This is a genomic window from Inquilinus sp. 2KB_23 (genome assembly GCF_052115705.1).
In the GTDB taxonomy this organism is placed as follows: domain Bacteria; phylum Pseudomonadota; class Alphaproteobacteria; order DSM-16000; family Inquilinaceae; genus Inquilinus; species Inquilinus ginsengisoli_A.
In genome coordinates, this window is sequence record NZ_JBFRHF010000010.1 from 1 (window position 1) to 55,996 (window position 55,996).

The following is a 55,996-nucleotide window of genomic DNA, read 5'->3' on the forward strand; positions in this document are numbered from 1 at the left end:
CGGCCGCCCCGGCCGGGGTGGCGGCGGAGGGCGGCGGCGATGCCGGCGCGCTCGGCGTCGCCGACATGGCCGAGGCGGTGAAGATGGCGCTGCGGGCCCTGCGCGCCAACCTGTTCCGCACCGTGCTGACCCTGCTCGGCATCGTCATCGGGGTCGGCGCCGTCATCGCCATGCTGGCGATCGGCGGCGGGGCGAAGCAGTCGGTGGTCGACCGCATCTCGGCGATGGGCACCGACCTGCTGCTGATACGGCCGGCACAGACCAACAGCCGCACCGCCGACGGCGTGATCGCGACCCTGGTGCCGGAGGATGCGGACGCGCTCGCCGAACTGCCGAACGTCGCCGCGGCGGTGCCGGAGCTGCTGGGCAACGTCACGATGCGCTACGGCAACACCGACTACCAGACCCAGGCCGACGCCACGACCCCATCCTTCACCGTCGCGCGCAACTGGCCGGTGGACCGCGGCGGCTTCATCGCGCCGCGCGACGAGGCCGGCTACGCCCCGGTGATCGTGCTGGGCCAGACCGTGGCGCGGGTGCTGTTCCCGGAGGGCGTCGACCCGATGGGCCGCTACGTCCTGGTCAACAACATCCCGTTCCAGGTGATCGGGCTGATGCAGGCCAAGGGCGCCACCCCCTATGGCGCCGATCAGGACGACGTCGTGTTCATGCCGCTGTCGACCGGCAGCATGCGGGTCTTCGGCAAGCGCTTCGTCCGGTCGATCACGGTGCAGGTCCAGGACACGGCGCGGATCGACGAGACCCAGGCCGCGGTGCAGGCGCTGCTGGAGCAGCGGCACCGCCGCCAGGATGTGCAGATCCGCAACATGTCGTCGCTGCTGGAAACCGTCTCGGCGACCCAGAACACCCTGACCATCCTGCTCGGCTCGGTCGCCGCGATCTCGCTGCTGGTCGGCGGCATCGGGGTGATGAACATCATGCTGGTCAGCGTCACCGAGCGGACACGCGAGATCGGGGTGCGGATGGCGACCGGCGCCCGGATGCGGGACATCCTGCAGCAGTTCATCACCGAATCCGTGGTGGTCTCGGCGATCGGCGGGGCGATCGGTGCCGTCGGCGGCCTCGGGGTCGCGGCGGTGCTGCGCGCCTTCGGCACGCCGATCCTGTTCTCGCCCGGGCCGGTGCTGCTGGCCTTCGGCTGCGCCTTCCTGACCGGCCTGGTGTTCGGCTATATGCCGGCGCGCAAGGCTGCCACGCTCGACCCCGTCGTCGCCCTCTCAGCCGAGTGACCATGCCCTATCGCCTTCATCGCTCCCTCGCGGCGGTCCTGGTCGCGGCGGCGCTCGCCGGCTGCGGCGCGGGCCCGGAAGACCAGCGGCCGGCCCTCGACGTGCCCGGCGGCTGGAAGGCGGAAGGACCGGCCGGCACCTCCTGGCCCGAGACGACGTGGTGGCACAGCTTCGGGTCGCCCCAGCTCGACGCTCTGATCCGCACCGCGCAGCAGAACAACCAGGACATCGGCGCGGCCGCCGCCCGGGTGCTGCAGGCCGACGCCCAGGCGCGGATCGCCGGCGCCCCGCTCTTGCCCACAGTCGAGGGCTCGGGCGGCGCCTCGCACTCGGTGTCGCCGGAGACCCGCAGCAGCACCTTCTCGGGCGGCAGCGTCAGCCGCCGCTCGATCAGCGACCAGTATTCGGCCCAGCTCGCGGTCAGCTACGAACTCGATCTCTGGGGCAAGAACCGGGCGGCACTGCAATCGGCCGAGGCCTCGGCCCTGGCCAGCCGCTATGATCGCGACACCGTTGCCCTGACCGTCACCTCCGGCGCCGCCACCACCTACATCCAGATCCTGGAGCTGCAGGACCGGCTGGCCATCGCCCGGGACAACCTGGCCAACGCCCAGCAGGTGCTGGCCGTGGTCCAGGCGCGGGTGACCGCCGGCGCCGCCTCGGCCCTGGACCTCGCCCAGCAGCGCACCGTGGTGGCGCAGCAGAAATCCGCGATCCCGCCGCTGGAGCAGCAGCGCCAGCAGTCGGAGACCGCGCTGGCCCTGCTGCTGGGCGAGCCGCCGGAGCGGCTGTCGCTGGCGCGCCAGTCGCTCGACGATCTCAAGATCCCGGTGGTGGCGGCCGGCCTGCCGTCCTCGCTGCTGGACCGGCGGCCGGACATCCAGAACGCCGATGCGCAGCTGGCCGCCTCCCGGGCCAATGTGAAGGAGGCGCGGGCGGCGCTGTTCCCCTCGATCCAGCTGACCGGCCAGGGCGGGTTCCAGAGCGCCGCGCTCGGCACCCTGTTCAACTCGGCCAGTACTCTCTACAGCCTCGCCGCTTCGCTGACCCAGCCGATCTTCGAGGGCGGCAGCCTGCGCGGCGCGATCCAGCTGACCCAGGCCCAGTACCAGGAGCTGGCGCAGACCTATGTGAAGACCGTGCTGGCCGCCTTCGGCGACGTCGAGAACGCCCTGATCGCCCTGCGCCAGTCCGGCCTGCTGTACCAGGCGCAGCAGGAGGTGCTGGCACAGTCGCGCGAGGCCTTCCGCCTCTCCGACGCCCAGTACCGGGCCGGGGCGGTCGACCTCCTCACCGTCCTGACGGCGCAGCAGAGCTACTTCTCCGCCCGCGACCAGCTGGTGCAGGCCAAGTCGGACCGGCTGCAGGCGGTGGTGGCGCTGTACAAGGCGCTGGGCGGCGGCTGGTCGGTCGGCTCGGTCAAGGCCGGAAGCTGACGGGACGTGGGCCCCGCTCACCCGAACGGGGTATGCGGGGCTGCCCGAAATCGGTCACTCTCCCGCCGGATGCTGCGGCTCCAAGGTGCGGGGCTTGCGAAGGGGACCGGTTTGACTGGGAGTGATCGCGCCGGCGTTCTGATCGACCGCGTCTATGCGGCGCTGGTCGGAGAGATCGGCTGGGAGCAGTTCCTGCAGGAGGTCGCGACCTGCCTGCCAAACGGCAAGGCGTCGCTGTTCTTCCACGATGCCGACAGCGGTTTCGGTGCGTTGTCGCTGAGCGCCGGCTTCTCGGCCGACGCCGTCACCGCCTATGGCCGCCACTTTAGCCGGGTGAACCCCTGGATGCAGGCCGCGGCGCGACGCCCGGTGGGGCTGGCCGTGCGGTCGGAGCAGATGCTGCCGCGCGACGCGCTGCTGCGGACCGAGTTCCATGCCGACTTCCTGCGCCCGAACGGGCTGGGCACCGCCGTCGGGGTCACCATCCACAGGGAAGACGACTGCAACTTCATGCTGAGCGTCCTGGGCGCGGAGGCCGATGACGCCACCGTCGATGCCGCGCGGGCCGTGCTGGGGCAGCTGGTGCCGCATCTGCGCCGGGTCTTCACCTACTACCGTAAGTCGCCGCAGGCGGGCGCCGCCGTGCATGGCGGCATCTCGGTGCTCGACCTGCTCGGCATCGGCGTGATCCTGGTCTCGGCGGACCGCCGGATCCGCCATTGCAACCCGCCGGCCGAGGCGATGATCGCCAAGGGCGATGCGGTGGGCGAGGATGGCGAGGGCCGGCTGCGCTTCCACGCGCCCGACGCCACCGCGGCGCTGGAGCGGGCGCTGGGCGCGATCCAGCTGGGCATCCCGCGCGGCGTCCTCGACACCCAGCTGCTGCCGCGCGACGGCGGCCGCCAGCCGATGCGGGCCCGGGTCGTGCAGCTCGACCCGTCATCGCCGCAGGTGTTCTTCTCCGGCGCCGCGGCGCTGATCCTGATCGAGGATCCGTCGGTCTCCACGGCGGGGGCGCGGATCGACAGCGCCCGCGCCGTCTACGGCCTGACCGCGGCCGAGCTGCGGGTGGCGCGCCGGCTGATCGAGGGGCTGACCCTCACCGAGATCGCGGCGGTCGACGGCGTCTCGCCCCTGACCGTGCGCAGCCAGCTGAAGAGCATCTTCGCCAAGACCGACACCCGCCGCCAGGCCGAGGTGGTGCGCAAGCTGTCGGCCGGCGTTCTGTAGGGCAGGGGCGTCAGGTCTCGCCAGCGGTCCGCTTGCGGGCCAGGATCAAGCCGTCGCCGACCGGAAGCAGCGACAGGTCGACGCGCGGGTCGTCGCGCAGCATCGTGTTGGTCCGGCGGATCGCCTCGGTGCCGGCCGACCGGTCGGTGGGATCGGCGACCTGGCCGTGCCACAGCACATTGTCGACCAGCAGCAGCCCGCCCGGCCGCAGCAGCCCGATCGCGGCCTCGCAATAGGCGGGATAATTCGGCTTGTCGGCATCGACGAAGATCATGTCGACCGTGCCGGACCAGCCGTCCCGCACCAAACCCGCCAGCGTGTCCAGGGCCGGCGCCAGGCGCAGCTCGATCCGCTCCGCCAGCCCGGCCTCGGCCCAATAACGGCGGGCGATCGACGTCCACTCCGCATTGACGTCGCAGCACAGCAGGCGCGCCTCGGCCGGCAAGGCCAGCATCACCGCCAGCGCGCTGTAGCCGGTGAAGGTGCCGACCTCGATCAGCCGCCGGGCGCCGACCAGGCGGGCCAGCAGGGCCATCAGCTGGCCCTGTTCCGGCGCGATCTGCATGCCGGCATGGGCGCCGACGGCGCGCTGCGTCTCCTGGCGCAGCCGGGCCAGGATGGGCGCCTCACGCAGCGAGGCATCGAGCAGATAGCCGTGCAGCGCGTCGCTCAGGCCGATGGTGCGCGGGCTCATGCGCCGGGGTTCCTTTCGCCGTGATCGATCATGGCGTCACATGCACGCTGGGGTCGCGCTTGACCGGGGTGGGGCGGGTCAGCTCGTTGCGGATCTTCATCGCCTCGAACACCGGGGCGGTGCCCTGGCGTGGCACGAAGCGGCCCTCGCCGCGCTGCACCTTCAGCTCGTTGCCTTCCCACACCACCTTGCCCTGGCTGATGGTGATGGCGGGCAGGCCGCGCAGCGCCATGCCCTCGAACACGTTGACCTCGATGTTGGAATGCTGGGTCGCGGCGCTGACCGTCTTGGTCGCGGCCGGGTCCCAGATCACGATATCGGCATCGGCGCCGGGCGCGATCACGCCCTTCTGCGGGTAGATGTTGAAGGCCTTGGCGGCGTTGGCCGAGGTGACGGCGACGAACTCGTTCGGCGTCAGCCGGCCGGTGTTGACGCCGTTGGTCCACAGCACCGCCATGCGGTCCTCGATGCCGCCGGTGCCATTCGGGATCAGGGTGAAGTCATCGATCCCCATCCGCTTCTGCGCGGTGTTGAAGGCGCAATGGTCGGTGGCGACCACCTGCAGGCTGCCGGCGGTCAGCCCGTCCCACAGCGACTTCTGGTGGTCCTTCGACCGGAAGGGCGGGCTCATCACCCGCGCGGCGGCATAGGCCCAGTCCTTGTTGCGGTATTCGCCCTCGTCCAGGGTCAGGTGCTGGATCAGCGATTCGCCATAGACCCGCTGGCCGTTGGCTCGGGCCCGGGCGATCGCCTCATGCGCCTCGCGGCACGAGGTGTGGACGATGTAGAGCGGCACCCCGGCGGCGCCGGCGATCATGATGGCGCGGTTGGCGGCCTCGCCCTCGACCTCGGGCGGGCGTGACAGGGCGTGGCCCTCCGGCCCGGTGATGCCGGCCTCCAGCAGTGCCTTCTGCAGCAGCCAGACGATGTCGCCGTTCTCGGCATGGACCATCGGCAGGGCGCCAAGCTCGCGGCAGCGGCTGAAGCTGTGCATCAGCACGTCGTCATCGACCATCAGGGCGTTCTTGTACGCCATGAAGTGCTTGAAGCTGTTGACGCCGTGGTCGGCGACCAGCGTGCCCATCTCCTCCCGCACCTGGTCGGACCACCAGGTGATGGCGACGTGCAGCGACCAGTCGGCGCAGGCCTTCTCGCCCCATTCGCGCCATTGGCGATAGCCGTCCAGCAGGCTCTGCTGCGGCCCGGGGATGCAGAAGTCGATGATCATGGTGGTGCCGCCGGCCAGCGCCGCGGCGGTGCCGGTGTAGTAGTCGTCCGACGCCACCGTGCCCATGAACGGGAACTGCATGTGGGTGTGGGGGTCGATGCCGCCCGGCAGCAGGAAGCTGCCCGAGGCGTCGATCACCCGGGCGCCGGTCGGGGCCGCCAGGTCGGGGCCCACCGCGACGATCCTGCCGTCGTCGCAGATCACGTCGGCGCGGAAGCTGCGGTCGGCATTCACCACCGTACCGCCCTTGAGTGCGATCGTCATGGCCGGCGTTCTCCTTCTTGTCGCGTGCCTGTCCCTGTCGCCGAAGATTGGGACGGATCGGGCAATGAGGCAAGGCCGATCCTGACCGTTTGGTCAGGGTGGCCGGCGAGGTCGCGAGAGGAGATGACGTTACATTACGTAACTATTCTATCGTATACGATGCGAATCGTATCACAGACGGGCAGTCTCAGTCCCGCATGACCCATTTCACCGGCACGGCCCATTCCACCACGACGTCGGAGATCAGCGGCGCGTTGTAGCTGAACAGGGTGAAGAAGCCGGGGCCGTTGCCGCGCATCAGGATCTTGACGAAGGTCCGGCCGTCGGCCAGCCGGATGACGCATTCCCGGCCGATCAGCTGGTCCGGTTCGGCGCGGACGTTGCGGTAGTAGATGACGTCGCGGTCGCGGAAGGCCGGCACCATCGAATCGCCGCGGACGATCACCGCGACGGTGTGCTCGTCGGCCGCCGGCGGCGCGTCCGCCTCGTCGATCTGCTCGGAGGAAAGGTCGCCGTCGAACAGGTGGACCTCCGCCCCGGCGCCGACATAGCCGACCACCGGCACGGTCGAGCGGATGCCGGCCGGGGCGCCCTGGCCGGTCAGCAGCCAGGCCTCGGACACGCCGAAGGCGGCGGCGTAGCGGGCGGCGGCGTCGCGGCGCAGGCCGCGCAGGCCGGATTCATGCGCGCGATAGGTGATCGGGCTCCAGCCGAAGGCGCGCGCCGCATCCGCCGCGGTCTCGTGTCCGGCCTTCGTCCGCGCCAGCACCAGGCGTTCATGAGGTTCGAGCATGCCGGGGATTTAGCACGTTTTGTATCGCATGGACAATTCGTTTCGTATTGCATTAAGAGATTACGAAACGTATCGTCAGCCCATGGACACGCCCATCACCGATTTCGACGCTCTCTTCGACTGCTGGGAACGGCCCGCCCGCCTGGCCGCCGATCTCGGCATCTCGCCCCAGCACCTCCGGATGATCCGGGTCCGCCGGTCCATCCCGGTGCGGTTCTGGCCCGGGCTGATCGCCGGCGCCAAACGGCGCGGGATCGCGGGGCTCAGCTACGACCTGCTGGTCCGGCTGCACGTCCCCGACGAATTCGCCGACCCGCCATCCACCAACCTTTCATCCCGAGGAGACTCCATGACCCATCATCCCACCATCGACCAGATCGAGAGCATGCCGACCGCGGAGATCGCGGCGCTGCCGGCGGAGGCGTTGGCGGCGCTGGTCGAGGACCTGATCGTCCTCGCCGAACGCTGCCGAGCGATCCGGGGGGCTGTCTTTGCCGCCCTGGCCCTGCGCCATGGCGACCCGGCCGAAATGCCGCTCGCCGCCGACGCCGCGCCCGGTCTCGCCGTGGTGCGGCCGCACCCCAGAGCCGCCTGATTGGAGGGGATGATGAGGGACCTTCGCAGCAGCCTGGCGCGCCACATGCCGCGCTCGCCGGCCGAGGCCGAACAACTGCACCGGATGCGGGCCGCGGTCTGGCACGGCCAGGGCATCGCCGTGCTCCGTCCGGACGATGTGGGCGACGACTGGATCCGCCAGGCGATCGTGAACGAGGCGGACCGGCTCTACGGCAAGCGGAAGGAAGAGGCATGAGGGCGGCGAAGCGGCATGCCGCTCGCCGGGCGCCCGAGGATCACGGGTCGCCGGAGCGGACACGCCAGGCCCAGGGTCTGGTGCTGGAACCACTGGCGGGCCCGCGACAGGGCCCGGCCCCGGCCTGCCGCGCCCGGGCGCGGATCGAATGCCGGCTCGACCAGCTTCGCGGCCAGGGGCTGGTGACGACGCAGCAGGCGGAGGCGGGGCTGCGCTTCCGCCGGCATCATCTGGCGGCGGGCCGCCAGCCGAAGGTGACGATGAGCTATGGCCCGCGGGGCGACCGCATCTGGCAGGACCAGGCAGAGCCGGGTCCGGACGAGATCGCGGTCGATGAGGCGCTGGGGCTGCTGGCGCCCGATGGGCGCCGGGCGGTGCTGCAGGTCTGCTGCCTTGACGGCGAGCCTCCGGCCGAGATCGTGGTGCTCCACCGCGCGCTCGACCGGCTCGCCAAGCATTGGGGCGTGCCGGCCGATGCGTGAGGGTCGAGTCCGGGAAGGCACTGCCGATCGCCAGCAGCGCCTTCCACGCGTCCGATCAGGCGCCGCAGCGGGTCTTGTGCGGCTGGTCGACGGCGGTGACCTCCGACTTGAACTGGCGCACATTCGACGAGGTCATGCCCAGCATGCCCTGGCAGACCTCGTAGATGCCGCCCAGCGACTTCATCTGCTCGATCAGCTGGGTTTCGGTGCGGCAGATGTCGGCGGCCCGCGCCCCAGTGGCCTGCTGGTTGGAAAGCTGCTGCTGCAGCACCGCGATGTCGGCTTTCTTCGCGTCGACATCCTGCGGACAATCGGCCAGGGCCGGGCCAGCCATCAGGGCGACGACGGCCACGATCAGGAAACGGGTCATGAGATCCTCCAAACGCTTGCACTCCCGCAGGGAACGAGGCGGTGCGGCGGCTGGTTCCACCCGGGCGCCATCGGGCCACGGCCGGTCAGGCGTCCGGCGGCTCCCCATCACCGGGCTCGTTCTCGAGCAGGTCGCCCGGCTGGCAGTCGAGGATGTCGCAGATCTTGGCCAGCGTCTCGAAGCGGATGCCGCGGACCTTGCCGGTGCGCAGCAGCGACAGGTTCGATTCGGTGATCCCGACCCGGGCGGCGAGGTCCTTCGACCGCATCTTGCGGCGGGCCAGCATGACGTCGAGGGTCACCCGGATCGGCATGCCGGGTCCTCAGATGATGGCGGCGTTGTCTTCGGCGATGGCCTCCGCCTCCCGCATCACCTGGGCGATGCCGAGGATCACGAAGCCGAGGACGACCAGCCAGAGCTGGTCGGTGCCCAGCGACACCGCGACGTCGTCGGTCGCACCGGCGGCGTACAGCACGGCCGACAGCAGGGTCGAGCCGATCGGCTGGACACAGGCCGAGGCCAGGATGCCGAAGGCGATGCGCCGCAGGGCGACCGTCGCCGCCGGGGTGAACAGCGACCCCCGCGCGTAGTCGCGGAACAGCCGCCGCGCCGCCCAGATCGCGAACAGCCGGGGCCCCGACCCCAGCAGCAGGATCGCGAAGGCGGCCAGCGTCCAGCCGAAGGGCAGGGGGCTGCGCGTGGCCTCCAGATCCGCCACCCAGGGATGGCCCATCACGGCCGTGGGAAAGGCGAAGGTATAGACCGCGATCGCCGTCGGCAGCAGGATGAGGATTCCGGTCAGCAGCCAGGCGATGCGGGCGCTGTAGCGGCGCAGCCTGGCGGTGCGGGCAGCCTCGGTGGGTGCGAAGGTCATCATGGCTCCCGGCGCATCGCTCAGCGATACCAGTTTCTGTAAGACAGAAACTAATTGCCGTAAAGGAGAGACTCGCTGCCCCAAGGCGATCAGGCCGACGCTGTCGACTCCAAGAGCGTTTCGGCCACCGTCGCCCAAACCGCCGGGCTGCGGGCCACCAGCAGGCCGGGGAGATCCCCGCGGGGACGATAGGGCGCGCCGTCGAGTCGGGCGGTGCGGCCGCCGGCCTCCTCCAGGAACAGGGCGCCGGGCGCGTGGTCCCAGGGCAGGCCGCGCCAGAACAGGACGAAATCCTGCTCGCCGGTCGCGATGTCAGGATAGTCGCGGCCGGAACAGCGCCAGCCCGGCAGGATCGCGGCAAGCCGCCCGGACCGCGCCTCGATCTGCGCCTTGAGCGGCGGCGGCAGGAAGCGGGTCAGCACTGCGCCGCGCAGGGTGCCGGCCTCGGCCGGATCCTGCGGCGTCCGGATGCGTGCGCCGTCCAGGAAGGCGCCGCCGCCACGGACCGCCACCGCCAGCCGGTCGGCGACGGGATCGAGCATCCAGGCGGCGACTGTCTCCCGGCCTTCGACCAACGCGACCATCACCGCGAAGGGCTCGTTGCCGGCGGCGAAATTGGCAGTGCCATCCAGCGGGTCGACCAGCCAGGTCGGGGCGTCGCCGGCATGGAAGGCGGGCAGCAGGCCCGGGTCGGCGGCGGCCGCCTCCTCGCCCAGCACCAGCACACCCGGCCGCAGTGCGCTGAGGCCGTGGGTCAGGATCGCCTCGGCCTCGCGGTCGGCGATGGTGACGATCTCGCCGGGCGACTTCTCCTCCGCCTCGCCTTCGGCCAGGGCGCGGAAGCGCGGCAGGATCGCCTCCCGGGCGGCGTGGCGCAGCAATTCCGCCACCCGGTCGATCAGGGCGGCGTCGATCGGAAGGACGGGCATGGGCGGGCCTTTCGCAACGGGTCCAGGCCCTGTGCCGGACCCGCCCGGCCTGGGCAAGCCCGAACTCGGGCTATGCCGGGCCGGCCAGTGCTGCCGCGCGCCGCCGCATCTCGTCCGGCGGCACGTCCTCGACATGGGTGGCGATGGTCCAGACATGGCCGAAGGGGTCGATGACGGTGCCGGACCGGTCGCCGTAGAACTGGTCGGCGACCGGGCGCGACAGCGTGGCGCCGGCGGCGACGGCGCGCTCGACCACGGCATCGACATCCCCGACATAAAGCATCAGCGACACCGGCGTGCCGCCGACGGCCTCGGGGCCGGAATAGCCCATCTCCGGCATCTCGTCGGCCAGCATCAGCAGGCTGCCGCCGATCAGCAGCTCGGCATGGCCGATCGCGCCGCCCGGCGCGTCCATCCGCATGCGCTCGGCGGCGCCGAAGGCGACCTGGTAGAACTCGATCGCCGCGGCGGCATTGCGGATGATGAGATAGGGGGTGAGGGTCGGATACCCCTCGGGAACCGGCTTCACCTTGGCGGCCATCGGTCTCCTCCCTGGTTCTGTATCGGCGCTGGTCGGTCGCACCGCTCAAGGCATCATACAGGAGGAGGGGCCTCGGTGTTATGCCTCGCCGCCGATCGGCCCGGGCATCAGCTCGGCCAACGCCCGGATGATGCGGTCCGGCCGGATGACGGATCCCGGCGGCAGCCCTTCGCCGGCCACGTCGTGCCAGATCGCATGGATGCCCAGGCGCTGCGGCGCGGCCACCTCCCACTCCAGATTGTCGCCGACCATCCAGGTCTCGTCTGGGGTCGTCCCCAGCACCTGCAGGGCGTGGCGATAGGCCCGCTCGTCGGGCTTGCCGAAGCCGTGCTCGCCCTCGATCTGGATATGGTCGAACCGGTGGCCCAGGTCGAAGCGCGCGATCTTGGCGCGCTGGCCCTCGGCCGAGCCGTTGGTGACCAGGGCCAGGCGCACGCCGCGCGCCTTCAGCGCGTCCACCAGCGCATGGGCGTCCGGGAACAGGTGCATCTGTTCGTCGCGATAGGCGGTGAAGCGGTCGGCGAGCCGGTGGACGACATCGGCCGGCGGCACCGGGCGGCCCAAGGCGGCGAGGCCGTCGAAGGCGCCGGCCACGATCACGCGCCGGGCCTCGCCGATCCGCTGGCGCCAGATCCGGTGGCGCTCGGCATCGGCCCAGAAGTCGCGGGCATAGGCGCCGACCGCGGCGGCGATCTCGGCGGCGGCCAGCGGGGCCAGCACCTCCGCGAATTCGGCGGTGACGGTCAGCCATGCCACCTCCGGCCGGCCATAGGCGGAGATCAGCGTGTCGTCGAGGTCGAACAGGATGGCGCGTGGCAACATCATGACGGGTCCGCCGGTCCAGGGATTGCAGGGTTCGGCTTGAGCCGGTTCAGCCGGATGGCCGCGGCCGCCGCCAGCAGGCCGATGAAGGAGGACAGCAGCATCAGCCCGAGCAGGAGCATAGGCGATGGCGTGCCGGACAGCGCAAGCCCCGTCAGCGTCGTCGTCAGCGCGCCGCCCAGGACGGTCAGCGCACCGGTGATGCCGGCCGCGCTTCCGGCCAGCCGCGGGCGCACCGACATCGCCCCGGCGTTGCTGTTCGGCGTCGTCATGCCGTTGCCCAGCCCGACGAAGATGGTGCATCCGAAATACAGGGCCGGCGTCAGATAGCCCATGGCGATGATCGCGAGGCCGACGAGCAGGCCCAAGCAGGCCAGCATCCGCCCCATCAGCATGACCGTTGCCGGCGGATGCCGGCCGACCAGACGGCTTCCCAGCCAGGCGCCGGCCATGAAGCCGGCGGTGATGCTGCCGACGATCGCCCCCAGCTTTGCCGTGCCGATCCCGAAGACGCGGGTGGCGACCAGGGGCGCCCCGGCCAGGAAGATGTAGAAGGCGCCGGTCGAGAAGGCCGTGCACAGCGCGTAACACCAGAACACCGGCTCCCGCAGCAGCGCGGTCAGGCGGGTGCCGTCCTGTCCTGCGTCAGCCGGCGGCCGCATGGTTTCGCCCACATCCGACCAGGCCAGGCACAACAGCCCCGCTCCGGCTGTGGCATAGAGCAGGAAGACCATGCGCCATCCGAAGGCCGCGTCCAGGACGCTGCCCAACATCGGCCCCAGCATCGGGGCCAGCGCCATCGCCATGCCGATGCGGCCCAGCAGCCGCGCGGCCTCAGCCTCCTCGGCGGTGTCGCGGACGATCGCGAGCGACAGGACGGAGCCTGAAACCACGGCCGCCTGCAGCATCCGGAACCCCAGCAGCATCCACACGGTCTGGGCCATCGCGCAGCCAAGCGATGCCAGGGTGAAGATCCCCAGCGCCGCCAGCAGCACCGGACGCCGGCCGATGCGGTCGGCAAGCGGGCCGACGCTGAGCTGGACCACGGCCGAAACGGTGAGGTACCCGCCGAGGGCAAGGCTGACCAGGGCGTAATCGGCCTCCAGATCCCGCGCGATATTGGCCAGCGACGGTACGATCATGTTCAGCGTCACCGTCGAGGTGGCGGTCATCAGGATCAGTGTCGCCAGGGCCGGCGGGGCGCTTGCCTTGCGCATCGGTTTCTAAGCCCCCAGAAAACAAAAAAGCCCCCGAACGGCGGTTCGGGGGCGCATGGCGAACGGAGATGGCTTCCGTTACCGGACCATGCACCTTTCGCCTACGACTGCGTAATTTGATCGAAGCATCCGCTGTCTCCTGCGCAACAAACCTATTATCCGACGGCCTTGTTGCGCAAGAGGTGTTCGGGCGTCCGCATGGCCGCCATCGGTCACGGTCCCGACCTTGGCGACCGGGAACCGGCAGCCGTCACCGACGGCCATGCCCCTGAGGTAAACGATTTGTTCATTGCGGCAACGGCCAGAGGGGGCTTTACTTGGTGCCGGCGCGTCATGCCCGAATGAAACTCCACAACTTCACTCGGAAACTCGGTTTCGCAGGGCGGCGCGGAATGATCCAAGACACGCACTACACCGATCCGCGGCTGGCGGCGCTGTACGACGCGCTGAATCCCCCGGGCGCGGACACCGATTTCTATCTCGGTCTGGCCGATGGCGCGCCGAAGCGGGTGCTCGATCTCGGCTGTGGCACCGGGCAGCTCGCCGCCGCCTTGGCCGGGCAGGGGCATGCGGTCACCGGCGTGGACCCGGCGGCGGCCATGCTGGAGATCGGGCGCCGCCAGCCCGACGGCGGGCGGGTGGACTGGGTCGAGGGCGATGCCCGCTGCGTCGCGCTCGACCAAAGGTTCGACCTCGTCATCATGACCGGCCATGCCTTCCAGGTCTTCCTGGCCGACACGGATGTCCGGGCGGTCCTGGCCAATGCCCGGCGCCATCTGGCGCCCGATGGCCGCTTCGCCTTCGAGACGCGGAACCCGGCGGCCCGGGCCTGGGAGGGCTGGACGCCCGAGGCCACACGCCGCCATGTCACCCTCGCCGGCATCGGCGCGGTCGAGATCCACATCAGGGTGACATCCGTGGCCGGCGACGTTGTCGGCTTCGAGACGCATCACCGCTTCATGGCGGACGGCGCGCTGCGGATCAGCCGCAGCCGGCTGCGCTTCCTGGACCAGGCGGCGCTGGCCGGTCGCCTGGCGGAAGCCGGGTTCGGCCAGGTGCGCTGGGCAGGCGACTGGGACGGGTCGCCCATCACGCCGCACAGCCGCGAGATCATCGCGGTGGCGGGATAGGATGCCATCTTCGCTGGAGTATGGTAGAAAATCGAACGGCATTCTACCATCTGGATCGTCATGCATCTGAACATCAAGAATGACGAGGCCCATCGGCTGGCGTCCGAACTGGCGCGGCTGACAGGCGAGAACCTGACCTCGGCGGTCACGACGGCGTTGCGGGAGACGCTGGAACGGGAACGCCGGCGACGCGGCGGCGTGGCCGACCGGCTGATGGAGATCGGCCGGCGCTACGCGGCGCTGCCGGATCGCGACACTCGAAGCGCGGATGAGATCATCGGCTATGACGAGAACGGACTGCCGAGGTGATCGTCATCGATACTTCGGCGATCGTCGCGATCTTCCGCCAGGAGGATGACGCGGCATGGCATGCGCAGCGGATCGGGGAGGACGATCAGCCGGTGATGTCGGCGGCCAATCTGCTCGAGGTCTCGATCGTGCTGCGGGGATTGAAGCAGCTCTCCGCCGATGAGGCCGAACGCTGGCTGGACAGCTTCATCCAGACGGCCGCGATCCGGATCGAACCCGTGACGCTGGAACAGGTCGACATCGCCCGATCGGCGCATGGCCACTTCGGCAAGGGCACCGGGCATCCCGCCGGGCTCAACTACGGCGATTGCTTTGCCTATGCGCTGGCAAAGCGGCTGGCCGCGCCCCTGCTGTTCAAGGGAGATGATTTCCGGCGGACCGACATCGTCCCGGTTTGACCCGGAAGGACATCGGTCTTTTCGGAGCCGGGGCGTCAGCCCGGCCGCGGCTCAGCCGACGGCGGGTTTCGCCCGGGGAGGGCCGGCGCGCTTCGGGGCGGGGCGGCCGCCGGCGCGCTCTTCCTCGATGCGGATGTGCCGGTCCTGCGTGTCCGGCCGCCGGATCGAGGAGGAGAAGCGGCCGGCGGCGTGGCGGGCGATCTCGACCCGGCACTGCCGTTCGGCGATCTCGATGCGGCCGATCTCGGCCTTGGTGATGTGGCCGCGGCGGCACAGGAAGGGCACCAGCCAGCGCGGATCGGCATTGTTGGCGCGGCCGACATTCATGCGGAACCACACCGAACCGTCGCCGCCACCGCCGGCCTCCGACGGGCCGTCATTCGCCGGGCGGGGTTGCCGGCGCTCGGTCGACCGGGCCGGCGCCTGGGAGCGTTCGGGCTGCGGGGTCAGTTCTTCGGGCGAGGGCAGGAGGCTGCGATGCAGGCGCACCAGGGCGACGGCGACATCCTCGGCGCTGCGGTCCGCCAGCAGCGCGCGGGCGCCGACCAGATCATCCTCGGTCGCCGGCTCGGTCAGCAGGGTCTCGGACGCCAGCCGGGCCTGGTCGCGGTTGCGGATCTCCTCGGCCGAGGGCGGCGGCGTCCAGGTCGCCTCGATCCGCGCGGTGTTCAGCAGCCGTTCGGCCTGGTAGCGGCGGTTGTAGGGCACCAGCACGACGCTGACGCCCTTGCGCCCGGCCCGGCCGGTGCGGCCGCTGCGGTGCTGCAGCACCTGCGCGTCATGCGGCAGCTCGGCATGCACCACGAGGCCGAGATCGGGCAGGTCGAGGCCGCGGGCGGCGACGTCGGTGGCGACGCAGACCCGGGCCCGCCCGTCGCGCAGCGACTGCAGCGCCCGGTTGCGCTCGAGCTGGCTCAGCTCACCGGACAGCGCCACCACGGCGAAGCCACGCTCGAGCAGGTTGCCCTGCAGGCGGCGGACGGCCTCGCGGGTGGCGCAGAACACGATGGCGCCGTTCGCCTCGAAGAAGCGGAGGATGTTGACGATGGCGCGCTCCGCCTCATGCGGTGCGACCGGCATGGCGCGGTATTCGATGTCGCGGTGCGGCTCGTCGCGCGACGACATGGCGATGCGCAGCGCGTCCTTCTGGTAGCGCCGGGCGAGGCCGGTGATCTCCTTCGGCAGCGTGGCCGAGAACAGCAGGGTCCGGCGCTCGGTCGGCGCGGCGTCGAGGATGGCCTCGAGGTCCTCGCGGAAGCCGAGGTCGAGCATCTCGTCGGCCTCGTCCAGCACCACGGCGCGGATGGCGGAAAGGTCGAGCTGGCCACGCTCGATGTGGTCGCGCAGGCGGCCGGGGGTGCCGACGACGATGTGGCAGCCGGCGGACAGCAGGCGCTGCTCACGCCGCGCGTCCATGCCGCCGACGCAGGCCAGCACGCGGGCGCCGGCGGCCTGGTACAGCCATTCCAGCTCACGCTGGACCTGCAGCGCCAGCTCGCGGGTCGGCGCGATCACCAGCGCGAGGGGCGCCCGTCCGGGGCCCATGCGCTCGGCATCACCCAGCAGGGTGGAGCCGAGGGCCAGGCCGTAGGCCACGGTCTTGCCGGAGCCGGTCTGGGCGGAGACCAGCAGGTCGCGCTCGGCGCTGTCGGGCAGCAGCACGGCGGCCTGGACCGGCGTCGGTTCGGCGTAGCCGCGCTCGGACAGGGCGCGGAGAAGACTGGCGGGGGCGGGGGAAAATGGCATGTCGCGCGTGACCCTTAAAGTTCGAGCCGTGCTGACACTGCTCCTGATTGAGGGAAATCCAGACTCTCTTTCCATCGCGGTCGGGCGGCCATCGCTTCGGCGCGGGCCAGCCTGACGCCCGAGATCACTGGATCGTCGCGCGCATCGATACGCGACAAGGCCTTTCGGCACAAGCGCCCGGCGTCGTTCCGGGTGCGACCTTCTCGACATTTTCGACCGATCAACCCACCGGCATGGAGGATGACATGGCGGATTCGATCCGTTGGTTCAACGGCAGCGGCCGGTTCGGCCCGTCCCGGGTGCGGCCATGACCCGGCTCTTCGACGCCGTCATCTACGGCGCCACCATGGCCGGCATCGTCGCGGCCAAACGGCTCGCCAAGGCCGGCCACACCAGCGTGATCCTGGAATGGACCAGCCATGTCGGCGGCATGGTCGCCGGCGGGCCCGGCCTGACCGACAGGACCCTCGCGGCGGTGTGGAAATGGGGGCTGACCCACGACTTCTTCAAGCTGATCGGCGCCCAGTACGGCCTGGCCGGCCCGCAATGGAATTTCGCCGCGTCGGAGGCCGGGATTGCCCTGACCGGGTTCCTGCACGCCGATCCGCACATCACCATCCTGACCGGGCAGCGGCTGCTGCGCGTGGCCAAGGACCCCGCCACGCTGGAGATCACCGAGGTCACGACGGCGGCCGGCAGCTTCGCCGGCAAGGTCTTCCTCGACTGCTCCTACGAGGGCGACCTGGCCGCCATGTCCGGTGTGACCATGATCTCTGGCGGCGAGGGCGACGCCGGGGCCCAGGCCTGCAGTTTCCGGCCGATGCTGTCGAAGGCGATCCATCGGCGGCCTTGGCCGAGACCGCCGGGCTATCGCCGCGAGGATTTCCTGCCCTATCTGCCGGCCCTGCGGCGCCGCCCGATCGCCCCGGCGGAGTACCGCACCCACCTGGTCGGGGCCGACCGGGACCGCTACGCCACCACCGGCGGCGATGTTGTCGGGCAGTCCCGGGACTATCCCTGGCAGGACTATGGCGGCCGCGATCGCATCAAGGCCCGGATCTTCTACTGGGCGGCCGGGCGGCTGTACTTCCAAGCGAACGACCCCGCCGTGCCGCCGGACGACCAGATCTTCGCCCGCTCGCTCGGCCTCTGCGCCGACGAGTTCCAGGACGACTGGTACGGCGTGCCGGGCTGGCCGCCGGCGCTGCATGTCCGTGACGCCCGCCGCATCGTCGGCCGCCATGTCACCAGCGACATCGAGCTGGCCACGAACGCCCAGGCCGAGCCGGATCCGATCGCGCTGGGCGGTTGCCATGGTGACGACGAGGGCGGCATCGGCAGGTTCTTCCAGGTCCCGCTGCGCGCGGTGCTGCCTCGGGCGGGCGAGGTGACCAACCTGATCGTGCCGGTGGCGGCCTCGGTCTCGCGTGCCGGCTCCATGTCGTGCCGGATGGAGCCGACCTGGATGGTGGTGGCGCAAAGCTGCGGCGCCCTGGCCGCGATCGCGATCGCCAGCGGCCGGCCCGCGGGGCTGGTGCCCTATGCCGAGCTGCGCCCGCGGCTCGACGCCGACGGCGCCATCCTCAGTTGGTGACAGGGGGAATGGTGTTCTCCGCGCCCGCAGTGGTCTTGCGGACGACCAGCTCCCCCGGCAGCAGATGGATGCTGGTCTCGGCCGGTTCCGCCTTGCCGGTCACCAGCTGGACCGTCCGCTCGACCATCGCGTCGAGCGGCTGGCGGAAGGTGGTCAGCGAATAGCGCGGCCAGCTGGCCATGGCGATGTCGTCGAAGCCGGCGACCGCGACATCGTCGGGCACGGACAGGCCGGCCTCGTCGCGCAACGCATCGACGCCGCCGATCGCCAGGATGTCGTTGGCGAAGAAGATCGCCTCGGGGCGGCCGGTGCGGGCCACCTCGAGCGCCGAGCGGTAGCCGGCCTCGTAGCTGTACTCGCCGCCGGCGACGGAGGCGGAGAGGGTCATGCCCAGTTCCGCCAGCCGGGCGATAAAGGCGTGCTGGCGCTCCAGATTGGCGCTGGCATGCGGCACGCCGGCGACGAAGGCGACCCGGTGGCGGCCGAGCGCGTGGAAATGGTCTGCGATGGCACGGGCGCCATCGGCGTTGTTGCAGCAGACGCTGCTCAGGCCCGAATCCGGTACCGTGCGGTTGATCATGATCGTGGTGCGGCCCTCGGTCGCCCAGCTCAGCGCCGCGCCGGAGAGGGGGGCGGCCGAGACGATGACGACGGCGTCGACATTGTACTGCCGCAGGGCCGCCAGCTGCTGCTTGATGTCGGCGCCTGGGGTCAGGTTGAACAGCAGGCTCTGCTGCCCGACCTGCTGCAGGCCGCGCGACAGCTTCTCGATCAGCACCGGGTAGAACGGGTTCTGCATCGCCGAGACGACGATGCCGACGATATTGCTGCGTCGCTTCGACAGGGTGCTGGCGATGGCGTTGGGGCTGTAGCCCATGCTGTCCGCCATCGTCAGGATGCGCCGGCGCATCTCGCTCGAGATCGAGGCGCCGGGCGTGTAGGCGCGCGAGACCGCGGACTGGCTGACGCCGATCAGCCGGGCCAGCTGGCGCGCGGTGATCGGTTTGCGCAGGTCATTGGAGCTCACGGTCGCTTCCCCTAGCAGTCGCCCGCTTCAGCCATAGCATGGGTGCCGGCGGAATCCCGCTCGGCCGTCATCACCTCCAGCAGTATGCGGAGGTGTTGCATACGGATGCAAGGCTCGGTATCGTCCCGGTCAAAGAGAGAACCGGGGAGGCGGCGTCGCCATGTCTGCGCTGACCGGGTTGACCATCGTCGACCTGTCCGAAACCGTCGGCGGCCAATACTGCGCCAGGCTGCTGGCCGATTTCGGCGCCGAGGTCGTGCTGGTCGAGCCGCCGGAGGGCTCGGCCCTTCGCCGCATGCCGCCCTTCAGCGAGGCGGGCGACCGCGAATCCCTGCTGTTCTTCCACCTCAACACCGGCAAACGTTCGGTCAGTCTCGATCCGGGCAGCGCCGCGGGGCGCGCGGCGCTGGACAGGCTGCTGCGCGGTGCCGATGTCGCGATCCTGCCGCCGGGATCCGAGCCGCAGGACGTGCTGGGCCTCAATCCGCGCTGCATCGTCGCGGTGATCAGCCCCTTCGGCGCCGATGGGCCGCTCGCCACCTGGAAGGGGCCGGAGATCGTGCTGCAGGCCCTGTCGGGCATGATGCACAACAACGGTGCCCATGGGCGCGAGCCGCTCTATGGCTGCGGCCGCCGCGCCTCCTTCGCCGCCGGCATCGCCGCCTATGTCGGCATTGCCGCGGCCCTGTTCGCGCGCGAACGCACCGGGCTGGGGCAGGCCGTCACGGTGGACGAGGCCGAGACCGCCGCGGCGATGTGCTTCCCCTATGTGCTGCAGCATATCTACAACGGCACGGTGAAGGGCCGGGGCGACCCGAACATCCCGGCCGGCCAGGTGCGCTGCCGCGACGGCTGGGTCTGCATCTGGATCTACAACCACCGTTGGAGCGCGGTCTGCCGGGCGCTCGGCCTCGAGCACATCGAGCGGGACGAGCGCTTCTGCGCCCCGGTTCTGCGCCGCGCCCATTGGGCGGCGCTGTTCGGGATCATCCAGGACAAGGTCGCGGACCTTCGCGCCGAGGATCTGGTCGCCACGCTGCAGCGGGAAGAGGTGATTGCCGCCAAGGCCTATCGCCCGACCGAGCTGCACGACAATGCCCATCTCGCCGCGCGGGGCTATTGGGAGACGGCGGAGGGGCGGCTGATCCTCGGGCCGCCATTCCGGCTGGGCGGCACGCCGCGCCGGGTACGCTCCGGCGCGCCGCGTCTCGGCGCCGATAACGGCAGGATGCCGGTGATGACGACCCCGCGGCCGGGGACAGGCTCCATCGCCGCCGGACCCGGCCCCCTGGCGGGCTTGCGCGTGCTCGAGCTGACCACAGCCTGGGCCGGGCCGATGGCGGGCCGGGTGCTGGGCTTCCTCGGGGCCGAGCCGATCCATGTCGAATCCCCGACCCGGGTCAATTCCTGGCGCCTCAACAAGGAGGTGCCGAATCCGGTCAACTTCCCGGACGGCGTCCCCGGCGACCGGCCCTATGACCGCGCCTTCCACTTCAACTCGCAGAACGTCAACAAGCTGTCCTGCATCCTCGACCTGAAGACGGGGGAGGGGCGCGACATCGTCCGGCGCCTGGCTGCGGTCAGCGACGTGGTGATCTGCAACTTCCGGCCCGGCACGCTGGCCAAGCTGGGGCTCGACCATGACAGCCTGCGCCGGATCAAGCGGGACATCATCGTGGCCGAACTGCCGGCCTTCGGCGCCGAAGGGCCGATGTCGCGCTACGCCGCGCTAGGCCCGACCATGGAGATGTCGACCGGCATGTCCAGCATGATCGGCTATCCCGGCGGCCAGCCCGAAACCACCGGCCCGTCCTATCTCGATCCGATCGGCGGGTTCAACGCCGCCGCCGCGATCCTGACGGCGCTGCTGCACCGGCAGCGCACCGGCGAGGGCCAGTATATCGAGATCCCGCAGGTCGAAGCCGCGATGCAGCTGATCGGGCCGGAACTGCTGGCGGCGATCGAATCCGGCCGGGATCCCGCGCCGAACGGCAACCGGTCGCCCCATGCCGCCCCGCATGACGCCTTCCCGGCGCGCGGCGACGACCAGTGGGTGGTGATCGCGGCCGAGACCGAGGCGGAATGGCAGGCCCTGTGCGGCGTGATGGGGCAGGCCGGCCTTGCCGCCGATCCGCGCTTCGCCACGCTCGCGGCGCGGCAGCGGAACATCGAGGCGCTGACCGCGATCATCGCCGACTGGACCCGCGGCCAGGACAAGCACGCGGTCGCGGCCCGGCTGCAGGCGGCCGGCATTCCCGCCGCGCCGGTGCAGACCCCGCACGACCTGGCACGCAGCGAGTACCTGGCGCATCGCGGCTTCTTCACGATGCTGGATCACCCCGATGCCGGCCGCCATCCGCATCCCGGGCTGCCGATCCATCTCGACGCCACGCCGGGCGGCCAGCGCCGGGCGGCGCCGCGCTTCGGCGCCGACAACCGCCGCGTGCTGCGCGACATCCTCGGTTTGACGCCGGAGGAGATCGCGGCGGTCGAGGCCAGCGGCGCGATGTCGACCGAACCCCGGCCGGGAGCCTGACCATGGCCAGCTTCCAGGGCTTTCCTCGCACGTTGCGCATCCCGATCCATCTCGACGACGACCCCGGCTATCGCGGATCGGTGCATGACGACGCGGTGGCGCGCCGCATGGGGTTCCGCGCGGCACTGATCCCCGGGGCCTTCGTCTACGGCCATGTCAGCCGCGTCGCGGTCGACGCCTGGGGTGTCGACTGGGTCCGGCGTGGCCGCATGGGCGCGCGGTTCCGCCGGCCGGTGCATGACGGCGACACGCTGGCCGCCGAGGTCTCGGGCCTGGTGGACGCCGGCTCCGGGCAGCGCGCAGACGTGACCCTGCGCAACCAGGAGGGCGAGGAGGTGGCGACCGGCTGGGTGGCGATGCCGCGGCAGGATCCCGTGCCGCCGCGGATCGAGGACTGTCCGGTCCTGCCATTGCCGGAGCCGCCGCATGCTGTGCAGCCGGGCGGCATAATGGTCGGGACGCGCCTCGGCTCGCGCAACGCGGTGCTGACCGAGGAGGAGTTCCGCCGGTCGCTCGCCGCCTTCGACGAGCACCATCCGCTCTATCGCGACGGCGGGCTGGTCCATTCCGGCTGCCTGATCCGGCGGACGATGTTCGACGCCAACCGCAGCTTCCGCTTCCCGGCGCCTGTGGTGTTCGTGTCCGGCGAGGCCCAGCATTTCGCGCCGGTGTCCCCCGGCCAGCGCCTCGCCACCTCCGGCACCGTGACCGCGGTCTACGAGCGCAACGGCCGGCACTACTTCGAGACCGAGGAGATCCTGGTGGTCGACGGCGCCCGGGTGGCAGCACGATTCCGCCGGACCTCGATCTATGCGTAGCGGGCCGGTGCAGCCGTATTGCATACGGATGCAAAAAGAGTAAGGTAGGGCAAATGCTCGGCAGGATGCAGCGGCCCCGAATGCCGCCACCAGCCGGTTCCAGGGAGGCTCGCGTGACGATCGAACCCTTCGCGACACGCCATGTCCGTCCGCCATCGCCCGACCGGCGATGCCGAGGGGACGACATCCGCATTCCCTAGGCCTGCCCATCCTCACAGCCGTGCCCGCCCATGCGGGCCGGAGAACCAACACGACGCGGGAGCGAAACCGTGGCCCCAAGCGCCAGCATCAGATCGGTCGAAGCCTTCCAGGTCAGCTGGCAGCCCGGTGACCCGCCCGGCCGGCGCAGCGCCCTGGTGCGGATCACCACGGAGGATGGCGTCGTCGGCTGGGGCGAGGCCTCGCCGATGCAGGGTGGGCTGCACTCGATCGGCATCATCGAGCGCGACCTGGCGCCGGGGCTGGTCGGCGCCGATGCCTTCGACACCGCGGTGCTGTACGACCGGCAGCTCCACCGCAACATCAAGCTGGGGCCGGAAGGGGCGCTGACCGGCGCGCTGGCGGCGGTCGACATCGCGCTGTGGGACATCAAGGGCAAGACGCTGGGCCTGCCGGTGCACAAGCTGCTGGGCGGCGCCTGGCGCAGCGAGGTGCCGTTCTACGCCTCGATCGGCGGCAACGCCGCGCGCACGGTGGACGAGACGGTGCGGGTGGTCGAGGCGCGCTGGCGGCGCGAGACGCCGGCGGCGATCAAGATCCGCCGCGACGGCGACCGCTCGCTGCTCGACCTCGATATCCCCGGCGACATCGCCAAGGCCAGGGCCGTGCGCCAGCTGGTCGGCGACGGCTTCCCCTTGGCCTTCGATGCCAACAACGGCTACTCGGTCGGCGGCGCCATGCGAGTCGGCCGCGCGCTCGAGGAGCTCGGCTATATTTGGTTCGAGGAGCCGGTGCAGCACTACGACGTGCGCGGCATGGGCGAGGTGGCGCAGCGGCTCGACATCACCGTCTCGGCGGCGGAGCAGACCTACACGCTGCAGGCGTTGGTCGACATGATCCATGCCGGGGTGCGCATGGTGCAGCCCGACATCGTCAAGATGGGCGGCATCACCGGGCTGATGCAATGCGCCGCGATCTGCCACGCCCATGGGGTCGAGCTGGTGCCCCACCAAACCCAGCCGACCATCGGCCATGTCGCCAACCTGCATGTGCTGGCGGCGCTGATGCAACTGACCAAGCCGGCGGAATACGCCGACGCGGCCGGCCGGATGGATGTCGGCTTCAAGAATCCGCCCCGGCCGGCGGACGGCCGCTTCGCGGTGCCGCAGGGGCCGGGGCTCGGGCTCGAGGTCGACGAGGCGGAAATCAACAAGCGGCGCTGAAAGCGGTACGCGCGGGCGCCGACAAGCGACAGGGGAGACGGCCATGGGATTCAGCAGGCGAAACGTGCTTCAGCTCGGCGTCGCGACCGCGGCGCTGGCAACCTTCGGCGGCGCCCGGGCACAAGACGCATCTCAGAATGCGGATGTGATCCGCATGGGCATCGCCGCGAAGGGGCCGCGCTACAGCGACCCGAACCTGACGACCCAGGGTTCGGACAACTGGGCGACCGAGCAGATCTACGAACAGCTGGTCCGCCCCGAGGACGGCACCTTCGCGATCAAGCCGGAGGAGTACCTGCCGACGCTCGCGACCAGCTGGACGTCATCGCCGGACACCAGAACCTGGACCTTCCAGCTGCGCCAGGGCGTGCAGTTCCACAAGGGCTTCGGCGAGATGACCTCGGAGGACGTGGTCTACTCGTTCAAGCGGGCGATGACCTCGGGCACCAACACGACGGTGCTGGGCAACATCGCCGACGTCGTCGCCAACGGGCCCAACCAGGTGACCATCACCCTGAAGAGCCCGGACGCGCTGTTCCTCGGCACCTCGGTGTTCAACAACAATACCTCGATCGTCAGCAAAAAGGCGGCCGAGCAGATGGGCGAGGCCTTCGGCACCGACGCGGTCGGCACCGGCCCCTACGAGCTGACCAAGTTCGACAGCCAGGTCGGCACGGTGATGAAGCGCCATGACGGCTACTGGGGGCCGAAGGCCAAGATCAGCACCGTCGAATGCGTCTACATCGCCGACACCTCGGCGCGGACGCTGGCCCTGCTGTCCGGCAACATCGACATCATGGAGGCGGTGCGCGCCCCCGGCTGGGTCGCGTCGATGCAGCAGCGCGACCCGTCGCTGAAGATCGACATGACGGTGCCGGGGTCGTTCAACACCCTGCACATCAACCTGACCCGCAAGCCCTTCGACGACCTGAAGGTGCGGCAGGCGCTGATGCACGCGATCGACCGTCCGGCGGTGGCCCAGGCGCTGGCGCCGATGGGCGGCACCATGGCCGGGCTGCAGCCCGACTTCTTCCCGGCCGGCTTCAAGACCGAGGACCTGCCGGAGGAGCTGCGCTACCCCTACGACCCGGACAAGGCGAAGGCGCTGCTGGCTGAGGCCGGACATCCCGACGGGATCAGCTTCCCGTCCCTGTGCAGCCAGCGCGAGGACTATTCCTCGACCATGCTGATCGTGCAGGAGCAGATCCGCCTGGCCGGCTTCAACATGGACCTGCGGATCGGGGACCACACCGCCTATCACGCCGACAACCGCTCGGACAAGAACACCCTGGCGATGCACTCGGCGAGCTATCCGCCGATCCCGACGCAGCTGTATTTCCAGCAGCTGTCGGCGCAATCCGAGGTCAAGTCGGACGGAAAGGGCGGCGGCAACTACAGCCATTACGGCGTGGTGATGCCGGGCATCGACGACCTGCTGGCCCAGGCCCTGCAGGCGACCGATTTCGCGACCTATGACGGCCTCTGCCGCAAGATCGAGCTGCAGGTGCTGCGCGACCTGCCGCTGATCGGCCTGTCCACCCTGTCCTTCACCACCGCGCGGCGCGGCAATGTCGATCTCGGCTACCCGGTGAAGAGCGGCTATGCGCGCTGGCGCTTCCACCGGGCGACCAAGACCGTCGTCTGACCCCGCAGGGGAGGGCCCGCCATGGTGCGGTATCTGATGTGGCGATTGCTGGATGCGGTTCCGACCATCCTGCTGGTGCTGACGCTGGTGTTCGTCTGCATGCGCATCCTGCCCGGCGACCCGGCGCTGGCCGCGCTAGGGGACAACGCACTGCCGGACCAGCTCGCCGCCTTTCGCGAGAAAATGGGGCTGAACGTCCCGCTCTGGCAGCAATACCTGAACTTCCTCGGCGGCGTCCTGACCCTGGATTTCGGGCGGTCGCTGATGAACAACACCTCGGTCCTGCAGCTGCTGGCCTACAACCTGCCCTACACGATCGAGCTGACGGTCGCCGCGATGGTGATGGGCGTCGTCGCCGGCATCCCGCTGGGCGTGCTGGCGGCGACCCACCGCAATCGCCCGGCAGATGCCGGGGTCCGGGTGTTCTCGCTGATCGGCTACGCCATCCCGGACTTCTATCTCGGCGCACTGCTGCTGATCGCCTTCTCGCTCAATCTCGGCTGGTTCCCGATCAACGGCGGCGGCGACGGCTTCGTCGACCGCCTGCACCACATCGTGCTGCCGGCGCTGACCCTGGCCTTCGTCAAGGCCGCCTTCCTCGGCCGGCTGACCCGCACCTCGCTGCTCGAGGTGTTCGGCAAGGACTATGTGCGGACGGCGCGGGCCAAGGGCGCCAGCGAGCGCCGGGTCATTTACCGGCACGGGCTGCGCAATGCGCTGCTGCCGCTCTCCACCGGCCTGGGCCTCAGCCTGCTGGCGACGCTCTCCGGCTCGGTGGCGATCGAGCTGGTGTTCAACCGCCCGGGCATCGGCAGGCTGCTGATCGGCGCGATCACCGAGCGCGACTACGCCGTCATCCAGGGCGGCGTGATCGTCTTCGCCCTGTTCGTGGTGCTGGTGAACCTGCTGATGGACTTCGTCTACATCATCGTCGATCCGCGGATCCGGGTGACCTGATGGCCGCGATCCTCGATGCAGTCGAAATCATCGCCCCGGCGCCGAACCGGTTCGCGATCCTGCTGCGCATCATGCTGGGCCGCCCGGCCACCATCTTCGCCGCCCTGACCATCGCGGTCTTCGTCGCGGTGGCCGTGCTGGCGCCCTGGATCGCACCGTACAACCCGTTGGCGCAGAGCATCCTCAAGATCAACCAGACCCCGTCCTGGGCGCATTGGCTGGGCACCGACCAGTTCGGCCGCGACGTGCTGTCCCGGATGATCTACGGCTCGCGCAACTCGCTGATCTTCGGCCTGCTTTCGCCGGCCCTGGCGGCGATGGTCGGCACCACGCTGGGGGTCGTCGCCGGCTATTTCGGCGGCGTGGTCGACCGCATCATCTCCCGTCTCGTCGACCTGCTGCTGGCGTTCCCGGAACTGCTGCTGGCGATCATCATCGCGGCGGCGCTGGGCGGCGGCTTCTGGAACGTCGTCGCCGTGCTGACGGTCGCCTTCGTGCCCGGCTTCGCCCGCGTCGCCCGGGCCCAGACCCTGTCGGTGAAGCAAGAACCCTATATCGAGGCCGCGATCGCGGTCGGGGTCAGCACGCCGGTCATCATCTTCCGCCACATCGTGCCGAACATCTCCGCGCCGATCGTCGTGCTGGTGACGCTGTGGGTCGCCTCGGCCATCCGGCTCGAAGCCTCGCTCAGCTTCCTCGGGCTCGGCACCCAGCCGCCGAACCCGAGCTGGGGCAACATCATCCGCGACGGGCTCAACAACCTGTTCGGGTCGCCCTGGCCGATCATCGGAGCCGGCTTCGCCATCACCTGCGTCGTCCTCGCCTTCAACCTGTTCGGTGACGCGGTGCGCGACGCCCTGGACCCGGAGACCGCCTCGTGACCGCGCCCCTGCTGAAGGTCGAGGATCTGGTCGTCGAATTCGGTCCGAAGGCGGCGCCCTTGAGGGTGGTCGACGGCGTCGGCTTCGAGATCCAGGCCGGCGGGTCGCTCGGCATCGTCGGCGAATCCGGCTCCGGCAAGTCGATGACCTCGCTGTCGATCCTGCGGCTGATTCCGGAGCCGCCGGGCCGGATCGCGCAGGGCCGCATCCTGTTCGAGGGCACCGACCTCCTGGCCCTGCCGCGGGCGCGGATGCCGGAGATCCGCGGCCGCGACATCGCCATGATCTTCCAGGAGCCGATGAGTTCGCTGAACCCGGTCATGACCATCGGCGACCAGATCGGCGAGGCCATCCTGCTGCATGAGCCTGTCAGCCAGGAGGAGCGCCGCCGCAAGGTTGTGGAGATGCTGCGGCTGGTCGGCATGCCCGACCCCGAGCGCCGGCTCGGCGCCTATCCGCACCAGTTCTCCGGCGGCATGCGCCAGCGGGTGATGATCGCCATGGCCATCGCCTGTCACCCGAAGCTGCTGATCGCGGATGAGCCGACCACCGCGCTTGACGTGACCATCCAGGCCCAGGTGCTGGACCTGATGAAGAAGATCAGGGCGACGCTGAACACGGCGGTGCTGCTGATCTCGCACGATCTCGGCGTCATCGCCGACATCTGCGAGCGGGTGATCGTGATGTATGCCGGCCGGGTGGTGGAGGATGCCGACGTCCGGTCCATCTTCCGGCGGCCGTCGCACCCCTACACCCAGGCGTTGCTGCAGTCGATCCCGCGGCTCAACGACGACCGCCGGCGGCTGTACCAGATCGCCGGGTCGGTGCCCCAGGCCGGCGGCGTCGGCGCCGGCTGCCCGTTCCAGCCGCGCTGCCCGCTGCGGATCGACCGCTGCGCCATCGAACGGCCGCCGATGTTCGATTTCGGCCCGCAGCACCGCGCCGCCTGCTGGGTCACGGCCCAGGCGCTCCCGGCCGAGCCGGCGCCCAGCGCGAGGGCCATGCGATGAACGGCGGGGCGACCCTGGTCCGGGCCGAGGGGCTGACCAAGACCTTCCAGGACGGCGGCGGCCTGTCCTTCGGGCGGCCGCGACCGGCGGTGCGCGCGGTCGACGACGTCTCGCTGGAGATCCGCCGCGGCGAGACGCTGGCGCTGGTCGGCGAATCCGGTTGCGGCAAGTCCACGCTCGGCCGGCTGCTGCTGCGGCTGATCGAGCCCAGCGCCGGCCATGTCTTCGTCGACGGCACCGACCTGACCGGCCTGTCGCACGGGCAGATGCGGGCGATGCGCCGGCAGGTCCAGATGATCTTCCAGGACCCGTACGGTTCGCTGAGTCCGCGGCGCAGCATCGCCGAGATCATCGCCGAGCCGCTCGAGGTGTTCGGCCTGGTGAAGTCGCGACGGGAGCGGCGCGACAAGGTGGCGGACCTGCTGCGCCAGGTCGGGCTGCCGCCCTCCACCATGGACCGCTATCCGCGCCAGTTCTCCGGCGGCCAGCGCCAGCGCATCGGCATCGCCCGGGCGATCTCGCTCGACCCCGCCTTCATCGTGGCGGACGAGCCGGTCTCGGCCCTCGACGTCTCGATCCAGGCCCAGATCGTCAACCTGCTGCAGGATCTGCAGGAGCAGAAGAACCTGTCCTATCTGTTCATTGCCCACGACCTGGCGGTGGTGCGCCACATCGCCGACCGGGTCGCGGTGATGTATCTCGGGCGGATCGTCGAGACCGGGCCGAAGCTGGCCGTCTACGGCGCGCCGCACCATCCCTACACCCAGGCGCTGCTGTCGGCCGCGCCGGAGCCGGATCCCGACCGGCCGCAAAAGCGCATCATCCTGCAGGGCGACGTGCCGAGCCCGTCCGCCGTCCCGTCCGGCTGCAGCTTCCGCACCCGCTGCCCGCTGGCGCAGGAGGTCTGCGCCCGCGAGCGGCCGCCGCTGGCGCCGATCGGCAACGGGCATCTCGCGGCCTGCCATTTCGCCAGGGCCAACCCGATCCCGATCTGAGGCGCCGACGGCGAGCCGCGGTGATCGGCGGCACCAGCCTGGCCGGCGGCGTCGGCCGCATCACCGGCATCGTGATCGGCACGGTGATCCTTGGGGTGATGACCAGCGGCTTCACCTTCCTCGGCATCGACGCCTACTACCAGGACATCGTGAAGGGCGGCATCATCGTCGCCGCGGTCGCTGCGGACCAGTACCGCCAGCGCCGCCGGCGGAAAGCGTGATCGATCGAGAGGGGCAGGGGATGCAGCGGCTTCTGGTGCTTCAATCGCTCTGGGCGATGGAGCGGCGCCACACCGACGGCTTCGAGCGCACGCTCGAAACCAATGTCGAGATGATCGCGGGGGCCGGTTTCGACGGCATCAGCGCGCCGTGGACCGACCGCGAGGCGGTCCGCCGGACGGTCGATTGCCTGCGCGGCACCGGCCTGGTCGTGGAGGGCGTGTGCTTCCCGAAGACCGTCGACGAGCTGAAGCCGGTGCTCGAGATCGCGGCGGAGTTCGGGGTTCACCACCTCAACCTGCAGCCGGACGTACGGCCGCGCCGGATCGAGGACTGCGTTCCCCTGATCGAAGGTTGGCGCCGCCTGGCCGAGCAGGTGGATTTCCCGGTCCTGATCGAGACCCACCGCGACCGGATGACGACGGACCTGTACTTCACCCTGGACCTGCTCGACCGGTTCCCGGACCTGCCGCTGCTCGCCGACCTGTCGCATTTCCTGGTGGGGCGCGAGTTCGCCTGGCCGGTGTCGGACGAAGATCACGCGCTGATCCACCGGATCCTCGATAACTCCTGGGCCTTCCACGGGCGCGTCGCCTCGCGCGAGCAGGTCCAGATCGAGATCTCGTTCCCGCATCACCGGATGTGGGTCGACCTGTTCCTCGACTGGTGGGGACACGGCTTCCGCAGCTGGCGCCGGCGTGCCGCCGCGGACGCGTCGCTGTCCTTTACCTGCGAGCTGGGCCCGAAGCCCTATGCGATCACCGGACCGGACGGCAACGACACCGCCGACCGCTGGGCCGAATCCCTGATCCTCGCGGGGTTGGTGCGTGACCTCTGGGCCGGGCCGGCCCCGGAGTAGGGGACATCCGGACGTCAAGACGCGGCCTGAACGGCGGCGGCGGCGGTCGAAGCGATCGGTGAGGGGCGTCCGGCGAAGATATGGTATCAGACGCTCCGAGCGCCGAACCCCGTGCCAATCGTTCGTTGACCCGAATAGGTGTGCGATGGTGTTGAACTGCGCCGACTTCTACGACGCTGAACTGCGGCGGCACAACGAGGTCTTCCGGGCGGCCCTCCAGGTCGGACCGCGCGATCGCGTGCTCGATATCGGATGCGGTGCGGGACTGACCGCGCGCGAGGTTGCACGCATCGCGGTGCAAGGCAGCGTGCTGGGCGTGGATGTGTCGGCGGAGATGCTCGAGGTCGCTCGCCGGCGCAGCGCGCAAGAGGGGTTGCGGAATGTCGTTTTCGAGGAGGGCGACGCACAGCTGCAGGCGTTTCCCCCCGCCAGCTTCGACCTGTGCATCAGTCGATTTGGGACGATGTTCTTTGCCGATCCGGCCGCGGCTTTCGCCAATATCGGCCGGGCGATGCGGCCGGGGGCGCGCCTGGCGTGGATGGTGTGGCAGAGCCGGGGCCGCAACGAATGGGCGACCGTGATCCGGCAGACGTTGGCCCCGGAGACTGTCGCAGCAGCGGATGCCGCCCCGGCGTTTTCGCTGGGTGACCCGGCCATCGCCACGGACCTCTTGAACGCATCCGGCTTTGTCTCGGTCGACTTTGCCGAGGTCCACGAACCGGTCTTCTATGGTCCGGACGTCGATGCGGCCTACGAGTCCGTGATCGGTCTGCAATTCGCCAGGGATGCGCTGGCCGGAACGGATGCAGAGGCCGATGCGGCGCGGCAGCGGCTGCGCGGTCTGCTCGAAACGCACCTGACCGCGGACGGTGTGCTGTTCGATTCGCGTGCGTGGATCATCACCGCACATCGGGCAAAGTAGCCGACAGGCCCTCTACGCCGCCTGCGGTCCCGTCGGCTTTGGGGGGCCTCGGGCGAGGGCTCATCTGGGCAGAGGGCGGACCGCCCCTATGCGGCGCGGCGCATAGGGGCTTGGTCCTTTCGGGTCGTCACGCCGGCAGCTGGAACGCCCAGTTGGCGATCAGCACGATCGCCAGCCCGCCGGCAAGGGCCAGGTAGGGCAGCATGCCGGCCTTCCTGACCCCGAGGTCCTGGCCGACCAGGCCGAGATCGTCCATTGCGCCGGCGGGGAATTTGCCGCCATCGCGCACATAGTGGCGATAGGCGAACACCGGCAGGATCAGGGCGGCGAAGGCGAAGCCGATCCACAGCGCGTTCTCATAGCCCCAGACCTTCGCGCCGGCGCCGAGGAACAGCGCGTTGACGAAGGCCAGAACCGTGTTCAGCCCGATCAGCCAGGTCGGGGCCTTCCAGGGCCGCGCGATGTGTCCGGAATCGATCCGGTGGATCCAGCCGGAGTTGAGGTTGAGGAAGTTGAAGATGATGTAGCCGACGTTGGACACGGCCAGGACGAAGAAATAGCCGCCGGTGTCGGACGCGATCGCCAGCAGGACAAGGTTGAAGGTGAAGTCCGTCCACATCGCGCGGGTCGGGGCACCCTTCTCGTTCACATGCTCGAGATACTTCGGCAGCCAGCCGTCCTTGGACCCCTGGTACAGCGTGCGCGACGACCCGGCCATGGCGGTCATGATCGCCAGGAACAGGGCCAGGATCATCAGCGCGACCAGAATCTGCGTGATGACGGGGCCGGCGCTGATCAGCCCGCCCAGGACCTCGGCGACGCCGGTGCCGTCGACCACCCCGGTCGCCAGCATGCCTTCATGGCCGAGCACGCCCTGGAAGGTGAAGGGGATCAGGAAGAAGAACAGGCAGCAGGCCAGGCCGGAGTAGAAGATCGCCTTGAAGGTGTCCGTCTTCGGGTTGCGGAGCTCACGGGTGTAGCAGACCGCCGTCTCGAAGCCGTAGGTCGACCACGCGGCGATGTAGAGGCCGCCGAGGAACAGCGTCCAGCCGCCATTGCTCCAGCTGCCCTCCACGGCGGAATAGGCCGCGCTCGGCGGCACCAGCCCGGTCACGTTCGCCCACTGGATCTGGCCGCTGAAGATCGGGTACAGGCCGATCAGCAGCAGCGGCACCAGCACGATGATCGCCAGCCATTTCTGCACGCTGGCGGTCTGGGCGATGCCGCGATGCTGGATCGCGAAGATGACCAGCATCAGGATCGCGCCGATGAAGAAGGTGGCGTTGATGTTGGCGGTGGCGAGGAACGGGATGCCGAAGCTGGTCAGCGACCAGGTGCGGATCGCGGGCGTCAGGGCCGCGACGCCGTCGGCGCTGAGCAGGGCCGAGATCGCATCGCTGGGCGTCGAGCCGGCATGCGCCGCCAGCCACTCCGCCACGCGCGGGCTGTCCGCGGTGATCGAGCCGGCATGGGCGGCGATCCAGGCCACCACCTGCTGCGCGTCGGCCGCCGGGATCGGGAAGAAGGCGTTGAGGATGTAGCCGGCGGCGATGGCGCAGCCCAGCGACAGCACCGGCGACCAGGCGAACCAGTTGCACCACACCGACAGCGGCGCGATGAACTTGGAATAGCGCAGCCAGGCGGTCGCGCCATAGACCGAGGCGCCGCCGGACTTGTTGCCGAACATGCCGGCGATTTCCGCATAGGTGAAGGACTGCAGGAAGCCCATCACCATCGAGATGATCCACACCACGAAGGCCAGCTTGCCTGTCGTGCCGGCGATGCCGCCGATGGAGAAGAGCACGAGCGGCGGCACGCCCGCGGCCACCCAGAATGCGCCTTTCCAGTCGAGGGCGCGGATCAGCCTGCCTTCGCCGCCGGCCGGGACCGCACCGTCCACATTCACCACGTCTGCCATTGGTGATGCTCCCCTGTCGTTGTTCAGGACGTTTCTTTTCACGCCTTGCTGAACGTGCCTCCCCCCGGCGCGTCCCACCGCGCCGCCGTCTCGGCGATCCGCATTCCCCCGCAGATCCGCCCCATTCGAAGCCTTTATACATAGTGAAGATATTTTCCCCTTGGTCAATATGGCTTTACTTTCGGACCGCATTTTGTAACCTGCGCTGCGTGCTCGACTGCGCCATTCCCGTGAGGGTCCATGCGAGATCTCCATCCGCTGACGGCCGGCGTGCGCCCTGCCTCCCCCAGTCTGATCCGCACTCCCGGCATCCCGGTGCTGCCGCCGGGGACCGAGCGGTATCGTGTGCGCGGCGGCGGCTCGCTGGTCATCCGGGTCGAGGCCGGCGACCAGGTGATGGTGACCGATCTGGAGGGCGGCCAGGCCTGCGAGCTGTCGTTCCTCGATGAGACCGGGCGGTTCCTCGCCGCCGGCCTCGGCCTGCCCTTCACCACCGCGGCCGACGGGCTGAAGGCCTGCCTCGCAGGCAACGATGACGGCGCCCGGCGCACCCGTGCCGCCCTGGCGCGGCGCGGTGTCGACCTGGCCTCCGCCGGCGCCGCCCGCCTGTTCGGCGAGGGCTCCCGGCCGGGCGAGCGGGCGGAATTCACCATCCAGGGCCAGGGGCTGCTGATCGCCGTGGCGCCCGGGGCGGTGATGCTGCCGGACGCCCAGGACACGGCGACGCCGATCGAGCTGCGGGTCCGGCGCAGCCGGCTGGTCCGCGACTACGCCGCGGCCCTGCCCGAACCGCTGGCCGACCCGATCGAGGACATCCGCATCCGTGCCGCCACGGCCTCGGCCTATGTCGTCCGGGCCGGCGAGTTCATCCAGGTGATCGACGTCTACGGCCGGCAATGCACCGACTTCCAGGCCTTCTCGGCCCGCAAGGTCGACAAGGGCCTGGACCTGGCGCTGGATTCAACCGTGACCCGCACGCTGCTCGGCCGCAGCTATCCGGTGCCGGGCCTGCCCTCCAAGGCCTTCGACCGGGATTTCGAGCCGCTGGTCGAGATCGTGCAGGATACGGTCGGCCGTCACGACGCCTTCGCGACCGCCTGCAATTCCCGCTACTACGACGACATGGGCTATCCCGGGCATGTCAACTGCACCGAGAACTTCAACGCCGCCCTGGCGCCCTATGGCATCGCCGCCCGCAAGGGCTGGGAAGCATTGAACTATTTCTACAACACCAATATCGACCACACCAACCAGCTGTATCTCGACGAACCCTGGTCGCGCCCCGGCGACTATGTGCTGATGCGGGCGCTGACGGACCTGGTCTGCGTCTCGTCCTCCTGCCCCGACGACATCGACGCGGCGAATGGCTGGGACCCGACCGACATCCACATCCGGACGTTTTCCGGCAAAGAGACCTTCTCACGAGCGGTGGCCATTCGCATGACGCCCGATGCCGACCCCGAACTGACCCGCGAAACCGCCTTCCATCCCCGCCTGTCCGCGCTGACGCGGGACTATGCGGAATACCGCGGCTGTTGGCTGCCCAACCGCTTCTCTTCCGCCGGGCCAGTCGAGGAATACTGGGCCTGCCGCGAGAAGGCCGTGGTGATCGACCTGTCGCCGCTGCGCAAGTTCGAGGTCACCGGCCCCGACGCCGAGGCCCTGCTGCAATATTGCCTGACCCGCGACGTCCGCAAGCTGTCGACCGGCCAGGTCGTCTATTCCGCCATGTGCTACGACCATGGCGGCATGATCGACGACGGCACGCTGTTCCGGCTCGGCGACCGCAACTTCCGCTGGATCGGCGGCGACGATGCCAGCGGCCTGTGGCTGCGCGAGCAGGCGGAGAAGATGGGCTTCAAGGCCTGGGTCCGGTCCTCGACCGACCAGATGCACAACATCGCGGTGCAGGGCCCGGCCAGCCGGGACATCCTCAAGGACATCATCTGGACCGCGCCGCGCCAGCCGACGATCGGCGAACTGGAGTGGTTCCGCTTTACCGTCGGCCGCATCGGCGGCTTCGAAGGCGCACCCGTCGTGGTGTCGCGCACCGGCTACACCGGCGAGCTGGGCTACGAAATCTTCTGCCATCCCAAGGACGCCTTGGCCGTGTTCGACGCCGTGTGGCAGGCCGGGCAGCCGCACGGCCTGAAGCCGATGGGGCTGGAGGCGCTGGACATGGTGCGGATCGAGGCCGGGCTGGTCTTCGCCAACCATGAATTCACCGACCAGACCGACCCGTTCGAGGCCGGCATCGGCTTCACCGTGCCGCTGAAGTCGAAGACCGACGATTTCATCGGCCGTACCGCGCTGATCGAGCGCAAGGAGCATCCGCGCCACCGCCTGGTCGGGCTGGACGTGCAGTCCAACGACGCGGTCGGCCATGGCGACTGCATCCATATCGGCCGGGCCCAGATCGGCGTGGTGACCAGCGCCACCCGCTCGCCGATCCTCGGCAAGACCATTGCCCTGGCGCGGATCGACGTGACCCATGCCGCCGTCGGCACCGCGGTCGAGATCGGCAAGCTGGACGGCCACCAGAAGCGGCTGCCCGCCGTCATCGTGCCGCTGTCGCATTACGACCCGCAGAAGACCCGGCCGCGGGCCTGAACGCGGCTGTCTCCCATGGCTCACGAGGATCGCCGCGGCGCCCGAAGTTTTCTCCAGAGTTGAGGAAATTTCACTATGGCGATAGCCTGGGCCCGGGCATCATTCGCCAGGATTCATCGATGACATCCAAGACCAAAGACCCGGCGCAACAGAAGCCGCCGCGTGGCCGGGCCGTCGCCTTTTCCCAGGATCCGCACGCGGTGCGCGAACCGAAGGACAACAACCTCGAGATGGCGATCGGCCACGAGGTGCGGGCCTATCGCAAGAAGCTTGGCATCACGGTGACGGACCTGGCCGCCGCCACCGGCATCTCGCTCGGCATGCTGTCGAAGATCGAGAACGGCAACATCTCGCCGTCGCTGACCACCCTGCAGTCGCTGTCGCGGGCGCTGGGCGTGCCGCTGACCGCGTTCTTCCGCGGCTATGAGGAGCCGCACAACGCGGTGTTCGTCAAATCGGGGCAGGGGGTCGAGCTCGAACGCCGCGGCACGCGCGCCGGCCACCAGTACAACCTGCTCGGCTATATCGGCGGCGGCACCACCGGCGTCGTGGTCGAGCCGTACCTGATCACGCTGACCGCGGATTCGGACGTGTTCCCAACCTTCCAGCACGAGGGGATGGAGTTCCTCTACATGCTGGAAGGCGAGGTGGTCTACCGCCACGGCGACCAGCTGTTTCCGATGCAGCCGGGCGACAGCCTGTTCTTCGACGCCGATGCGCCGCACGGGCCGGAAGTGCTGGTGAAGCTGCCCAGCCGGTACCTGTCGATCATCAGCTACCCCCAGCGCTCGGCCAAGGGTTGACTTGCCTTGAAGGAAAAAATTATTCTTCGTAATTGAGGGAAGCGAAACGGCCTGCTATCCCTCTTCCGAAGGCAAGCGGAGGGTTGCGGTCATGTGCGGGATTGTGGGTCTCTTCCTCAAGGACAGGAGCCTCGAGCCGCAGCTCGGCAGCCTGCTCTCGTCCATGCTGGTGACGATGACGGATCGCGGGCCGGACAGCGCCGGCATCGCGATCTATGGCGACACCGACCATCGCCACGCCAAGCTGACCATCCAGTCCGCCTATCCGAAAGCCGACTTCGCCGGCCTGGCGGGCGAGCTGCAAGGCGCGCTCGACGCGCCCGTGTCGATCGAGGTCAAGAGCACCCACGCCGTCCTCCTGCTGCCGAGGGACAAGCTGGACGAAGGCCGGGCGGCCATCACGCGGCTGCGGCCGGATGTCCGGGTGATGAGCAGCGGCGACGCGATCGAGATCTACAAGGAGGTCGGCTTGCCCAAGGACGTCCTGTCCCGCTTCGCCGTCGCCGGGATGTCCGGCACCCACGGCATCGGCCACACCCGGATGGCCACGGAATCCGCGGTCACCACGCTGGGCGCCCATCCGTTCTCGACCGGGTCCGACCAGTGCCTGGTGCACAACGGCTCGCTGTCGAACCACAACAATTTGCGCCGCGAGCTACGGCACCAGGGCATGTCGTTCGAGACAGAGAACGACACCGAGGTCGCCGCCGCCTACCTGACCGCGGAGATGGCGAAGGGCAAGAATCTCGGCCAGGCGCTGGAAGGCGCGGTCGACGACCTCGACGGCTTCTTCACCTTCGTCGTCGGCACCAAATCCGGCTTCGGCGTCGTCCGCGATGCCATCGCCTGCAAGCCCGCGATCCTGGCCGAGACCGACCGCTACGTCGCCTTCGGGTCCGAATACCGCGCGCTGGTCAGCCTGCCCGGCATCGACACCGCCCGGATCTGGGAGCCGGAGCCGGCGACCGTCTATTTCTGGGAACGCTGAACGCCCCTCGCACGGCTTCCTCCCCTCGGCTCGATCTCATCTCAGGGCGACACGATGCCAACATTCGACCTTGCCGTGACCTCCCTTCGCGACCTCAACCAGGCGCTGCACGACATCGCCCCGGGTGACAACGACCGGCAGTTCGAGGTCGTCAATCCGCGTGGCCACCATGCCGTCGCGGTCGGCGTCAGCGCGCCAGTGACGATCGATGTCAGGGGCAGCGTCGGCTACTACTGCGCCAGCATGAATGACGAGGCGACGATCACCATTCACGGCTCGGCCGGGCCGGGCGTCGCCGAGAACATGATGTCCGGCACCGTCGTGGTCAAAGGCGACGCCAGCCAGTATGCCGGGGCGACCGGCTGCGGCGGCCTGCTGGTGATCGAAGGCAACGCCTCCTCGCGCTGCGGCATCTCGATGAAGGGCATCGACATCGTGGTGCATGGCAGCATCGGCCACATGTCCGCCTTCATGGGCCAGGCCGGCAACCTGGTCGTGCTGGGCGATGCGGGCGAAGCCCTGGGCGATTCCCTGTACGAGGCCCGGATCTTCGTGCGCGGCAAGGTCAAGAGCCTCGGCGCCGATTGCGTGGAGAAGGAGATGCGGCCGGAGCACATCGCCGTCCTGGCCGAACTGCTCGACAAGGCCGGCGTTACCAACGCCAGGCCGGAGGAGTTCAGCCGCTACGGCTCATCGCGCAAGCTCTACAACTTCCACGTCGACAATGCCGACGCCTATTGATCGAGGTTTGTCATGAGCTATCACAACCCGCCCACCAAGCCTCGGGTCTCGGCGACCTTCGACGAATACACCATCTCGGAAATCCGGCGGGCCGCAGCCACCGGCATCTATGACATCCGCGGCGCCGGCGCCAAGCGCCAGCTGCCGCATTTCGACGACCTGCTGTTCCTCGGCGCCTCGATCTCGCGCTATCCGCTCGAAGGCTATCGCGAGAAGTGCGGCACCAATGTCGTGCTCGGGGCGCGTCATGCCAAGAAGCCGATCGAGCTCAAGATCCCGATCACCATCGCCGGCATGAGCTTCGGGTCGCTGTCCGGCCCGGCGAAGGAAGCGCTCGGCCGCGGCGCCACGCTGGCCGGCACCTCGACCACCACCGGCGACGGCGGCATGACGGAGGAGGAGCGGGGCCATTCCGAATGCCTCGTCTACCAGTACCTGCCGTCGCGCTATGGCATGAACCCGCGCGACCTGCGCCGCGCCGACGCGATCGAGATCGTCATCGGCCAGGGGGCCAAGCCCGGCGGCGGCGGCATGCTGCTGGGCCAGAAGATCTCCGACCGGGTGGCCGAGATGCGCACCCTGCCGAAGGGCATCGACCAGCGCTCGGCCAGCCGCCATCCCGACTGGACCGGGCCGGACGATCTCGAGATCAAGATCCTCGAGCTGCGCGAGCTCACCAACTGGGAAAAACCGATCTATGTGAAGGTCGGTGGCGCCCGGCCCTATTACGACACCGCCCTGGCGGTGAAGGCCGGCGCCGACGTCATCGTGGTCGACGGCATGCAGGGCGGCACCGCGGCGACGCAGGAGGTCTTCATCGAGAATGTCGGCATGCCGACCCTGGCCTGCATCCGCCCGGCGGTGCAGGCGCTGCAGGATCTCGGCATGCACCGGCAGGTCCAGCTCATCATCTCGGGCGGCATCCGCAACGGCGCCGATGTCGCCAAGGCCCTGGCGCTGGGCGCCGATGCCGTGTCGATCGGCACCGCGGCGCTGATCGCGATCGGCGAGAACGACCCGCGCTGGGCTGCGGAATACGAGGCGCTGGGCACCACCGCGGCCGCCTATGACGACTGGCACGAAGGCCGCGACCCGGCCGGCATCACCACCCAGGATCCGGAGCTGATGAAGCGGGTGGACCCGGTCGCGGCCGGGCGCCGACTGGCGAATTATCTCAAGGTTATGGCGCTGGAAGCACAGACCATCGCCCGCGCCTGCGGCAAGAATCACGTGCACAACCTGGAACCCGAAGACCTCTGTGCCCTCACGGTCCCGGCCGCCGCCATGGCGCGGGTGCCGCTGGCGGGCACGGACTGGATCCCGGGCCAGGGACGCGACTGACGGCAGGCGGCTGGGGCGGAACCGCCCCGGTCGCCTGATAACGACCAAAACGTCGACGGGAAGCCACAGGGGGCTGAGAATGACGCTGGACCTTGCTGCCTTTGCGAAAGACAGGGGCATCAAATATTTCATGATCAGCTACACCGACCTGTTCTCGGGTCAGCGCGCCAAGCTCGTCCCGGCCCAGGCGATCGCCGCGATGCAGGAGGACGGCGCGGGCTTCGCCGGCTTCGCCACCTGGCTCGACATGTCGCCGGCCCATGCCGACCTGTTTGCCGTGCCCGACCCGTCCTCCGTCATCCAGCTGCCGTGGAAGAAGGATGTCGCCTGGGTCGCCAGCGACTGTAGGCTGGATGGGGAACTGCTCGCCCAGTCTCCGCGCAACGTGCTGAAGCGCCTGGTCAAGGAAGCCGCGGCCGAAGACAAGCGGGTGAAGACGGGGGTCGAGGCCGAGTTCTTCCTGGTCACCCCCGACGGCAACCGGATCTCGGACGAACTCGATACGGCGGGCAAGCCCTGCTACGACCAGCAGGCGCTGATGCGCCGCTACGACATCATCGCCGAGATCTGCGATTACATGCTGGAGCTCGGCTGGGGCGCCTACCAGAACGACCATGAGGACGCCAACGGCCAGTTCGAGATGAACTGGGAGTTCGACGATGCGCTGCAGACCGCCGACAAGCATTCCTTCTTCAAGTTCATGGTCAAGTCGATCGCCGAGAAGCACGGGCTGCGCGCGACCTTCATGCCCAAGCCGTTCAAGGGGCTGACCGGCAATGGCTGCCATTGCCACATCTCGGTGTGGGACAACAGCGGCCGGACCAACGTCTTCGCCGACCGGGAGGCCGAATTCGGGCTGTCGGCCGAGGGCCGCGAGTTCCTCGGCGGCATCATGAAGCACGCCTCAGCGCTGGCGGCGATCACCAACCCGACGGTCAATTCCTACAAGCGGATCAACGCGCCGCGCACGATTTCGGGCGCCACCTGGTCGCCGAACTCGGTGACCTGGACCGGCAACAACCGCACCCATATGGTGCGGGTGCCCGGCCCCGGCCGGTTCGAGCTGCGGCTGCCGGACGGCGCGGTCAACCCGTACCTGCTGCAGGCCGTGATCATCGCCGCCGGGCTGGACGGCGTGCGCACCCATGCCGATCCGGGGCCGCATCACGACATCGACATGTACACCGAAGGCCATCTCGTGAAGAACGCGCCGCGCCTGCCGCTCAACCTGCTCGACGCGCTGCGCGCCTATGATGAGGATGAGGGCCTCAAGCAGGCGATCGGCGCGGACTTCTCTGCCGCCTATCTCAAGCTCAAGCACCAGGAGTGGAACGCCTACGCGTCCCACTTCACCCAATGGGAACAGGACACCACGCTCGATATCTGATATCGGCGGTTGATCTGTCGAACCGTGATGGCGCGGCGCGGCGATCCAGGTCTTCCGGCTGCCGGATCGCCGCTTTTAAGCTCAAGGGCGGCGCTTTGCGCCGTGCATGACGGTCTCGCACAGCCGATAAGTCGCATGCCTGTTTTTGCAACGACCTAGGCCTCGGGATGGACCGGATGAAGAACTTCGTGCTGACCGTATCGTGTAGGTCGACCCGCGGCATCGTCGCCGCGATCTCCACCTATCTCGCAGGGCAGGGCTGCAACATCATCGACAGCTCGCAATTCGACGATCTCGACACCGGCGAGTTTTTCATGCGGGTGAGCTTCATTTCCGAGGAAGGCCGGTCCGAGGCCGACCTGCGCGCCGGCTTCGCCGCAGTCGCGGCGCCGTTCGGCATGACCTACGAGTATTACGACAGCGAGCGTCGGCCGAAGGTGATGCTGATGGTGTCACGCTTCGGCCATTGCCTGAACGACCTGCTGTACCGCTGGAAGATCGGCGCCCTGCCGATCGACATCGTCGGCGTCGTCTCGAACCACTTCGACTACCAGAAGGTCGTGGTCAACCACGACATCCCCTTCCACCACATCAAGGTGACGAAGGAGAACAAGCCGCGGGCCGAGGCGCAGATCATGGAGCTGGTGGAGCAGACCGGCACCGAGCTGATCGTGCTGGCCCGCTACATGCAGGTGCTGTCGGACGAGATGTGCCGGACGATGTCGGGGCGCATCATCAACATCCACCATTCCTTCCTGCCCAGCTTCAAGGGCGCCAACCCCTACAAGCAGGCCTATGAGCGCGGCGTGAAGCTGATCGGGGCGACGGCGCATTACGTCACCGCGGATCTCGACGAAGGCCCGATCATCGAGCAGGATACCGCCCGCATCACCCATGCCCAGAGCGCCGAGGACTACGTCTCGATCGGCCGCGACGTGGAAAGCCAGGTGCTGGCCCGGGCCGTGCATGCCCATATCCACCACCGCACCTTCATCAACGGCAACCGCACCGTGGTCTTCCCGGCCAGCCCGGGCAGCTACGCCTCGGAACGGATGGGCTGACCGATGGCGCAGGTCATCGACGGACGGCAGGTCGCCGCCTCCATCACCGGCACGGTGAAGGCGGCGGCCGCGGCGCTGGAGGCCGAGACCGGCGTGAAGACCGGCCTGGCCGTCGTCATCGTCGGCGACGATCCGGCCAGCCACGCCTATGTCGGCGCCAAGGGCCGGATGGCGAAGGAATGCGGCTTCAATTCCGTGCAGCACACGCTGCCGGCGACGACGACGCAGGCGGATCTGGCGGCGCTGGTCGCCGCGCTGAACGCCGACCCGTCGATCCACGGCATCCTGGTCCAGCTGCCGCTGCCGAAGCCGCTGGCATCCGACCCGATCATCCAGTCGATCCTGCCGGACAAGGATGTCGACGGGCTGCATGTCGTCAATGCCGGCAAGCTGGCGACCGGCGACCTCGCCACCGGCCTCGTCTCCTGCACCCCGGCCGGCGCCATGGTCTTCGTCCGCCGCACCCATGGCGACGACCTGTCGGGCCTTAGCGCCGTGGTGATCGGCCGGTCCAACCTGTTCGGCAAGCCGATGGCGCAGCTGCTGCTCAACGCCAACGCCACGGTCACCATCGCCCATTCGCGCACCGCCGACCTGCCGGAGGTCTGCCGCCGCGCCGACATCCTGGTCGCCGCCGTCGGCCGGCCGGAAATGGTGCGGGCCGGCTGGATCAAGCCCGGCGCCACCGTGATCGATGTCGGCATCAACCGGGTCCCGGCGCCGGAAAAGGGCGAGGGCAAGACCCGGCTGGTCGGCGATGTCGCCTTCGCCGAAGCGGCCGATGTGGCCGGCGTTCTCACCCCTGTTCCGGGCGGCGTCGGGCCGATGACGATCGCCATGCTGATGGCCAACACCGTGATCGCGGCGCATCGCGCGGCCGGCCGGGTGCCGCCGGCCTTCTAGGCCGGGCCCAAGGCCGGCCAACCGCACAAGATCGGCTTGTCACGGCGCGAAACATGCCTATAGTGAGGAAATAAATATTCTGTAGAGTAAAAACAGGGGACCGGACGATGGCTCTATCGTGGCGCTTTTCAGCCCTGGCCGACCGTCATCGCGCGCTGGGGTCGAAGCTCGAGGACTGGAGCGGCATGGGCACCGCCTGGACCTACGCCAAGGACATGTCGGAAGAGCATGTGGCGGTCCGGACCAAGGCCGGCCTGATGGATGTGTCGGGGCTGAAGAAGGTCCATCTGGTCGGGCCGCACGCCATCGCCGTGCTCGAATACGTCACCACCCGCAGCATGGCCAAGATCACGCCCGGCCGGTCGGTCTATGCCTGCATGCTGAACGACCGCGGCTACTTCACCGAGGACTGCATCGTCTACCGCACCGGGCCGAATGGCTGGATGCTGGTCCACGGCTCCGGCTCCGGCCATGAGGAAATCGCCAAGCAGGCGGCGGGGCGCAACTGCGCCGTGCTGTTCGACGACGACCTGCACGACCTGTCGCTGCAGGGGCCGCTGGCGGTCGACTATCTGGCCCAGCACGTCCCCGGCATCCGCGACCTCAAATACTTCCACCACATGCAGACCACGCTGTTCGGCGTGCCGGTGATGATCTCGCGCACCGGCTACACCGGTGAGCGCGGCTACGAGATCTTCGTCCGCGGCCAGGATGCCCCCCTGGTCTGGGACACGATCGTCGAGGAGGGCAAGGGCATGGGCATCATCCCGTGCTGCTTCAGCGTCCTCGACATGCTGCGGGTCGAAAGCTACCTGCTGTTCTATCCCTACGACAATTCGCAGATGTATCCCTTCGCCGATCAGGGCCCGGGGGATTCGCTGTGGGAGCTCGGCCTCGACTTCACCGTCAGCCCGGGCAAGACCGGCTTCCGCGGGGCGGAAGAACACATCCGCCTGCAGGGCAAGGAGCGGTTCAAGATCTTCGGCCTGCTAATCGATGCCGACCGCCCGGCCGATGCCGGCGACGAGGTCTGGGCCGATGGCCGCAAGGTCGGGGTCATCACCTGTCCCTGCTATTCCTCGCTGACCCGGAAATCCATGGCGATCGCGCGCCTCGATGTCGACAAGGCCGTGCATGGCACTAAGCTCGAAGTGCGTGGCAAGGCGCTGGAGGCAGCGGCCAGCTCCCACACGCTGCCCTTCGACGACCCGGAGAAGAAGAAGCGGACCGCCGTGGGCTGAGGGCCGGCCATGCTCGTCGCAGGCATCAAGAGCCGGCCGGTCTACCGGGGACTCGACATCCAGCCCCACGCCCGGCGGCATGTCTTCGCGCTCGAAGGGGAGGGGGCGCTGGCCCTGCTCGACCGGCGGGTGGCGCTCGACAGCCCGATCCTGTCCCGCAGCGAGATCCTGTACGCGCCCTGCGGCTCGCAGGGGCGGGGGTATGACGAGGCTCTGTTGGGTCTCGGCGCCAATGCCTTCAGCACCGTGCCCAGCATCGCCACGCTGGTGTTCCGGCTGAACGACACGCTGGCGACGGCGCGGATGGGCACGCGGCTCTACATCTCCGGCACCGAAGGCTTCATCGGCCAGGCCATGGCGGTGGCGCTCGACCGCGGCATGGACCATGCCTCGGTGATCACCGAGCATCGCGGGTCGCTGGCCCGGCGGGTCCAGTGCGTCCATTGCAAGGGCATCACCGAGGACGTGACCACCAGCCCCTTCGCCTGCAGCCATTGCGGCCTGGCGCTGCTGGTGCGCGACCACTATTCGCGCCGGCTTGGCGCCTTCCAGGGCGTGAATGTCGATGCCGAGGCACCGGGCACCGCACCGGCGCCAGAGGAGCTGTTCCGGTGAGCGGCGGCACCGAACTCCCCGTCCGCGTGACCCGCATCACCCCGGTGGCCGAACGGGTCAAGCGCTTCCGCTTCGAGCGGCTGGACGGCCAGCCGATGCCGTATTTCTCCGGCGGCGCCCATGTCATCGTCTCGATGGACGATGACGGCCATATCCGCCGCAACGCCTATTCGCTGATGTCGCCGCCGCACGACTGCTCGGCCTATGAGGTCAGCGTGCTGCATGTCGAGAATTCGCGCGGCGGGTCGACCTTCCTTCACGAGCGGGTGCGGGAGGGCGACGCACTGAGGATCAGCCACCCGATCAACCTGTTCCAGCCGGATTGGCGCGGCCGCAAGCACCTGCTGGTCGCCGGCGGCATCGGCATCACGCCCTTCATCGCCATGATGGAGCAGTTCGCCCGCGAAGGGCTGAATTTCGAGCTGCACTACGCCATCCGCAGCCGCGACCGCGGCGCCTATTGGCGCGAGCTGCAGGACCGCTATCCGCATCGGGTCACGATCTACTGCGATGCGGAGGGCGATGTCCTCCCGCTCGGCCGCCTGCTCGACAGCCAGCCGCTCGGCACGCATCTCTATGTCTGCGGGCCGTCCGGCATGATCGACGGCGTCCTGAAGGCGGGGATGGAGGCCGGCTGGCCGGCCGAGAATCTGCACTTCGAGCGCTTCCTGGCGCCGTTGCCCGGCAAGCCCTTCACCATCCAACTGCTGCGGTCGGGCAAGACCGTCCATGTGGGCCACCACGAAAGCATGCTGGATGCGATCGAGGCGGCGGGCGTCGATGCGCCGTTCCTGTGCCGCGGCGGGGCCTGCGGCCAGTGCGAGGCCGCGGTCGTCGCCTGCGACGGCACGCTGCTGCATCACGATGTCTATCTGACCGACGAAGAAAAGGCGGCCGGCGGCAAGGTCATGGTCTGCGTGTCCCGCTTCGAGGGGACGACGTTGCATCTCGACCTGTAGCAGGCAGCCATAGAGCGCGGGACAAGGAGGCCGGACATGGCGATCGTCTTCAAGCAGGAGACCTTCCGCGACGATTTCAGCTACCGCAACAGCCCGGAGAATATCCGCCGGTTCCCGTTCCCGTTCCACGAAGACGCCTACATGTACTCCGTCAACATGGAGCCGCATGTCCGGGGGCAGGCGGGCACGGTCTACGAGAACCTGATCGACGTCGACGAGCACTATGTCGCCGAGATGCGGGACCGGGCGCTGGTGCTGGCCGAGGATCCGCTGCGCTACCAGGCCCTGCCGCACATGATGAGCGCGCAATGGGACACGCTGGAACTACTGATGGAGGAACAGGCAGCCGGCTACCCCGACCATTTCACCCTGATCCGCAACGGCGACCAGTGGCGCTGGATCAACCGGCCGCTCGGCATCGACGACAGCTTCACCTTTGGCAACCCGTCGACGCTGCCCTATGAGCCGTTCGAATACATCACCCGGCAGGCCCAGGGCGATTTCTGCATCGTCGACCAGCGCAACGGCAATCTGTGGATGGATGCCGGCATGGTCACGACCCAGGCCGACTGGTCGCTGGATTTCGACATCGGCATGAACTTCATGGAATGGCACGGGCCGGTGCCGCTGGCGCATCAGATCGGGGTGTTCGACCGGGCGCTGAAATTCCTGCTCAACCTGCAGCAGGGCCGGCCGACGCGCCGGTTCAACTGGACCATGACGATCAATCCGCGGCTCGACACCAGCCCGGAGAACTATCCGAAATGGGGCCCGGACCGGGCGACCGTGACGCCGGACAATGTCGGCGAGAAGGTGCATCTGCGGGTCGAGCTGCAGACGCTGTGGCGGCTGCCGCGGTCGAACGCGATCCTGTTCGTCATCCGCTGCTACCTGATGAACATGAACGAGCTGGTGACGGTGCCGAAATGGGCGCGGCGCCTGCCGCGGGTGCTGCGGACGCTGCCGCCGGAGCTGGTCGACTACAAGGGGCTGACCCGCTACCGCGAGGACACGATCGCCTGGCTGTCGGCCCATGACGACGGCGCCCCGACCAGCCCCGGCATCTGGCCGGATTGAACGACGAAGATGCGCTTTAAGAACAGCATGCCAGCGACAGGGGACCATCCATGACCAGAGTAGCCGTCATCGGCGCCGGCCCATCCGGCCTTGCCCAGCTGCGGGCCTTCCAGTCCGCCGCCCAGAAGGGGGCCGAGATCCCGGAGGTCGTCTGCTTCGAGAAGCAGGCCGATTGGGGGGGCTTGTGGAACTACACCTGGCGCACCGGGCTGGATGAGTATGGCGAGCCGGTGCATGGCAGCATGTACCGCTACCTCTGGTCCAACGGGCCGAAGGAATGCCTGGAATTCGCCGACTATTCCTTTGAGGAGCATTTCGGCAAGCCGATCGCGTCCTACCCGCCGCGGGCCGTGTTGTGGGACTACATCAAGGGCCGGGTCGAAAAGGCGGATGTCCGCAAGTGGGTGCGCTTCAGCACGCCGGTGCGCATGGTCAAGTTCGACGCGGAGACAAAGAAGTTCACGGTGACGGCCCACAACCGCATCGAAGACCGCATGTATGACGAGGCGTTCGACTACGTCGTCGTCGCCAGCGGCCATTTCTCGACGCCGAACGTCCCCTATTTCGAGGGCGTGAAGACCTTCAACGGTCGGGTGCTGCACGCCCACGACTTCCGCGATGCGGTCGAGTTCAAGGGCAAGGACATCCTGATCGTCGGCCGCAGCTATTCGGCCGAGGACATCGGCTCGCAATGCTGGAAATACGGCGCCAAGTCGGTGACCACGAGCTACCGCTCGAAGCCGATGGGCTTCAAATGGCCGAAGAATTTCGAAGAACGGCCGCTGCTGGTCAAGCTGGAGAACCGCACGGCGCATTTCCTCGACGGTTCCTCAAAGGATGTCGATGCGCTGATCCTCTGCACCGGCTACCAGCATCACTTCCCGTTCCTGCCGGATGATCTGCGGCTGAAGACCGCCAACCGGCTGTGGAGCGACAGCCTGTACAAGGGCGTGGTCTATGACCGCAACCCGCAGCTGTTCTACATCGGCATGCAGGACCAGTTTTATACCTTCAACATGTTCGACGTTCAGGCCTGGTGGGCGCGCGACGTCATGATGGGCCGGATCGAGCTGCCGCCGGAGGCCGAGCAGGCGGCACATTTCGCCAAATGGCGGGCCCGGGAGGAGACGCTGGACGGCGCCGAGCAGATGATCTGGTTCCAGGGCGACTATGTGAAGGAGCTGCTGGCCGAGACGGATTATCCGCCCTTCGACATCGAGGCCACCAACCAGACCTTCATGGAGTGGGAGCACCACAAGGCGGAGGACATCATGGGCTTCCGCAACCACGCCTATCGGTCGCTGATGACCGGCACCATGTCGCCGAAGCACCACACGCCCTGGCTGGAAGCGCTCGACGATTCCATGGAAGCCTATCTCGGAGGCTGAGGCGCCGGTCGATGTCTGGTTGTGGCGCTGCCGCTGCTCAGACCGCTCGAACTTCGGCAAGTCGCTTGATCGCGTGCTCATCGTCCCAGCAGACGGCGGCTTCCCATGCGGCCGACGCTTGCGCGGCGATGTCATGCCAGCCGCCGTCGAGGCCGGCGGCGTTGTGGGGCAGCACCAGGTCGAGGTCGGGGACGTCGACATGCGCCTCGTCCCAGTCGATCAGCGTCACCCGATCCGCGGTCATGCGGACATTGCCGGAGTTGTTGGGGTTGCCGTGGACGACGCATGTCGGACGTCCGATGAGCCGCGCCCACGCGGCCCGACATCGGGCCACGCCCTCGGGCGGCATCGCGGCGAGGTCGATCTTGGTTCCGGTCTCGGCATGCAGGAGGTCGGTCGACGATCGCCAGCCCGGGCGCTGCGGCCAGCCCTGCGTCAACCGATGCAGCCGGTGGAGCGTGTCGGCCACGCGACGCCAGTCGGCCTCCGTCTCGGGCGGTCCGCCCTCCACATAGGTCATCACCACCAGACCGTCCGCGAACAGCCGGCCGTCCGTCGTCGGGATCGGCACCGGCACGGCCAGACCTTCACGGTGGAGGTGTTGGAGGAGCTCGGTCTCCCAGGCGAGATCGGCGTCGCTCCTGGCCCCGAGACGACCGACCGCGAGGCGCCCGTGGACACGCACGCTCCACACGTCGTTGGCAACTCCGCCAGCGAGCGGTTGGATGCGAGCTGCGTCTTCACCCCACTGCCTGAGTGCCTCCCATCCCACTGGCGACATCTTCGTCCAACCCGATTGGTGCTTGACTTTAACTTAACGCAAGTCTGGAACAGCGTAACCGTTCAGGCCGTCGCGGATGATCTCGCATGCTGAGAACGGAGAAGCAACACCGGTCGGGACTATGTCGGGACTCTTGCTGACTCGTCCTGATGATCGGTGATGTTTCGTTCTCCTGGGCTTTAAAGATGACCCTTGCCAAACCCTTGTGAAATCTCTAGGAAATCTGCGGTGTTTCGGGCCGTCGGGGCGTAGCGCAGTCTGGTAGCGCGCCTGCTTTGGGAGCAGGATGTCGGGAGTTCGAATCTCTCCGCCCCGACCATCCGACCGCCCGCTCAGCCCCGAAAAAATCACGCTCGCCCGGTCCCTGGTGGAAGGTTGATCCGTGCCGACAGAACCCGTGCCCCGGCCGCCCTTGCGCCTCGCCCTGGTGGGATGGGGCGCGATCGGCCGCCGCGTCGTCCAACTGCTGGCCGAGCGCGACGCCGGCATCGTCCTGGCCGGCATCGCCGCGCGGACCCGTCCCGTGGAGCTGCCGCCCGGCGTGCCCTGGCTGCAGCACCCCGACGACCTCGGCGCGGCGACGCCCGACCTGGTGGTCGAGGCGGCAGGCCGGGATGCCGTCGAGCCCTGGGGCCACGCGGCGCTGCGGCTTGCGCGTGGCTTCGCCGTGTCCTCGACCAGCGCCTTCTGCGATGACGGGGTGCTGGACCGCCTCTTCGCCACGGCGGAGCGGCATGGCAGCCAGATCCTGATTCCGCCCGGCGCCCTGGCCGGCGTCGACGCGCTCGCGGCCGCCGCGGCGCTGCCGCTGGACGAGGTGCGGCACCAGATCGTGAAGCCGCCCGCGGCGTGGCGGGGAACGCCGGCGGCGGGGCTGGTCGACCTCGACCGCCTGACCGAGGCCACGGTGTTCTTCGCCGGCTCGGCGCGCGAGGCGGCGGGCCGGTTCCCGGCGAACGCCAATGTCGCCGCCATCGCGGCGCTGGCCGGCATCGGCCTCGACCGGACCCGGGTCGAACTCGTGGCCGACCCGAAGGCCGTCGGCAACGGCCATCGCCTGCGGGCCACCGGCGCCTTCGGCACGCTCGACATCGCGATCGAGAACCGGCCGCTGGCGACCAACCCGAAATCCTCCGAGATGGCCGCCCTCAGCCTCGTCCGGCTGGTCGAGAACCACGTTCGGCCGCTCTGCCGCTAGCGGCCGCGATTGCGCAAGCCGCTATGCCGGGGCGGGCGCGACCGCCTCAATGCTCTTGCGCTCGGGTTCGATCCCCAGCCAGGCGACCACGACGATCAGCAGGACCAGGGCCACGCCCATCAGCGTCAGCACGCCGGCGACACCGTGCTGGGCCAGGATCGGGGCGATCAGCAGCGGCACCACGATGCTGGCGCTCCGCCCGGCCGCATTGCTGATGCCAACGCCGCGCAGCCGGAGCTCGGTCGGGAACAGCTCCGGGATGTAGACTGCGAACAGCGCCGCGACCAGGACGTAGATCGGGATGGTCAGCAGGAAGCCGATCGCCGCGGTCAGGATGATGTCCTGGGACAGCGGGAACGCGGCGCTCAGCAGGATGGCGACGGTGGCTGCGGTGATGATGGTGCGCTTGCGCCCGAACAGGTCGGCCGAGACCGCCCCCAGCGCCGACCCGATCGGCCCGCCCACCGCCATCAGCAGGGCGAAGGCGGTGCTGCTCGCGATGGTCTGGCCCTGGCCGATGAAGATGGTCGGCAGCCAGGTGACGAAGCCGTAGATCAGGGTGTTGACCACCATCAGCGACACGCAGCCGACGATCAGCCGCGACAGCAGCGGCGCGCGCAGGAGGTCGGCGGCACGGCCCGGGGCGACCGGCCTGGCCGACAGGTCGGGCGCCGGCAGGGCGCCGCCCATCGCGGCCTGGCGCTCGATGTCGGACACCAGCGCCTCCGCCTCGGCCTGGCGCCCGACCGCCTCGAGCCAGCGCGGGGATTCGGGCAGGCCGCGGCGCAGCAGCCAGGCGATCAGGGCGCCGACGCCGCCCAGGATGAACATCACCCGCCAGCCGAAGGTCGGGACCAGCAGCCAGGCCATGAGGGCGGAGGCGGGCAGGCCGCAGGTCACCGTGGTGGCGATCAGCCCGGACCAGCGGCCGCGGACCTTCGGCGGGAAGAATTCGGTGACGATGGAATAGCCGACCACGGTCTCCGCCCCCAGACCCAGCCCCATCAGGAACCGCAGGACGATCAGCGTCTCCATGTCGGGCGCGAAGGCCGAGGCGATCGCGGCGGCGCCGAACACGATCAGGTTGAGCTGGTAGGTGCGGCGGCGCCCGTAGCGGTCGCCCAGGAAGCCGGTCAGGAACGCCCCCAGCGTCATCCCCACGAAGGTCATGGAGATGAACAGGCCGTTCTGCGCCAGCGTCGAGAAGCCGGATTTGTAGGCGGCCCCCAGCACGCTGGCGGCGATGTAGATGTCGAAGCCCTCGAAGAACATGCCGACGGCGACGAGGCCGAAGACCTTGCGGTGGAAGGCCGAGACCGGCAGCCGGTCCAGCCTGGCGCCTATGGTGGCGCCGGCGGTGCCCCGGCCCGAATTGGATGACATCGTGCAGTCCCCCTGTTCGCAGGGTCGCGGTTCATTCGATGACCGCGATGCCCTGGATCTCGATCAGCATGGCCGGGTCGGCGAAGCCGGTGACGGTGATGGCCGCGCTGGCGGGGAAGTCGGAGCCGAAGATCTCGGTCCGGATCTCCGTCATCCGGGTGGTGTGGCGCGGGTCGGTGAGGAACACGGTCATGGTGACGATATCCTTCAGTGTCGCCCCGGCCTCCTGCAACGTGGCCTCGATGTTGCGGAAGGTCTGGTAGGTCTGGGCCCCGAAGTCGCCGGCGAGCGATTTGCCGTCCTGGTCCTTCTGGCCGGTGTGCCCGGCGATCCAGACGATCCGCCCGCCTTCGGTGACGATGGCCGGCGAGAACGCACGCGACTGCTGCCACGTGCCGCGGACGAATGTCTTCTTCATGGGAAGCTCCCGAATGGGCCGGGCCCGGCCCCGGCATGCCGAGATGGTGTTCGTACAATCGATTGCAGAACAATCGATTGCGGTCAAGCCGAAATTGCAGTAGCTGACCGGAACGGAAGCTCGGTGAAACGGGAATGGCGCAGCCGCAGAAGACCACTCGACGGGCCGTGACGCTGAAGCAGGTGGCGGCGGCAGCCGGGGTGCATGCGTCGACCGTGTCGCGCGCCCTGAACCCGGCGACGCGGTCGATGGTGGCGCCGGCGGTGGTGGCGCGGGTGATGAAGGCGGCCGCCCATCTCAGCTACCGCCCCGACCCGGTGGCCGCCAGCCTGCGCACCGGGCGGTCCAAGCTGGTCGGCATCCTGGTGCCCGACATCGCCAACACGGTGTTCGCGCCGATCCTCAGCGGCGCCAGCGAGCGCCTGTCGGCCCAGGGCTATTCGGTGATCGTCGCGGATGTCGGCAATGACGGCGACCGTCAGCTGGATCTCGCCGCCGGGCTGGTGGCCCGCCGTGTCGATGGGCTGATCCTGGCCACGGTCAGCCGCGACGATCCGCTGGCGGCATTCTGTGTCGAACGGAACCTGCCGGCGGTGCTGGTCAACCGGGCCGAGACCATGGCGCGGCTGTCGGCGGTGGTGTCCGACGACAGCTTCGGCATGCAGCTGGCCGTGGATCATCTGGTGGAGCTCGGACACCGCCGCATCGGCCATCTCGCCGGCCCGGCCCAGCATTCCACCGGCTTCCTGCGCCGCCGCGGCTTCGGTCACGCCCTCGCGGCCCATGGGCTGGACCCGGCCGCGGCCCCCTGCGAGGTCGCCGCGGCCTACACGCGGGAGGAGGGGGCGGTGGCGATGCGCCGGCTACTCGACGCCCATCCCGGGATGACGGCGATCGTGGCGGCGAACGACCTGCTGGCGCTCGGCGCCTACGACGTGCTGCGCGAACGGGGGCTGGACTGCCCGCGTGACCTGTCGATCGTCGGCCACAACGACATGCCGCTGGTCGACATGGTACAGCCGCCGCTGACCACGGTCCGGATCAGCCATCGCGAGATGGGCCGGCAGGCAGCGGACCTGCTGCAGCAGGCGATCGAAGAGGAGGGCATCTCCGTCCGCAACGTGGTGCTGCCGTCCCGGCTGATCGTCCGCGGCTCCACCGCTGCGCCGCGGAAGGCGGCGCCGGCTGAAGGTGCCAAGCGACCGCGCAAGGCGCGGTGACGGCACTCGACGCCGTCCGTACGATCAGGTCGGGACCGGAACGGCGCCGGGCAGCGGCATGGCCAGCAGGATGGTGGCTGTCCGGTTGCTGTCGTTGCGCAGCGCCCGGGCCTCGCCCGGCGCGATGCGGCAGGAATCCCAAGCGTGCAGCACCACCTCCTCGCCGCCGGCGACGACCGTGACCTCGCCCTCGAGGACGAGATAAAGCTTCTCCAGCGGCGAGGCGTCGAGCGAGGTGCCGCCGCCCGGCAGCAGATGCGAGGCGCCGAGCCACAGCATCGAGGTCGGGCCGGCCTCATGGCCCTGCAGCCGCAGGCAGCGCATGTCGTCATGCGCCGGCGGATGGTAGAAGGGCGCGTCGTCGAAGCGGGTGACCTGCATCACGGGTGCCCGTTCGGGGCGAGGACGATGCGGTCCCGGGTCGATCCCAGCACCTTGGCATAGGCCTCGGCCGCCCGCTCCAGCGGGTAGATCGAGGATGGCAGCACCGGGAACGGCTTCAGCGCGCCGCTGTCGAAGCCGGGCGTCAGCTGCGCCAGGATCGACACGCTGTCCTCGGTGCTCAGGCCCAGGCTGTCGATCCCGACATAGGTGTGCTGGCCGCGGTAGAACGCCAGGATGTCGAAGGGCACGGTGCGGTCGATGGTGGCGATCAGGACCTGGCGCCCGCCCAGCGCGAGCACCTGATGTGCCGTGTCGAAATAGGGGCTGCCGACCGCGTTGAAGACGATGTCGGCGCCGTGGCCGCCAGTCGCCTCGCGGATACGGGCCGCGATCTCGGGGCCGGGTCCCGCCACGATCTCCAGCGGCCCGCTGTGATGGCCGTCGAAGCCGCCTTCGCGCCGGACGACGCCGAAGGTGCGGGCGCCCAGCATGGTGGCGATCTGGATCGCCGCCTGGCCGACCTTGCCGGTGGCGCCGAAGACCACGACGGTGTCGCCCGGCTTGGGCAGGCCGGCCCGCTCGAACCCCTTCCAGGCGGTGACGAAGGGCACGCCGATGGCGCCGGCCTCCGGCAGCGACAGCGCGCGCGGCTTGGCGCGGACGCTGGCGGCGCCGATGACCAGATGGGTGCCGTGGCTGCCGTCGGTCCGGATGCCGAGGTCGCCGCTCGACCCCCAGACCTCCAGGCCGAGCAGTCCGTCCGGTCCCTCGACCACGGTGCCGGCAAAGTCGCGGCCCGGCGTCCGCGGCCATCTGGCGTAAGGCATCTGGCCCAGCACGGCCTTGACGTCGCTCATGTTGACCGCCGCGGCCGCGACCTCGACCACCACCTCGTCCGCCGCCCGCCGCACCGGGGCGCTCTCGATCTCGAAGGACAGCGTGGTCCCATCCTCGGCCTTGCTGTGAACGCGAAGACTCCGGCCGGTCTGGGGGCTTGCCGTCGTCGATCGCGAAGGGGCGGACACGCTCATGACGCTCTCCGGGGCGCTTGGGGCGAGGGGCTCATCAATTCGTTTCTACAATCGATTGCAATTCGGCCGAAAGTCAAGATCGGTCGCCGGTTGTGGGGTGGCGCCTAGCGACGCTCCAGCACGATGCCGAGGTCCCGGGCGATGTAGATCTCCAGGAATCCGGGCAGCAGGCCGGCCTTGACCATCTGCTCGAACGGCTCGATGAAGCGCGGGTCGCGGCGCTCGGTCAGGATCACGATCCGCCACAGATTCAGCGGCGCGGCTTCGGATCCGCCGGCGGCATGGATCACATGGAACAGCGGCTGGTTGTCGCCGGCCCGGATGCGTCCTCCAGCCTCGGTCGTCATCTCGTCGCGGCCGAGGAAGACGACCTCCTGCCCGGCGTGGTCGATGAAGACATCCTCCAGCACCTGGCCGCGATCGTTACCGATCCAGGCACGCTGCTCCGACGCCCTGAAGAAGCGCTCATGGCCGTCCTTCAGCATGTGGCGGCCCCAGGACGTGCCGCCCGAGACGACATAGGGGATGTAGGTCGCGGGGTCCCAGGCCTTCTTGGTCTCCATGTCCCACACCATGGTGCGGGTGACATGGACCGGCGCACTTGTGCGGTAGCGATCCTCCAGCACGCGGTTGACGTCGACGGCGGGCAGTTCGAACCGGGTGTGGCTGGGGTCCTGCCAGGCTGTCTCGAACTCCGCCTTCGCGGCGGCGAAGGAGGCGGTGGTGTGGTCCGGGCTGCTCATGCTGTGCGCCTTGGTCCTTCGGAAGGGGCTGCTCGCAACGGGCGGGCAGGGGACAAGCTCAGAACGTGCAATCGCTTGCATAAACCGGGCCCGGCTGTCAAGCTGACGTCAATCATGACGAAAGCGGCAGGGATGTCGCACTCGGAGCCCGATGCTTTCGCATCAAAGTTCCTTGCCGCTTGCAATCGATTGTAATAGAAGGCCGTCAGGAGGCACTCATGATCATTGCCAATCAGGAGATGGTGACGGAGGCGGTCCTGCAGGCCATGGCCGCCGCGCCGGATGCCCGGCTGCGGGAGATCATGGCCGCGCTGGTGCGCCATGCCCACGCCTTCGCCCGGGAGGTCCGCCTGACCGAGGAGGAGTTCGAGCAGGGCATCGATTTCCTCAACCGCATCGGCCAGGCCACCAATGACAGCCACAACGAAGGCGTCCTG

General features: G+C 69.0%; 56 protein-coding genes and 1 tRNA gene (1 of these 57 cut by a window edge). 38 read left to right on the forward strand and 19 right to left on the reverse strand.

Annotation, left to right across the window (positions count from 1 at the left end; all coding sequences use genetic code 11):
- From AB4112_RS14200 to AB4112_RS14210, 3 genes are all read left to right on the forward strand, one after another.
- Positions 1–1,250: ABC transporter permease (locus tag AB4112_RS14200; protein ID WP_441720514.1), on the forward strand; the 1,250-nt coding region annotated here is incomplete at its 5' end.
- A gap of 2 nt (positions 1,251–1,252) precedes the next feature.
- The gene (locus AB4112_RS14205) at positions 1,253–2,686 is read left to right on the forward strand and encodes an efflux transporter outer membrane subunit (RefSeq protein WP_309794548.1); all 1,434 of its coding nucleotides are present in this window, start codon (positions 1,253–1,255) and stop codon (positions 2,684–2,686) included.
- A gap of 111 nt (positions 2,687–2,797) precedes the next feature.
- Positions 2,798–3,916: a helix-turn-helix transcriptional regulator gene (locus tag AB4112_RS14210; RefSeq protein ID WP_309794546.1), complete on the forward strand. Its 1,119-nt coding sequence runs from the start codon at positions 2,798–2,800 to the stop codon at positions 3,914–3,916.
- 10 nt (positions 3,917–3,926) lie between these two features.
- Here AB4112_RS14210 and AB4112_RS14215 read toward each other — a convergent pair whose 3' ends face one another.
- The 3 genes from AB4112_RS14215 to AB4112_RS14225 all read right to left on the reverse strand — a co-directional run bounded on the left by AB4112_RS14215 (position 3,927) and on the right by AB4112_RS14225 (position 6,895).
- Positions 3,927–4,610 (reverse strand): O-methyltransferase, encoded by a 684-nt coding sequence (locus AB4112_RS14215; protein WP_309794545.1) that lies wholly within the window; start codon positions 4,608–4,610, stop codon positions 3,927–3,929.
- 28 nt (positions 4,611–4,638) lie between these two features.
- Positions 4,639–6,102: a dihydropyrimidinase gene (gene hydA / locus AB4112_RS14220; protein ID WP_309794544.1), complete on the reverse strand. Its 1,464-nt coding sequence runs from the start codon at positions 6,100–6,102 to the stop codon at positions 4,639–4,641.
- A 187-nt stretch (positions 6,103–6,289) separates the two neighbouring features.
- Positions 6,290–6,895, reverse strand: coding sequence for a S24 family peptidase (locus AB4112_RS14225; protein ID WP_309794543.1), 606 nt, complete (start codon positions 6,893–6,895; stop codon positions 6,290–6,292).
- 28 nt (positions 6,896–6,923) lie between these two features.
- Here AB4112_RS14225 and AB4112_RS14230 point away from each other — a divergent pair, with 28 nt between their 5' ends.
- The 3 genes from AB4112_RS14230 to AB4112_RS14240 are packed head-to-tail and all read left to right on the forward strand — an operon-like array spanning position 6,924 to position 8,188.
- Complete coding sequence (locus tag AB4112_RS14230) at positions 6,924–7,490, forward strand: hypothetical protein (RefSeq protein ID WP_441720518.1); 567 nt, start codon at positions 6,924–6,926, stop codon at positions 7,488–7,490.
- Between the two features lie 12 nt (positions 7,491–7,502).
- A complete protein-coding gene (locus AB4112_RS14235) occupies positions 7,503–7,706 on the forward strand; it encodes a hypothetical protein (protein WP_441720520.1) in 204 nt (67 codons plus the stop codon).
- Positions 7,703–8,188: a hypothetical protein gene (locus tag AB4112_RS14240; RefSeq protein ID WP_441720522.1), complete on the forward strand. Its 486-nt coding sequence runs from the start codon at positions 7,703–7,705 to the stop codon at positions 8,186–8,188. Before AB4112_RS14235 ends, AB4112_RS14240 begins: the two co-directional genes overlap by 4 nt.
- Before the next feature lie 55 nt (positions 8,189–8,243).
- On the opposite strand, the gene AB4112_RS14245 is transcribed toward AB4112_RS14240, so the two are convergent.
- From AB4112_RS14245 to AB4112_RS14275, 7 genes are all read right to left on the reverse strand, one after another.
- Positions 8,244–8,558: a hypothetical protein gene (locus AB4112_RS14245; protein ID WP_309794539.1), complete on the reverse strand. Its 315-nt coding sequence runs from the start codon at positions 8,556–8,558 to the stop codon at positions 8,244–8,246.
- Positions 8,559–8,643: 85 nt separating this feature from the next.
- Positions 8,644–8,871 carry a helix-turn-helix domain-containing protein gene (locus AB4112_RS14250; RefSeq protein ID WP_309794538.1) on the reverse strand — a complete coding sequence of 76 codons (228 nt, stop codon included), beginning with the start codon at positions 8,869–8,871 and terminating at the stop codon, positions 8,644–8,646.
- Between the two features lie 9 nt (positions 8,872–8,880).
- Positions 8,881–9,432, reverse strand: coding sequence for a DUF2975 domain-containing protein (locus AB4112_RS14255; RefSeq protein WP_309794536.1), 552 nt, complete (start codon positions 9,430–9,432; stop codon positions 8,881–8,883).
- An 89-nt stretch (positions 9,433–9,521) separates the two neighbouring features.
- On the reverse strand, positions 9,522–10,361 hold the full coding sequence (locus tag AB4112_RS14260) for an inositol monophosphatase family protein (RefSeq protein WP_309794535.1): 840 nt from the start codon (positions 10,359–10,361) through the stop codon (positions 9,522–9,524).
- Positions 10,362–10,431: 70 nt separating this feature from the next.
- Entirely contained in the window at positions 10,432–10,902 is a 471-nt protein-coding gene (locus AB4112_RS14265) for a VOC family protein (RefSeq protein ID WP_309794534.1), read from the reverse strand.
- A 78-nt stretch (positions 10,903–10,980) separates the two neighbouring features.
- Complete coding sequence (locus AB4112_RS14270) at positions 10,981–11,727, reverse strand: HAD family hydrolase (protein ID WP_309794533.1); 747 nt, start codon at positions 11,725–11,727, stop codon at positions 10,981–10,983.
- On the reverse strand, positions 11,724–12,941 hold the full coding sequence (locus AB4112_RS14275) for a Bcr/CflA family efflux MFS transporter (protein ID WP_309794531.1): 1,218 nt from the start codon (positions 12,939–12,941) through the stop codon (positions 11,724–11,726). The genes AB4112_RS14270 and AB4112_RS14275 overlap by 4 nt, the downstream gene beginning before the upstream one ends.
- Positions 12,942–13,333: 392 nt before the next feature.
- On the opposite strand from AB4112_RS14275, the gene AB4112_RS14280 reads away from it, so the two are divergent.
- Genes AB4112_RS14280 through AB4112_RS14290 form a run of 3 tightly spaced genes read left to right on the forward strand, consistent with a single transcriptional unit; the run spans position 13,334 to position 14,778 of the window.
- Positions 13,334–14,071: a class I SAM-dependent methyltransferase gene (locus AB4112_RS14280; protein WP_309794530.1), complete on the forward strand. Its 738-nt coding sequence runs from the start codon at positions 13,334–13,336 to the stop codon at positions 14,069–14,071.
- Between the two features lie 60 nt (positions 14,072–14,131).
- Entirely contained in the window at positions 14,132–14,380 is a 249-nt protein-coding gene (locus AB4112_RS14285; RefSeq protein WP_309794529.1) for a type II toxin-antitoxin system VapB family antitoxin, read from the forward strand.
- Positions 14,377–14,778: a type II toxin-antitoxin system VapC family toxin gene (locus AB4112_RS14290; RefSeq protein ID WP_441720526.1), complete on the forward strand. Its 402-nt coding sequence runs from the start codon at positions 14,377–14,379 to the stop codon at positions 14,776–14,778. The genes AB4112_RS14285 and AB4112_RS14290 overlap by 4 nt, the downstream gene beginning before the upstream one ends.
- 51 nt (positions 14,779–14,829) lie before the next feature.
- Here the strand turns inward: AB4112_RS14290 and AB4112_RS14295 are convergent, their stop codons facing one another.
- Positions 14,830–16,524, reverse strand: coding sequence for a DEAD/DEAH box helicase (locus AB4112_RS14295; protein ID WP_441720528.1), 1,695 nt, complete (start codon positions 16,522–16,524; stop codon positions 14,830–14,832).
- A 307-nt stretch (positions 16,525–16,831) separates the two neighbouring features.
- Here AB4112_RS14295 and AB4112_RS14300 point away from each other — a divergent pair, with 307 nt between their 5' ends.
- A complete protein-coding gene (locus AB4112_RS14300; RefSeq protein ID WP_441720530.1) occupies positions 16,832–18,118 on the forward strand; it encodes an FAD-dependent oxidoreductase in 1,287 nt (428 codons plus the stop codon).
- Here the strand turns inward: AB4112_RS14300 and AB4112_RS14305 are convergent.
- Positions 18,108–19,145, reverse strand: a complete 1,038-nt coding sequence (locus tag AB4112_RS14305; RefSeq protein WP_441720532.1) for a LacI family DNA-binding transcriptional regulator — start codon at positions 19,143–19,145, stop codon at positions 18,108–18,110. The genes AB4112_RS14300 and AB4112_RS14305 overlap by 11 nt on opposite strands.
- 160 nt (positions 19,146–19,305) lie before the next feature.
- Here AB4112_RS14305 and AB4112_RS14310 point away from each other — a divergent pair, with 160 nt between their 5' ends.
- The 11 genes from AB4112_RS14310 (at position 19,306) to AB4112_RS14360 (ending at position 31,369) form a co-directional block, all read left to right on the forward strand.
- Positions 19,306–21,681 (forward strand): CaiB/BaiF CoA transferase family protein, encoded by a 2,376-nt coding sequence (locus tag AB4112_RS14310; RefSeq protein WP_441720534.1) that lies wholly within the window; start codon positions 19,306–19,308, stop codon positions 21,679–21,681.
- A 2-nt stretch (positions 21,682–21,683) separates the two neighbouring features.
- Complete coding sequence (locus tag AB4112_RS14315; protein WP_441720536.1) at positions 21,684–22,499, forward strand: hypothetical protein; 816 nt, start codon at positions 21,684–21,686, stop codon at positions 22,497–22,499.
- A gap of 269 nt (positions 22,500–22,768) precedes the next feature.
- Positions 22,769–23,881, forward strand: coding sequence for a mandelate racemase/muconate lactonizing enzyme family protein (locus tag AB4112_RS14320; protein WP_441720538.1), 1,113 nt, complete (start codon positions 22,769–22,771; stop codon positions 23,879–23,881).
- 43 nt (positions 23,882–23,924) lie between these two features.
- On the forward strand, positions 23,925–25,526 hold the full coding sequence (locus tag AB4112_RS14325) for an ABC transporter substrate-binding protein (protein WP_441720540.1): 1,602 nt from the start codon (positions 23,925–23,927) through the stop codon (positions 25,524–25,526).
- A gap of 21 nt (positions 25,527–25,547) precedes the next feature.
- The gene (locus AB4112_RS14330) at positions 25,548–26,483 is read left to right on the forward strand and encodes an ABC transporter permease (protein WP_441720542.1); all 936 of its coding nucleotides are present in this window, start codon (positions 25,548–25,550) and stop codon (positions 26,481–26,483) included.
- On the forward strand, positions 26,483–27,364 hold the full coding sequence (locus AB4112_RS14335) for an ABC transporter permease (RefSeq protein ID WP_441720544.1): 882 nt from the start codon (positions 26,483–26,485) through the stop codon (positions 27,362–27,364). The genes AB4112_RS14330 and AB4112_RS14335 overlap by 1 nt, the downstream gene beginning before the upstream one ends.
- Positions 27,361–28,374, forward strand: coding sequence for an ABC transporter ATP-binding protein (locus AB4112_RS14340; RefSeq protein WP_441720546.1), 1,014 nt, complete (start codon positions 27,361–27,363; stop codon positions 28,372–28,374). The genes AB4112_RS14335 and AB4112_RS14340 overlap by 4 nt, the downstream gene beginning before the upstream one ends.
- Positions 28,371–29,369, forward strand: coding sequence for an ABC transporter ATP-binding protein (locus AB4112_RS14345; RefSeq protein WP_441720548.1), 999 nt, complete (start codon positions 28,371–28,373; stop codon positions 29,367–29,369). Before AB4112_RS14340 ends, AB4112_RS14345 begins: the two co-directional genes overlap by 4 nt.
- A 20-nt stretch (positions 29,370–29,389) precedes the next feature.
- Positions 29,390–29,590 (forward strand): hypothetical protein, encoded by a 201-nt coding sequence (locus tag AB4112_RS14350; protein ID WP_441720549.1) that lies wholly within the window; start codon positions 29,390–29,392, stop codon positions 29,588–29,590.
- Positions 29,591–29,610: 20 nt separating this feature from the next.
- Positions 29,611–30,447 (forward strand): sugar phosphate isomerase/epimerase family protein, encoded by an 837-nt coding sequence (locus AB4112_RS14355; RefSeq protein WP_441720551.1) that lies wholly within the window; start codon positions 29,611–29,613, stop codon positions 30,445–30,447.
- Positions 30,448–30,592: 145 nt separating this feature from the next.
- Positions 30,593–31,369 (forward strand): class I SAM-dependent methyltransferase, encoded by a 777-nt coding sequence (locus tag AB4112_RS14360; RefSeq protein WP_441720553.1) that lies wholly within the window; start codon positions 30,593–30,595, stop codon positions 31,367–31,369.
- A 127-nt stretch (positions 31,370–31,496) separates the two neighbouring features.
- On the opposite strand, the gene AB4112_RS14365 is transcribed toward AB4112_RS14360, so the two are convergent.
- Positions 31,497–33,287 (reverse strand): APC family permease, encoded by a 1,791-nt coding sequence (locus tag AB4112_RS14365; RefSeq protein WP_441720555.1) that lies wholly within the window; start codon positions 33,285–33,287, stop codon positions 31,497–31,499.
- 240 nt (positions 33,288–33,527) lie between these two features.
- Between AB4112_RS14365 and AB4112_RS14370 the strand changes: the two genes are divergently transcribed.
- From AB4112_RS14370 to AB4112_RS14430, 13 genes are all read left to right on the forward strand, one after another.
- On the forward strand, positions 33,528–35,897 hold the full coding sequence (locus tag AB4112_RS14370) for a DUF1989 domain-containing protein (protein ID WP_441720557.1): 2,370 nt from the start codon (positions 33,528–33,530) through the stop codon (positions 35,895–35,897).
- Between the two features lie 119 nt (positions 35,898–36,016).
- Positions 36,017–36,700: a helix-turn-helix domain-containing protein gene (locus tag AB4112_RS14375; RefSeq protein WP_441720559.1), complete on the forward strand. Its 684-nt coding sequence runs from the start codon at positions 36,017–36,019 to the stop codon at positions 36,698–36,700.
- A gap of 91 nt (positions 36,701–36,791) precedes the next feature.
- Entirely contained in the window at positions 36,792–37,688 is an 897-nt protein-coding gene (locus AB4112_RS14380) for a class II glutamine amidotransferase (RefSeq protein WP_441720561.1), read from the forward strand.
- 75 nt (positions 37,689–37,763) lie between these two features.
- Positions 37,764–38,429, forward strand: coding sequence for a protein GlxC (locus tag AB4112_RS14385; RefSeq protein ID WP_441720563.1), 666 nt, complete (start codon positions 37,764–37,766; stop codon positions 38,427–38,429).
- A 12-nt stretch (positions 38,430–38,441) separates the two neighbouring features.
- The gene (locus AB4112_RS14390) at positions 38,442–39,770 is read left to right on the forward strand and encodes an FMN-binding glutamate synthase family protein (RefSeq protein WP_441720564.1); all 1,329 of its coding nucleotides are present in this window, start codon (positions 38,442–38,444) and stop codon (positions 39,768–39,770) included.
- Positions 39,771–39,849: 79 nt separating this feature from the next.
- On the forward strand, positions 39,850–41,157 hold the full coding sequence (gene glnT, locus AB4112_RS14395) for a type III glutamate--ammonia ligase (RefSeq protein WP_309794488.1): 1,308 nt from the start codon (positions 39,850–39,852) through the stop codon (positions 41,155–41,157).
- A 176-nt stretch (positions 41,158–41,333) separates the two neighbouring features.
- Positions 41,334–42,218, forward strand: coding sequence for a formyltetrahydrofolate deformylase (gene purU, locus AB4112_RS14400; RefSeq protein ID WP_309794486.1), 885 nt, complete (start codon positions 41,334–41,336; stop codon positions 42,216–42,218).
- 3 nt (positions 42,219–42,221) lie between these two features.
- On the forward strand, positions 42,222–43,121 hold the full coding sequence (folD, locus tag AB4112_RS14405; protein ID WP_309794484.1) for a bifunctional methylenetetrahydrofolate dehydrogenase/methenyltetrahydrofolate cyclohydrolase FolD: 900 nt from the start codon (positions 42,222–42,224) through the stop codon (positions 43,119–43,121).
- 107 nt (positions 43,122–43,228) lie between these two features.
- Positions 43,229–44,362, forward strand: coding sequence for an aminomethyltransferase family protein (locus AB4112_RS14410; RefSeq protein WP_441720567.1), 1,134 nt, complete (start codon positions 43,229–43,231; stop codon positions 44,360–44,362).
- A gap of 9 nt (positions 44,363–44,371) precedes the next feature.
- A complete protein-coding gene (locus tag AB4112_RS14415) occupies positions 44,372–44,977 on the forward strand; it encodes a dimethylamine monooxygenase subunit DmmA family protein (RefSeq protein WP_441720569.1) in 606 nt (201 codons plus the stop codon).
- Positions 44,974–45,936: a PDR/VanB family oxidoreductase gene (locus tag AB4112_RS14420; RefSeq protein ID WP_441720571.1), complete on the forward strand. Its 963-nt coding sequence runs from the start codon at positions 44,974–44,976 to the stop codon at positions 45,934–45,936. The genes AB4112_RS14415 and AB4112_RS14420 overlap by 4 nt, the downstream gene beginning before the upstream one ends.
- A 36-nt stretch (positions 45,937–45,972) precedes the next feature.
- The gene (locus tag AB4112_RS14425) at positions 45,973–47,013 is read left to right on the forward strand and encodes a heme-dependent oxidative N-demethylase family protein (RefSeq protein WP_441720573.1); all 1,041 of its coding nucleotides are present in this window, start codon (positions 45,973–45,975) and stop codon (positions 47,011–47,013) included.
- A gap of 50 nt (positions 47,014–47,063) precedes the next feature.
- On the forward strand, positions 47,064–48,401 hold the full coding sequence (locus AB4112_RS14430) for an NAD(P)-binding domain-containing protein (RefSeq protein ID WP_441720575.1): 1,338 nt from the start codon (positions 47,064–47,066) through the stop codon (positions 48,399–48,401).
- A 37-nt stretch (positions 48,402–48,438) separates the two neighbouring features.
- Here the strand turns inward: AB4112_RS14430 and AB4112_RS14435 are convergent, their stop codons facing one another.
- Positions 48,439–48,978, reverse strand: coding sequence for a phosphotransferase (locus AB4112_RS14435; protein WP_441720577.1), 540 nt, complete (start codon positions 48,976–48,978; stop codon positions 48,439–48,441).
- A gap of 446 nt (positions 48,979–49,424) precedes the next feature.
- Here AB4112_RS14435 and AB4112_RS14440 point away from each other — a divergent pair.
- Positions 49,425–49,501 (forward strand) — tRNA-Pro (locus tag AB4112_RS14440).
- Between the two features lie 63 nt (positions 49,502–49,564).
- Complete coding sequence (locus AB4112_RS14445) at positions 49,565–50,380, forward strand: aspartate dehydrogenase (RefSeq protein ID WP_441720579.1); 816 nt, start codon at positions 49,565–49,567, stop codon at positions 50,378–50,380.
- A 21-nt stretch (positions 50,381–50,401) separates the two neighbouring features.
- Here AB4112_RS14445 and AB4112_RS14450 read toward each other — a convergent pair whose 3' ends face one another.
- Positions 50,402–51,763 (reverse strand): MFS transporter, encoded by a 1,362-nt coding sequence (locus AB4112_RS14450; RefSeq protein WP_441720581.1) that lies wholly within the window; start codon positions 51,761–51,763, stop codon positions 50,402–50,404.
- 31 nt (positions 51,764–51,794) lie between these two features.
- Entirely contained in the window at positions 51,795–52,181 is a 387-nt protein-coding gene (locus AB4112_RS14455) for a RidA family protein (protein ID WP_309794466.1), read from the reverse strand.
- A 134-nt stretch (positions 52,182–52,315) separates the two neighbouring features.
- On the opposite strand from AB4112_RS14455, the gene AB4112_RS14460 reads away from it, so the two are divergent.
- The gene (locus AB4112_RS14460; RefSeq protein WP_309794464.1) at positions 52,316–53,401 is read left to right on the forward strand and encodes a LacI family DNA-binding transcriptional regulator; all 1,086 of its coding nucleotides are present in this window, start codon (positions 52,316–52,318) and stop codon (positions 53,399–53,401) included.
- A gap of 24 nt (positions 53,402–53,425) precedes the next feature.
- Here the strand turns inward: AB4112_RS14460 and AB4112_RS14465 are convergent, their stop codons facing one another.
- The 3 genes from AB4112_RS14465 to AB4112_RS14475 all read right to left on the reverse strand — a co-directional run bounded on the left by AB4112_RS14465 (position 53,426) and on the right by AB4112_RS14475 (position 55,559).
- Positions 53,426–53,782, reverse strand: a complete 357-nt coding sequence (locus AB4112_RS14465; protein WP_309794462.1) for a cupin domain-containing protein — start codon at positions 53,780–53,782, stop codon at positions 53,426–53,428.
- Positions 53,782–54,816, reverse strand: a complete 1,035-nt coding sequence (locus tag AB4112_RS14470) for a quinone oxidoreductase family protein (protein WP_309794460.1) — start codon at positions 54,814–54,816, stop codon at positions 53,782–53,784. Before AB4112_RS14470 ends, AB4112_RS14465 begins: the two co-directional genes overlap by 1 nt.
- A gap of 104 nt (positions 54,817–54,920) precedes the next feature.
- Positions 54,921–55,559 carry a hypothetical protein gene (locus AB4112_RS14475; RefSeq protein WP_309794459.1) on the reverse strand — a complete coding sequence of 213 codons (639 nt, stop codon included), beginning with the start codon at positions 55,557–55,559 and terminating at the stop codon, positions 54,921–54,923.
- A 218-nt stretch (positions 55,560–55,777) separates the two neighbouring features.
- On the opposite strand from AB4112_RS14475, the gene AB4112_RS14480 reads away from it, so the two are divergent.
- A protein-coding gene (locus AB4112_RS14480; protein WP_441720584.1) for a dioxygenase family protein crosses the window boundary here: on the forward strand, positions 55,778–55,996 show its 5' end (the start). It continues 675 nt past the right edge of the window; 219 of the gene's 894 nt are visible here — the first part of the coding sequence; its start codon is at positions 55,778–55,780; its stop codon lies beyond the right edge, outside the window.

Bases quoted from the DNA above. Each gene is read 5' to 3' on its own strand.
- AB4112_RS14205 (WP_309794548.1), top strand. From the start codon at position 1,253: ATGCCCTATCGCCTTCATCGCTCCCTCGCGGCGGTCCTGGTCGCGGCG.
- AB4112_RS14215 (WP_309794545.1), bottom strand. From the start codon at position 4,610: ATGAGCCCGCGCACCATCGGCCTGAGCGACGCGCTGCACGGCTATCTG.
- hydA (WP_309794544.1), bottom strand. From the start codon at position 6,102: ATGACGATCGCACTCAAGGGCGGTACGGTGGTGAATGCCGACCGCAGC.
- AB4112_RS14225 (WP_309794543.1), bottom strand. From the start codon at position 6,895: ATGCTCGAACCTCATGAACGCCTGGTGCTGGCGCGGACGAAGGCCGGA.
- AB4112_RS14230 (WP_441720518.1), top strand. From the start codon at position 6,924: ATGGACAATTCGTTTCGTATTGCATTAAGAGATTACGAAACGTATCGT.
- AB4112_RS14235 (WP_441720520.1), top strand. From the start codon at position 7,503: ATGAGGGACCTTCGCAGCAGCCTGGCGCGCCACATGCCGCGCTCGCCG.
- AB4112_RS14240 (WP_441720522.1), top strand. From the start codon at position 7,703: ATGAGGGCGGCGAAGCGGCATGCCGCTCGCCGGGCGCCCGAGGATCAC.
- AB4112_RS14245 (WP_309794539.1), bottom strand. From the start codon at position 8,558: ATGACCCGTTTCCTGATCGTGGCCGTCGTCGCCCTGATGGCTGGCCCG.
- AB4112_RS14250 (WP_309794538.1), bottom strand. From the start codon at position 8,871: ATGCCGATCCGGGTGACCCTCGACGTCATGCTGGCCCGCCGCAAGATG.
- AB4112_RS14255 (WP_309794536.1), bottom strand. From the start codon at position 9,432: ATGACCTTCGCACCCACCGAGGCTGCCCGCACCGCCAGGCTGCGCCGC.
- AB4112_RS14260 (WP_309794535.1), bottom strand. From the start codon at position 10,361: ATGCCCGTCCTTCCGATCGACGCCGCCCTGATCGACCGGGTGGCGGAA.
- AB4112_RS14265 (WP_309794534.1), bottom strand. From the start codon at position 10,902: ATGGCCGCCAAGGTGAAGCCGGTTCCCGAGGGGTATCCGACCCTCACC.
- AB4112_RS14270 (WP_309794533.1), bottom strand. From the start codon at position 11,727: ATGATGTTGCCACGCGCCATCCTGTTCGACCTCGACGACACGCTGATC.
- AB4112_RS14275 (WP_309794531.1), bottom strand. From the start codon at position 12,941: ATGCGCAAGGCAAGCGCCCCGCCGGCCCTGGCGACACTGATCCTGATG.
- AB4112_RS14280 (WP_309794530.1), top strand. From the start codon at position 13,334: ATGATCCAAGACACGCACTACACCGATCCGCGGCTGGCGGCGCTGTAC.
- AB4112_RS14285 (WP_309794529.1), top strand. From the start codon at position 14,132: ATGCATCTGAACATCAAGAATGACGAGGCCCATCGGCTGGCGTCCGAA.
- AB4112_RS14295 (WP_441720528.1), bottom strand. From the start codon at position 16,524: ATGCCATTTTCCCCCGCCCCCGCCAGTCTTCTCCGCGCCCTGTCCGAG.
- AB4112_RS14300 (WP_441720530.1), top strand. From the start codon at position 16,832: ATGACCCGGCTCTTCGACGCCGTCATCTACGGCGCCACCATGGCCGGC.
- AB4112_RS14310 (WP_441720534.1), top strand. From the start codon at position 19,306: ATGTCTGCGCTGACCGGGTTGACCATCGTCGACCTGTCCGAAACCGTC.
- AB4112_RS14315 (WP_441720536.1), top strand. From the start codon at position 21,684: ATGGCCAGCTTCCAGGGCTTTCCTCGCACGTTGCGCATCCCGATCCAT.
- AB4112_RS14325 (WP_441720540.1), top strand. From the start codon at position 23,925: ATGGGATTCAGCAGGCGAAACGTGCTTCAGCTCGGCGTCGCGACCGCG.
- AB4112_RS14330 (WP_441720542.1), top strand. From the start codon at position 25,548: ATGGTGCGGTATCTGATGTGGCGATTGCTGGATGCGGTTCCGACCATC.
- AB4112_RS14335 (WP_441720544.1), top strand. From the start codon at position 26,483: ATGGCCGCGATCCTCGATGCAGTCGAAATCATCGCCCCGGCGCCGAAC.
- AB4112_RS14345 (WP_441720548.1), top strand. From the start codon at position 28,371: ATGAACGGCGGGGCGACCCTGGTCCGGGCCGAGGGGCTGACCAAGACC.
- AB4112_RS14355 (WP_441720551.1), top strand. From the start codon at position 29,611: ATGCAGCGGCTTCTGGTGCTTCAATCGCTCTGGGCGATGGAGCGGCGC.
- AB4112_RS14360 (WP_441720553.1), top strand. From the start codon at position 30,593: ATGGTGTTGAACTGCGCCGACTTCTACGACGCTGAACTGCGGCGGCAC.
- AB4112_RS14365 (WP_441720555.1), bottom strand. From the start codon at position 33,287: ATGGCAGACGTGGTGAATGTGGACGGTGCGGTCCCGGCCGGCGGCGAA.
- AB4112_RS14370 (WP_441720557.1), top strand. From the start codon at position 33,528: ATGCGAGATCTCCATCCGCTGACGGCCGGCGTGCGCCCTGCCTCCCCC.
- AB4112_RS14375 (WP_441720559.1), top strand. From the start codon at position 36,017: ATGACATCCAAGACCAAAGACCCGGCGCAACAGAAGCCGCCGCGTGGC.
- AB4112_RS14380 (WP_441720561.1), top strand. From the start codon at position 36,792: ATGTGCGGGATTGTGGGTCTCTTCCTCAAGGACAGGAGCCTCGAGCCG.
- AB4112_RS14390 (WP_441720564.1), top strand. From the start codon at position 38,442: ATGAGCTATCACAACCCGCCCACCAAGCCTCGGGTCTCGGCGACCTTC.
- glnT (WP_309794488.1), top strand. From the start codon at position 39,850: ATGACGCTGGACCTTGCTGCCTTTGCGAAAGACAGGGGCATCAAATAT.
- purU (WP_309794486.1), top strand. From the start codon at position 41,334: ATGAAGAACTTCGTGCTGACCGTATCGTGTAGGTCGACCCGCGGCATC.
- folD (WP_309794484.1), top strand. From the start codon at position 42,222: ATGGCGCAGGTCATCGACGGACGGCAGGTCGCCGCCTCCATCACCGGC.
- AB4112_RS14410 (WP_441720567.1), top strand. From the start codon at position 43,229: ATGGCTCTATCGTGGCGCTTTTCAGCCCTGGCCGACCGTCATCGCGCG.
- AB4112_RS14415 (WP_441720569.1), top strand. From the start codon at position 44,372: ATGCTCGTCGCAGGCATCAAGAGCCGGCCGGTCTACCGGGGACTCGAC.
- AB4112_RS14425 (WP_441720573.1), top strand. From the start codon at position 45,973: ATGGCGATCGTCTTCAAGCAGGAGACCTTCCGCGACGATTTCAGCTAC.
- AB4112_RS14430 (WP_441720575.1), top strand. From the start codon at position 47,064: ATGACCAGAGTAGCCGTCATCGGCGCCGGCCCATCCGGCCTTGCCCAG.
- AB4112_RS14450 (WP_441720581.1), bottom strand. From the start codon at position 51,763: ATGTCATCCAATTCGGGCCGGGGCACCGCCGGCGCCACCATAGGCGCC.
- AB4112_RS14455 (WP_309794466.1), bottom strand. From the start codon at position 52,181: ATGAAGAAGACATTCGTCCGCGGCACGTGGCAGCAGTCGCGTGCGTTC.
- AB4112_RS14460 (WP_309794464.1), top strand. From the start codon at position 52,316: ATGGCGCAGCCGCAGAAGACCACTCGACGGGCCGTGACGCTGAAGCAG.
- AB4112_RS14465 (WP_309794462.1), bottom strand. From the start codon at position 53,782: ATGCAGGTCACCCGCTTCGACGACGCGCCCTTCTACCATCCGCCGGCG.
- AB4112_RS14470 (WP_309794460.1), bottom strand. From the start codon at position 54,816: ATGAGCGTGTCCGCCCCTTCGCGATCGACGACGGCAAGCCCCCAGACC.
- AB4112_RS14475 (WP_309794459.1), bottom strand. From the start codon at position 55,559: ATGAGCAGCCCGGACCACACCACCGCCTCCTTCGCCGCCGCGAAGGCG.